The 56,699-nt window shown below is 72.4% G+C and carries 48 protein-coding genes and 9 pseudogenes (1 of these 57 running past the window's edge); 26 read left to right on the forward strand and 31 right to left on the reverse strand.

The features are described from left to right. Positions 1–753 precede the first annotated feature (753 nt). Positions 754–2,196 carry a pentapeptide repeat-containing protein gene (locus tag ACYVO2_RS20440; protein WP_461009352.1) on the forward strand — a complete coding sequence of 481 codons (1,443 nt, stop codon included), beginning with the start codon at positions 754–756 and terminating at the stop codon, positions 2,194–2,196. Positions 2,197–3,105: 909 nt separating this feature from the next. Here ACYVO2_RS20440 and ACYVO2_RS20445 read toward each other — a convergent pair. Further along, positions 3,106–4,098, reverse strand: coding sequence for an aldo/keto reductase (locus ACYVO2_RS20445; protein WP_461009353.1), 993 nt, complete (start codon positions 4,096–4,098; stop codon positions 3,106–3,108). Positions 4,099–4,219: 121 nt separating this feature from the next. On the opposite strand from ACYVO2_RS20445, the gene ACYVO2_RS20450 reads away from it, so the two are divergent. The 3 genes from ACYVO2_RS20450 to ACYVO2_RS20460 all read left to right on the forward strand — a co-directional run bounded on the left by ACYVO2_RS20450 (position 4,220) and on the right by ACYVO2_RS20460 (position 8,604). Then, positions 4,220–4,849 carry a TetR family transcriptional regulator gene (locus ACYVO2_RS20450; RefSeq protein ID WP_461009354.1) on the forward strand — a complete coding sequence of 210 codons (630 nt, stop codon included), beginning with the start codon at positions 4,220–4,222 and terminating at the stop codon, positions 4,847–4,849. An 864-nt stretch (positions 4,850–5,713) separates the two neighbouring features. Further along, the gene (locus tag ACYVO2_RS20455) at positions 5,714–6,046 is read left to right on the forward strand and encodes a hypothetical protein (RefSeq protein ID WP_461009355.1); all 333 of its coding nucleotides are present in this window, start codon (positions 5,714–5,716) and stop codon (positions 6,044–6,046) included. Between the two features lie 569 nt (positions 6,047–6,615). After that, positions 6,616–8,604 (forward strand): protein kinase domain-containing protein, encoded by a 1,989-nt coding sequence (locus ACYVO2_RS20460; protein WP_461009356.1) that lies wholly within the window; start codon positions 6,616–6,618, stop codon positions 8,602–8,604. A 426-nt stretch (positions 8,605–9,030) separates the two neighbouring features. Here ACYVO2_RS20460 and ACYVO2_RS20465 read toward each other — a convergent pair whose 3' ends face one another. The 8 genes from ACYVO2_RS20465 to ACYVO2_RS20500 all read right to left on the reverse strand — a co-directional run bounded on the left by ACYVO2_RS20465 (position 9,031) and on the right by ACYVO2_RS20500 (position 14,854). Beyond that, complete coding sequence (locus ACYVO2_RS20465; RefSeq protein WP_461009357.1) at positions 9,031–9,162, reverse strand: hypothetical protein; 132 nt, start codon at positions 9,160–9,162, stop codon at positions 9,031–9,033. 826 nt (positions 9,163–9,988) lie between these two features. Then, complete coding sequence (locus ACYVO2_RS20470; RefSeq protein ID WP_461009358.1) at positions 9,989–10,360, reverse strand: toxin Doc; 372 nt, start codon at positions 10,358–10,360, stop codon at positions 9,989–9,991. 1 nt (position 10,361) lies between these two features. Beyond that, on the reverse strand, positions 10,362–10,595 hold the full coding sequence (locus ACYVO2_RS20475; RefSeq protein ID WP_461009359.1) for a hypothetical protein: 234 nt from the start codon (positions 10,593–10,595) through the stop codon (positions 10,362–10,364). 458 nt (positions 10,596–11,053) lie between these two features. Continuing rightward, positions 11,054–11,461, reverse strand: a complete 408-nt coding sequence (locus tag ACYVO2_RS20480) for a hypothetical protein (RefSeq protein ID WP_461009360.1) — start codon at positions 11,459–11,461, stop codon at positions 11,054–11,056. Between the two features lie 519 nt (positions 11,462–11,980). Continuing rightward, positions 11,981–12,634 (reverse strand): hypothetical protein, encoded by a 654-nt coding sequence (locus tag ACYVO2_RS20485; RefSeq protein WP_461009361.1) that lies wholly within the window; start codon positions 12,632–12,634, stop codon positions 11,981–11,983. 515 nt (positions 12,635–13,149) lie between these two features. Continuing rightward, a complete protein-coding gene (locus tag ACYVO2_RS20490) occupies positions 13,150–13,809 on the reverse strand; it encodes a hypothetical protein (protein WP_461009362.1) in 660 nt (219 codons plus the stop codon). A gap of 296 nt (positions 13,810–14,105) precedes the next feature. Next, positions 14,106–14,396 (reverse strand): hypothetical protein, encoded by a 291-nt coding sequence (locus tag ACYVO2_RS20495; RefSeq protein WP_461009363.1) that lies wholly within the window; start codon positions 14,394–14,396, stop codon positions 14,106–14,108. Between the two features lie 17 nt (positions 14,397–14,413). Then, positions 14,414–14,854, reverse strand: a complete 441-nt coding sequence (locus ACYVO2_RS20500) for a hypothetical protein (protein WP_461009364.1) — start codon at positions 14,852–14,854, stop codon at positions 14,414–14,416. A 356-nt stretch (positions 14,855–15,210) separates the two neighbouring features. On the opposite strand from ACYVO2_RS20500, the gene ACYVO2_RS20505 reads away from it, so the two are divergent. Next, positions 15,211–15,735, forward strand: a complete 525-nt coding sequence (locus ACYVO2_RS20505) for a helix-turn-helix transcriptional regulator (RefSeq protein WP_461009365.1) — start codon at positions 15,211–15,213, stop codon at positions 15,733–15,735. Next, a complete protein-coding gene (locus tag ACYVO2_RS20510) occupies positions 15,732–16,439 on the forward strand; it encodes an ABC transporter ATP-binding protein (RefSeq protein WP_461009366.1) in 708 nt (235 codons plus the stop codon). Before ACYVO2_RS20505 ends, ACYVO2_RS20510 begins: the two co-directional genes overlap by 4 nt. A 502-nt stretch (positions 16,440–16,941) precedes the next feature. On the opposite strand, the gene ACYVO2_RS20515 is transcribed toward ACYVO2_RS20510, so the two are convergent. Continuing rightward, positions 16,942–17,982 carry a hypothetical protein gene (locus ACYVO2_RS20515; protein ID WP_461009367.1) on the reverse strand — a complete coding sequence of 347 codons (1,041 nt, stop codon included), beginning with the start codon at positions 17,980–17,982 and terminating at the stop codon, positions 16,942–16,944. Between the two features lie 278 nt (positions 17,983–18,260). Between ACYVO2_RS20515 and ACYVO2_RS20520 the strand changes: the two genes are divergently transcribed. After that, positions 18,261–18,827 carry an FtsX-like permease family protein gene (locus tag ACYVO2_RS20520; RefSeq protein WP_461009368.1) on the forward strand — a complete coding sequence of 189 codons (567 nt, stop codon included), beginning with the start codon at positions 18,261–18,263 and terminating at the stop codon, positions 18,825–18,827. Between the two features lie 843 nt (positions 18,828–19,670). Here the strand turns inward: ACYVO2_RS20520 and ACYVO2_RS20525 are convergent. The 3 genes and pseudogenes from ACYVO2_RS20525 to ACYVO2_RS20535 all read right to left on the reverse strand — a co-directional run. Beyond that, positions 19,671–20,067, reverse strand: a pseudogene (locus tag ACYVO2_RS20525) (transposase); the annotation flags it as partial. Between the two features lie 245 nt (positions 20,068–20,312). Then, positions 20,313–20,969, reverse strand: a complete 657-nt coding sequence (locus tag ACYVO2_RS20530; RefSeq protein WP_461009369.1) for an HAD family hydrolase — start codon at positions 20,967–20,969, stop codon at positions 20,313–20,315. Beyond that, complete coding sequence (locus ACYVO2_RS20535; protein WP_461009370.1) at positions 20,966–22,138, reverse strand: MFS transporter; 1,173 nt, start codon at positions 22,136–22,138, stop codon at positions 20,966–20,968. The genes ACYVO2_RS20530 and ACYVO2_RS20535 overlap by 4 nt, the downstream gene beginning before the upstream one ends. 48 nt (positions 22,139–22,186) lie before the next feature. Between ACYVO2_RS20535 and pdxR the strand changes: the two genes are divergently transcribed. Further along, on the forward strand, positions 22,187–23,572 hold the full coding sequence (gene pdxR, locus ACYVO2_RS20540; RefSeq protein WP_461009371.1) for a MocR-like pyridoxine biosynthesis transcription factor PdxR: 1,386 nt from the start codon (positions 22,187–22,189) through the stop codon (positions 23,570–23,572). A 368-nt stretch (positions 23,573–23,940) separates the two neighbouring features. Here pdxR and ACYVO2_RS20545 read toward each other — a convergent pair whose 3' ends face one another. Together ACYVO2_RS20545 and ACYVO2_RS20550 are read right to left on the reverse strand one after the other, a co-directional pair. Beyond that, a complete protein-coding gene (locus ACYVO2_RS20545) occupies positions 23,941–24,072 on the reverse strand; it encodes a hypothetical protein (RefSeq protein WP_461009372.1) in 132 nt (43 codons plus the stop codon). Positions 24,073–24,706: 634 nt separating this feature from the next. Further along, positions 24,707–25,081, reverse strand: a complete 375-nt coding sequence (locus ACYVO2_RS20550; RefSeq protein ID WP_461009373.1) for a VOC family protein — start codon at positions 25,079–25,081, stop codon at positions 24,707–24,709. A gap of 112 nt (positions 25,082–25,193) precedes the next feature. Between ACYVO2_RS20550 and ACYVO2_RS20555 the strand changes: the two genes are divergently transcribed. After that, on the forward strand, positions 25,194–25,586 hold the full coding sequence (locus ACYVO2_RS20555; protein WP_461009374.1) for a winged helix-turn-helix transcriptional regulator: 393 nt from the start codon (positions 25,194–25,196) through the stop codon (positions 25,584–25,586). Positions 25,587–26,243: 657 nt separating this feature from the next. Further along, positions 26,244–27,211 (forward strand): annotated as a pseudogene (locus tag ACYVO2_RS20560) (IS630 family transposase); the annotation flags it as partial. 103 nt (positions 27,212–27,314) lie between these two features. Here the strand turns inward: ACYVO2_RS20560 and ACYVO2_RS20565 are convergent. Further along, positions 27,315–28,132, reverse strand: a protein-coding gene (locus ACYVO2_RS20565; protein WP_461009375.1) for an IS5 family transposase whose coding sequence is annotated in 2 segments (ribosomal slippage) — positions 27,315–27,790 and positions 27,790–28,132 — 819 coding nt in all. Because the reading frame shifts where the segments join, the coding sequence is not laid out codon by codon here. 81 nt (positions 28,133–28,213) lie between these two features. Between ACYVO2_RS20565 and ACYVO2_RS20570 the strand changes: the two are divergent. Further along, a pseudogene (locus ACYVO2_RS20570) lies at positions 28,214–28,486 on the forward strand (transposase); the annotation flags it as partial. A 113-nt stretch (positions 28,487–28,599) separates the two neighbouring features. After that, the gene (locus tag ACYVO2_RS20575) at positions 28,600–29,214 is read left to right on the forward strand and encodes a TetR family transcriptional regulator (RefSeq protein WP_461009376.1); all 615 of its coding nucleotides are present in this window, start codon (positions 28,600–28,602) and stop codon (positions 29,212–29,214) included. A gap of 67 nt (positions 29,215–29,281) precedes the next feature. Here the strand turns inward: ACYVO2_RS20575 and ACYVO2_RS20580 are convergent, their stop codons facing one another. Both ACYVO2_RS20580 and ACYVO2_RS20585 read right to left on the reverse strand, forming a co-directional pair. Next, positions 29,282–30,289, reverse strand: a complete 1,008-nt coding sequence (locus tag ACYVO2_RS20580) for an SDR family NAD(P)-dependent oxidoreductase (protein WP_461009377.1) — start codon at positions 30,287–30,289, stop codon at positions 29,282–29,284. A gap of 399 nt (positions 30,290–30,688) precedes the next feature. Next, positions 30,689–30,820, reverse strand: a pseudogene (locus tag ACYVO2_RS20585) (transcriptional regulator); the annotation flags it as partial. Positions 30,821–31,033: 213 nt separating this feature from the next. Between ACYVO2_RS20585 and ACYVO2_RS20590 the strand changes: the two are divergent. Next, positions 31,034–31,213: pseudogene (locus ACYVO2_RS20590) on the forward strand (IS630 family transposase); the annotation flags it as partial. A 28-nt stretch (positions 31,214–31,241) separates the two neighbouring features. Here the strand turns inward: ACYVO2_RS20590 and ACYVO2_RS20595 are convergent. Beyond that, a complete protein-coding gene (locus ACYVO2_RS20595) occupies positions 31,242–31,559 on the reverse strand; it encodes an Imm51 family immunity protein (protein WP_461009378.1) in 318 nt (105 codons plus the stop codon). Positions 31,560–31,861: 302 nt separating this feature from the next. On the opposite strand from ACYVO2_RS20595, the gene ACYVO2_RS20600 reads away from it, so the two are divergent. Then, positions 31,862–32,074 carry a hypothetical protein gene (locus ACYVO2_RS20600; protein ID WP_461009379.1) on the forward strand — a complete coding sequence of 71 codons (213 nt, stop codon included), beginning with the start codon at positions 31,862–31,864 and terminating at the stop codon, positions 32,072–32,074. A 120-nt stretch (positions 32,075–32,194) separates the two neighbouring features. On the opposite strand, the gene ACYVO2_RS20605 is transcribed toward ACYVO2_RS20600, so the two are convergent. Then, positions 32,195–32,668, reverse strand: coding sequence for an Lrp/AsnC family transcriptional regulator (locus tag ACYVO2_RS20605; protein ID WP_461009380.1), 474 nt, complete (start codon positions 32,666–32,668; stop codon positions 32,195–32,197). Between the two features lie 91 nt (positions 32,669–32,759). Between ACYVO2_RS20605 and ACYVO2_RS20610 the strand changes: the two genes are divergently transcribed. Together ACYVO2_RS20610 and ACYVO2_RS20615 are read left to right on the forward strand one after the other, a co-directional pair. Further along, entirely contained in the window at positions 32,760–33,794 is a 1,035-nt protein-coding gene (locus ACYVO2_RS20610) for a zinc-binding dehydrogenase (RefSeq protein ID WP_461009381.1), read from the forward strand. Positions 33,795–33,856: 62 nt separating this feature from the next. After that, positions 33,857–34,741, forward strand: a complete 885-nt coding sequence (locus tag ACYVO2_RS20615) for a hypothetical protein (RefSeq protein ID WP_461009382.1) — start codon at positions 33,857–33,859, stop codon at positions 34,739–34,741. 390 nt (positions 34,742–35,131) lie between these two features. Here ACYVO2_RS20615 and ACYVO2_RS20620 read toward each other — a convergent pair whose 3' ends face one another. The 3 genes and pseudogenes from ACYVO2_RS20620 to ACYVO2_RS20630 form a co-directional block, all read right to left on the reverse strand. Then, positions 35,132–36,112 carry a threonine ammonia-lyase gene (locus tag ACYVO2_RS20620; protein WP_461009383.1) on the reverse strand — a complete coding sequence of 327 codons (981 nt, stop codon included), beginning with the start codon at positions 36,110–36,112 and terminating at the stop codon, positions 35,132–35,134. A 385-nt stretch (positions 36,113–36,497) separates the two neighbouring features. Continuing rightward, a complete protein-coding gene (locus tag ACYVO2_RS20625) occupies positions 36,498–37,169 on the reverse strand; it encodes an ATP-binding protein (RefSeq protein ID WP_461009384.1) in 672 nt (223 codons plus the stop codon). 23 nt (positions 37,170–37,192) lie between these two features. Continuing rightward, positions 37,193–37,306, reverse strand: a pseudogene (locus ACYVO2_RS20630) (trypco2 family protein); the annotation flags it as partial. A gap of 460 nt (positions 37,307–37,766) precedes the next feature. On the opposite strand from ACYVO2_RS20630, the gene ACYVO2_RS20635 reads away from it, so the two are divergent. The 3 genes and pseudogenes from ACYVO2_RS20635 to ACYVO2_RS20645 form a co-directional block, all read left to right on the forward strand. Beyond that, positions 37,767–38,582: an ABC transporter ATP-binding protein gene (locus ACYVO2_RS20635; protein WP_461009385.1), complete on the forward strand. Its 816-nt coding sequence runs from the start codon at positions 37,767–37,769 to the stop codon at positions 38,580–38,582. After that, a complete protein-coding gene (locus ACYVO2_RS20640) occupies positions 38,579–41,074 on the forward strand; it encodes an FtsX-like permease family protein (protein WP_461009386.1) in 2,496 nt (831 codons plus the stop codon). The genes ACYVO2_RS20635 and ACYVO2_RS20640 overlap by 4 nt, the downstream gene beginning before the upstream one ends. A 756-nt stretch (positions 41,075–41,830) precedes the next feature. Next, positions 41,831–42,117, forward strand: a pseudogene (locus tag ACYVO2_RS20645) (transposase family protein); the annotation flags it as partial. Positions 42,118–42,216: 99 nt separating this feature from the next. Here the strand turns inward: ACYVO2_RS20645 and ACYVO2_RS20650 are convergent. Further along, on the reverse strand, positions 42,217–43,182 hold the full coding sequence (locus ACYVO2_RS20650) for a helix-turn-helix transcriptional regulator (protein WP_461009387.1): 966 nt from the start codon (positions 43,180–43,182) through the stop codon (positions 42,217–42,219). A gap of 75 nt (positions 43,183–43,257) precedes the next feature. On the opposite strand from ACYVO2_RS20650, the gene ACYVO2_RS20655 reads away from it, so the two are divergent. Then, positions 43,258–45,699 carry an excinuclease ABC subunit UvrA gene (locus ACYVO2_RS20655; protein ID WP_461009388.1) on the forward strand — a complete coding sequence of 814 codons (2,442 nt, stop codon included), beginning with the start codon at positions 43,258–43,260 and terminating at the stop codon, positions 45,697–45,699. Beyond that, positions 45,696–45,911 (forward strand): annotated as a pseudogene (locus tag ACYVO2_RS20660) (IS481 family transposase); the annotation flags it as partial. The gene ACYVO2_RS20655 and the pseudogene ACYVO2_RS20660, both read left to right, overlap by 4 nt. Here the strand turns inward: ACYVO2_RS20660 and ACYVO2_RS20665 are convergent. Beyond that, positions 45,893–46,033: a hypothetical protein gene (locus ACYVO2_RS20665; protein ID WP_461009465.1), complete on the reverse strand. Its 141-nt coding sequence runs from the start codon at positions 46,031–46,033 to the stop codon at positions 45,893–45,895. The pseudogene ACYVO2_RS20660 and the gene ACYVO2_RS20665 sit on opposite strands and share 19 nt — an antisense overlap. Positions 46,034–46,073: 40 nt before the next feature. Between ACYVO2_RS20665 and ACYVO2_RS20670 the strand changes: the two are divergent. Beyond that, a pseudogene (locus tag ACYVO2_RS20670) lies at positions 46,074–46,413 on the forward strand (IS630 family transposase); the annotation flags it as partial. 143 nt (positions 46,414–46,556) lie between these two features. Here ACYVO2_RS20670 and ACYVO2_RS20675 read toward each other — a convergent pair. After that, positions 46,557–47,198 (reverse strand): gamma carbonic anhydrase family protein, encoded by a 642-nt coding sequence (locus ACYVO2_RS20675; protein ID WP_461009389.1) that lies wholly within the window; start codon positions 47,196–47,198, stop codon positions 46,557–46,559. Between the two features lie 344 nt (positions 47,199–47,542). Here ACYVO2_RS20675 and ACYVO2_RS20680 point away from each other — a divergent pair, with 344 nt between their 5' ends. Beyond that, positions 47,543–47,926, forward strand: a complete 384-nt coding sequence (locus ACYVO2_RS20680) for a hypothetical protein (RefSeq protein ID WP_461009390.1) — start codon at positions 47,543–47,545, stop codon at positions 47,924–47,926. 296 nt (positions 47,927–48,222) lie between these two features. On the opposite strand, the gene ACYVO2_RS20685 is transcribed toward ACYVO2_RS20680, so the two are convergent. Next, positions 48,223–48,582 carry a hypothetical protein gene (locus ACYVO2_RS20685; protein ID WP_461009391.1) on the reverse strand — a complete coding sequence of 120 codons (360 nt, stop codon included), beginning with the start codon at positions 48,580–48,582 and terminating at the stop codon, positions 48,223–48,225. A gap of 542 nt (positions 48,583–49,124) precedes the next feature. Beyond that, a complete protein-coding gene (locus ACYVO2_RS20690; RefSeq protein WP_461009392.1) occupies positions 49,125–49,319 on the reverse strand; it encodes a hypothetical protein in 195 nt (64 codons plus the stop codon). A gap of 686 nt (positions 49,320–50,005) precedes the next feature. Between ACYVO2_RS20690 and ACYVO2_RS20695 the strand changes: the two genes are divergently transcribed. Both ACYVO2_RS20695 and ACYVO2_RS20700 read left to right on the forward strand, forming a co-directional pair. Continuing rightward, positions 50,006–50,743 carry a hypothetical protein gene (locus ACYVO2_RS20695; RefSeq protein WP_461009393.1) on the forward strand — a complete coding sequence of 246 codons (738 nt, stop codon included), beginning with the start codon at positions 50,006–50,008 and terminating at the stop codon, positions 50,741–50,743. 738 nt (positions 50,744–51,481) lie between these two features. Further along, positions 51,482–51,646 (forward strand): HNH endonuclease signature motif containing protein, encoded by a 165-nt coding sequence (locus tag ACYVO2_RS20700; RefSeq protein ID WP_461009394.1) that lies wholly within the window; start codon positions 51,482–51,484, stop codon positions 51,644–51,646. Between the two features lie 475 nt (positions 51,647–52,121). On the opposite strand, the gene ACYVO2_RS20705 is transcribed toward ACYVO2_RS20700, so the two are convergent. Together ACYVO2_RS20705 and ACYVO2_RS20710 are read right to left on the reverse strand one after the other, a co-directional pair. Then, on the reverse strand, positions 52,122–52,478 hold the full coding sequence (locus tag ACYVO2_RS20705; RefSeq protein WP_461009395.1) for a hypothetical protein: 357 nt from the start codon (positions 52,476–52,478) through the stop codon (positions 52,122–52,124). A gap of 239 nt (positions 52,479–52,717) precedes the next feature. Beyond that, a complete protein-coding gene (locus ACYVO2_RS20710; RefSeq protein ID WP_461009396.1) occupies positions 52,718–53,479 on the reverse strand; it encodes a sulfite exporter TauE/SafE family protein in 762 nt (253 codons plus the stop codon). Positions 53,480–53,562: 83 nt separating this feature from the next. On the opposite strand from ACYVO2_RS20710, the gene ACYVO2_RS20715 reads away from it, so the two are divergent. Continuing rightward, positions 53,563–54,513, forward strand: a complete 951-nt coding sequence (locus ACYVO2_RS20715; protein WP_461009397.1) for a LysR family transcriptional regulator — start codon at positions 53,563–53,565, stop codon at positions 54,511–54,513. Between the two features lie 1,411 nt (positions 54,514–55,924). Here ACYVO2_RS20715 and ACYVO2_RS20720 read toward each other — a convergent pair. After that, positions 55,925–56,699: the 3' portion of a hypothetical protein gene (locus ACYVO2_RS20720; RefSeq protein ID WP_461009398.1), read on the reverse strand. Its footprint extends 20 nt past the window's final position; 775 of the gene's 795 nt are visible here — the last part of the coding sequence; its start codon lies off the right edge, out of view — the gene reads right to left on this strand; its stop codon occupies positions 55,925–55,927.

Consider the following 56,699-nt stretch of genomic DNA (forward strand, 5'->3'; position numbering starts at 1 on the left):
GTTCGCCGTGCGCGCGCGGGTGAGTAGGTCACATGGGAGACCGTCATCCCGCCCAGGGGCAGGATGCGGATGGCGCCGCCGAAGTCGTCCGCGTGGTCGCTGTGGAGCACGACGGGCATCGAAGGTTGCGCCACGTTCTCCCACCACCAGGCGAACCGGTGCTCCTTCGGCTAATCCGCGCTGCGCAATACGATGTCCACTGCTTGTCCCCCTTCAGCAAGCTCGACAGTTCCTCTCCCCGGCCGCCCAGCCTCTGTGCACGTCACGGGCGCGGGTGCACTCTCCACCGCCCGTCCACGCAGAACCCGCTCCCACCAACCGCCTCCGCAAGGCCCGGCGAGGTGCACCACCCACCGGCGGTCCTCCAGCGCAGCAGTTCGGGCGTTGTCCAGCAGCCCGTTCGCCGACCGTGGACAAAAAGCCGGTGATGCCTGGTGCCCTTGTTATCGCGCAAGGGTTCTTGTTCACACTGGCGCCAGCCCTGTGACTCTCGGTCTTCTTGTGGGCCCGCGCTCTGGGATGCCTCCTCTCCCCGACGCCGTGGCACCCACGGGCCACCAGGGCAGACACCTCCCTCCCGGCACAGGGCACCGCCGCGCCGAGCGGGCACCTGCGCAGAGCAGTCGGCCGACGTCGCGATGTCCAGGTTCTCCGGCTGCGATGCGCGGGGGCGGCGGTGGAGGGCAGGATGCCAGGGTGACCTGGTCTCGTCGGCCGTTACGGCCGGTGTCGTGGTGGTGGACCCTCGCAGGGGTGGTGCTGGTGACCGCGGCGGTGGCGTTGTCGATGTGGGCGCTGCTGGCGCAGACCCACGGTCTGCGCGGGCAGGCGAGGGCGCAGGCCCGGATCGAGGCGGTCAAGACCGCAGTGACGGTGGGTGCGGGCACGGGCGGGGTGGTGGCGTTGCTGCTGGCCCTGCGCCGCCAGTGGCTGAGCGAGCACGAGCAGGTCCACCGTGAGAGGGTGGACACGGCCACCGGGCATGACGCGAGCGAGCGGCGTATCACCGAGTTGTACACGGCGGCGGCCGGGCAGCTCGGCGGGTCGGCCCCGGCACGGCTTGCGGGCCTGTACGCCCTGGAGCGCCTGGCTCAGGACCACACCGCGCACCGGCAGACCATCGTCGACCTCATCTGCGGGTACCTGCGTCTGCCCTTCCCCGCCACCGCCCCCGTTCCTACGCCCGGTCCGGAGCTTGCCGGGCTGCCGGAGTCGGACCGGGCGGCCCGGGTGACCGCGGACGCGTCGGCCGCAGAGCGGTGGGGGCAGGAACGCGTGGTTCGCCTGGCCGCGCAGCACATGCTCGCCCGGCACCTGTATGTAGACGCGGACGACTTCGACCACCGCACGGCGCTGCGCGCGGACCCGTCGGATCCAGTGTTCTGGCCGGGGATCCGGTTGAACCTGGCCGGTGCAGTGCTGCTGGACTTCGAGTTCGCCGGCAGGAGGGTGGCGCTGGCCAACTTCAGCGGTGCGCGCTTCATCGGTGACACCAACTTCGCCCACGCCGAGTTCACCGACCACGCCTTCTTCCACGACGCTCGCTTCGAGAACGGTCCGGGGCACTTCCTGGGCGCCTGGTTCGGGTCGCGGGTGGTCTTCAGCGGCGCCGACTTCGGAACGCACCAGGCCCGGTTCGACGAGGCGACCTTCACCGGCATGGTCTTCCTGGACGATGTCGCTTTCGGCGGCGGAGTCTCCCTGGGATGGTGCCCGGGCCCGCGCAGACTTCGACCCCAGCTGGGGCTCCGCACGGGAGTGGCCGCAAGGGTGGGCAGAGCGGCCTCTGGCCGCAGGCGAACGCATGCCTCGCCCCTGCTGCAGCCGCTGGGTGGCACTTTCCGAAGGCCCTCCCGGCGACACCACCTGGGCGGTGGTGGAATCCGCCCTCACCGCAACGGGGCACCGGCCATCGCAGTGACCCCGGCACCCGCGCGGGCCGTCAGGGCGGCAACCTCCGAAGGCGCACCCACTCGGCCGGTACGGCGGTCGAATCCCGAAAGGGGCCGACCGTGTGTGCGTGGCAGCGGTAGCTGGACTTGGTCCACGGTCCTGGGTTCCTGCGACCTCCTGCGGGCCGGATCGGCGACGGTCCCACCTGTGCAGGCGGGGCACGAGTGGACAGCCGCCGGGAGGAATCTTTCCCCCTTGCCCGCAGCTTCCTTCACCAGCGTAGGGGTCCGTTTTGACCCTTGACCACCCCTTGACCGGACGGTTTGTCCCGCAGCGAGTTCCGCGGGCGGGGCGGGTGCTGGACGCAGAGGCTCCCAGCCGCCCGTCCGGCAGCTTGCGAAGGGGGGCCGGTCACCGACCGCACCTGATGCTCCGGCCGAACACACCCCCCGTACCCGCACCCTGCACGCGGCGGGGCCGGGACGCGTTCGCCGTCCGGCGGCGCCGGGCGGCCAGGGCCTGCTTGTCCGGCGCGGTCGCCGGGCGCAGGTGGGGGGTCGTCAGACGGTCCTTGCGGTGCCGGTGGGCGGCCGCCCGCCGCGGCTCGCTCCCGGAGGGGTGCCAGGCGTGGCGGGCGCGGTGGGGTTGGGGGCCGCGGTGGGTGGGTTCTGGGCGGTCCGGTGTTGCCGGATGCGGCGGTTGGTGTCGGCGGTGAGGGCGGCCAGGCGCCTCCGGGTGCCTTCCACGGCGGCCAGGTCGGTGTCCTCCCGGGTGCGGTCGCCGTGCGGCTGCGGGGCAGGACCCGAGGGCGGCCGGTCGGCCGGGGCGCGCCCGGGACGGCGGGGGTGGCGGGGGGACGGGCGCGCCGCGCGAGGCCCAGGCGGGCCTTCAGCACGGCGGCTGCCAACAGGGCGCGCTGGTAGCGGGTGCCGGGCCCGGGCAGCAGGCGGGCCACGGCGGCGCCGGCGCCGATGCCGGGCGGGTGCAGGGCGGTGAAGTCCGCGGTCCACCAGCCACTGCCGCGCTCGGTCGGGATGCAGTGCTCGGCGACCGCACGGTCCACGATGCTGTCGGCGAGTACCACTGCCGCGTCGAGCTCCCACCTTGCAAAAGGCTTGAGCCCCCCGCCCGGAACCCCCTGCCATCGGCACTGGCCCGCGTGCCGCCTTTGGCCGACGGGCCCTGCGTCGCATGCGCGTGTGCCTGGCGCGGTCAGTCTGTGGTGAAGCTGGACAGCATCGCAGCGGGGTAGCGGCTGCCTGCCGAGCCGTGGGGAAGGATCTCAGTGATGCGGGCCAGATCAGCGGCGGAGAGCTGGACGTCGGTGGCGCCGGCGTTCTCCTCGAGGCGCTTGGTGCTGCGGGTGCCGGGAATGGGCGCGATGTCCTCGCCCTGGGCGAGCAGCCAGGCCAGTGCGAGTTGGGCGGTAGTGATGCCCTTGCTGTCGGCCAGATTCTTGAGCTGATCGATGGCGTGCACGTTGTACGTGTAGTTCTCGCCCTGCCAACGCTCGTCCCAGCTGCGCATGTCGTCCGCGGGGTATTCGCTGGCGGGCTTGACCTGGCCAGCGAGGAAGCCGCGACCGAGCGGGGAGTAGGGCACCAGGCCGATGCCGAGTTCCCGCAGAACGGGAAGGATCTTCTCCTCCACCTCCCGCTCGAAAAGCGAGTACTCGTACTGGAGCACGGAGACCGGGGTGACAGCGTGGGCCCGGCGGATGTACTGGGGGCCGACGTTGCTCAGGCCGAAGTACTTCACCTTGCCTTCGGTGATCAGTTCGCCGACCACGCCTGCGACCTCCTCGATCGGAACGGCGGGGTCGGAGATGTGCTGGTAGAAGACGTCGATGTGGTCGCTCTGCAGGAACCGCAGGCTGTTCTCGGCGACCTTGCGGATGTTTTCCGGGCGGCTGTTGAAGCCGGAGCCCAGCGGCTGGGCGGTCATGTCGAAACCGAACTTGGTGGCGAGGACCACCTCGTCGCGGAAGTCGCGGACTGCCTTGCCCAGGAGGATCTCGTTGCTGCCGGTACCGGCCCCGTACAGCTCGGCGGTGTCGAAGAGGTCGATCCCGAGTTCGTGGGCGCGGCGGATGGTCGCGATGCCCTCGTCGTCGTTCGAGGCGCCGTAGGCCATGGACATGCCCATGGTCCCCAGGCCGAGCGCTGAGACGCGCAGACCCTGAGAGCCCAGATTGCGGTGCTGCATGACTACTCCCTCAGTGTTCGCCGGTTTCACCCGCAGAGGCCAAACCGAACTGTTCCGTTTGACTCTACGCGGCGATCGCCCGGATGCCAAACCAAACGGTTCGGTGCTCTATCCTGGGTCTATGTCCCAGTCCCGCGACTCCGGCCAGACCGCAGCGCCCGCAGGAGCCGCTGGCGGCCGTGACACCGCGCGCGAGCGCATCCTTACCGCTGCCATGGAGGAGTTCGCTCGCCACGGCATTGCCGGCGCGCGCGTGGACCGCATCGCCAAGCTCGCCAAGACCAGCAAAGAACGCGTCTATGCCTACTTCCGCAGCAAAGATGCGCTCTATGCCGCTGTCGCTGCACGGGAGTACGTCGTCATCGCCGAGGCCACCCAGATGGACCCGTACGACCTGCCTGGCTACGCGGGCCGCCTGTTCGACTACTTCGTCGCCCGTCCAGACCACCACCGCCTGATCACCTGGGGCCGCCTCGAACTGCCGGGCACCAGAGCCGTTGCCGACGATCCCGACCAGGCAGTGATCGCCCGCAAAATCGACCAGCTCCGCCGGGTGCAGCAGGCTGGACAACTCGACCCCGCCTGGGACCCGGCCGATGTCCTCGCCCTGGTCAACCAGATCGCCATGACCTGGGCGTCGCAACCCGAACTCAGCGAGGCCGCCGCCGCACACGCCGTGGACCCCACCACCGCTGCCCGCCGCGCCGCGGTGGTGACCGCTGTCGAACGGCTTTTCCCTCGAGCACGCTGAGGTCCCCCGGACCGGCGGCAGCCCTGTCCAAACGGCGTTGGCCGCCCTTGCCGCTCACCAGTGGGCGCATCCGGCTGACGAATCAGTGCTCCTGGGCCAGGGAAACAGAGGCGGGCGCCAGACGGCCCAGATGGAGTGGCTGCGCCGACTGCTCGCGGAGTAGCGAGGCAGGCTGGAGCCCGAGAGGCACGCCGCCGACGGACGGTGCGGAGCGCCGACCCGGCTCAGCCGTCTGCCGCCGTTGTTGCTGGAGGGCCCGGTCGCGCTCGTCCAGTGCGCTTGGCCCACCGCGGGCGAATACTGCAGCTCTCGAATACCGACACTCCACCAGTGGGGCTCCGACGGGCGGCTGACGTGTGAACCGTGCCCGTGGGAGTTCGACGCCCCCGCGGACCGTGTCACCGCCCGACCCGGGCAGGACTACACGGCCGTCCCGACTCGCCGCTCCCCCGCCGCGCTGCGCCAGGCCCGCACACGCCGCCACCGCCGCGGCACCCGACCTGCGGCCGGGGGCGGCGCTCGACCCGCGCCACCACCGCCGGCCGCCGTCACCGCGGCCGCGGCCGGGAACGCGCCGCCACCGCCTCCCGCACCACCGCCTCCGGCGCCGCCGGGCGTCCGCGCCGCCGAGGCGCCCTGGCGGCTGGAGATCCTGCCCGGGCCCGCCGACCACCCCGGGGTTCGGCAACTGCTGCACCGCGCCGGCTGCTGGGCCGCCGCCCGCACCACCACCCCCCTCACCGACACCGAACAGGCCCGGCTCCGCGGCCAGGCCCACGTGGGGCTGTGCGACACCTGCGCCGGCGACATCTCCCCGGGCAACCGCGCCGGGGGCGAGGGCCCCCGCCGCCGTAGCATCTGTTCGTGAGCACGTTCGATTTCCCGGCCGACCTCGTTCAGGCGCAGCGCGAGCTGGAGCAGGCGCAGGCCGACCTGTCCGCCCTGTATGCGCGGCTGCCGCGGTTTCCCGAGCCTGTGTCGGAGCCGTACACCGACGCCCGTGGCATCCAGCACCCGCCCAGCCCTGGCTGGAGCGAGGAAGAGCACCGGGCCGTCGCCGACCTGCTCAAGCGGCAGCAGCACCTTGCCGAGACCATCGCCACCCACTTCTTCTGGCAGACCCTGGAGGGCCCGGCCTTCGTCGAGGCGCGCAGCGCGCTGAAGCGCGCCACCGGCACGACGACCGCCGGCACCTGACCTCCGGCACCCCGGGGGCGAGCGGGCCGCCGCGCGAGGCCCGCGGGGCCGGCCGGTCATCCGCTGGCGGGGTGTAGCCGGCCCCGGCCGTCGGCACGTCGCCCGGGGCGAGGTCCGGACGCAGCCGCAGCGCGCATACCGGATGTCGCCAGCGCCCGGCGTCGACGGCTGTGTCGCCAGAGAACTCCACCACCGCGGAGGGCTTCACGCAGGTGAACCCCACCGGCGTGCGGCTGCCCCACCGGGCGGTGATCCGGCCTCCTTGCCGGGGGTGTGTGGGCCTGGCAGGGGCGAGCACGCGGGCGACATCGCCGACGAATGTGTCGGTGAGCGGGGTGGTCGGGCGACCAGGCGCAGCATGCTGTCGGTGTCGTAGCGGCCCAGCAGCACGGTGGCGGGGCGACCGTGCCGACCTCATCCCACCGCCGTGGCGGTGGGTCTGCGGGTGACGGCAGATCCTCCCCGGAAGTCGGTTCGAGGCAACCGCTGACCCTTTGCAGACCTCTTGAGCCTGCGGTGGACGCACGGCAGCAAGGAGGCCATGTGGAGTTACTCAAGGCGATCCGTCGATGGTGAGTGATTACCGGATCGAGGGTCGCCTGGGCACGGGAGGGATGGGTGTGGTGTACCTGGCCCGCTCTTTATCCGGCGAGCAGGTCGCGGTGAAGGTGATCCGTGAGGAGTGGGCCCAGGACCCCGGCTTTCGAGCACGCTTCGAACTGGAGGTCGCCGCTGCGCGGATGGTGCACAGCGCATTCACCGCGCCGGTGGTGGACGCGGATCCCTGTGCGGTGCGGCCGTGGATGGCAACGCTGCTGGTGCCGGGTGAGTCCTTGTCCGCGCGCGTCCGCAACGACGGAGCCTTGCCGGATGGGGAGTTGCGGCTGCTGGCAGCAGGACTTGCCCAGGCGTTGCGAGACATTCACCGGGCCGGGCTGGTCCACCGGGACCTCAAGCCGGGGAACGTGCTGATGACCGCAGACGGGCCGTGCGTCATCGATTTCGGGGTGGCGCGGGCCATGGACGGCAATGCGCTGACCTGTACCGGCCAGGCGGTGGGTACCCCTTCGTTCATGGCACCGGAACAGTTCACCGCCCCACGCGACACCGGGCCGGCGGCGGACGTGTTCGCCCTGGGTTGCGTGCTGGTCTTCGCCACGACCGGGAGCAGCCCCTTCGCGGCGGGCACTCCCGAGGTGGCGGCCTACCGGGTCGTACACGAGCCTCCCGACCTGCACGGGGTTCCGCAGTGGCTCGTACCGCTGGTTCGCACCTGCCTGGACAAGAGGCCGGACGGCCGGCCGCAACCGCACGAGGTCCTTGAGTGGCTCGCCCGCGCACAGACCGCACCTGCCCAGGACCTGACGGGGAGAATCCTGCACACGGGGAAGCGACTGCTCCGCAGCAAGCCAGCCGCGGTGTCCGCCGCGTTCGTCCTTCTGGCGGGGACTGCCGTCGTCGGCTTTCAGGTCGGAGCGACCTACGGCACGTCAGGCGGCACCGACCAGCACGCCGGGGATTCCAGCGTGCCCCGCGAGGACCCCGCCAGATGGTCGACTGCCCTGAGCAACTCCTCACGAAGCGGAGGGAAGTGCGTACTCGACGGAGTGGCTCTGTATTGCGGCTCCGACACCACTCCCGTCACACGCATTGATACGCGCACCGGGCACACGGTCTGGCAAAGCCGCGGGTCCGCAGGGTCAGGCTTTCCTGCTGCCTTGATCGAGGGGCAGCTCTTCGTGGAGCAGGGCGGGGAAGTGTGGGCGCTGAGCGCAAAAACCGGAGCAGTGAAATGGCTAGTTATTTCCGGGAAGTCCCAGCGCGTCTCCTTGGGAGGAACAACGGCCTACGCCATCATGTACGGCAGCGCGGTACACCCTTCCATCGAGAGCATCACTGCCATCAACGCCCACAGCAACACACGGCGATGGAAGAGGACCTTTTCAGCCGATGAGATCACAGCGGATCCCATCACCACCAGTGCCGGGCTTTTCCTCACCAACAGCAACGGAGTGGCGGTCATCGACCAGGACACCGGCAGAACGCTGCACCGGATGAGGATGGAGCTGTCGTTCGTGGCACGGTGTGCGACCACTCGGCATGCCGCCTACCTGTCCGACCCGTACAAAGGGATCCTGCTCCGCGTAGATCTGCACACCCTCCACAAGCATCCGAGTACCCATCAAATCGAGCAAAAGCAGGATAAATACACGGGAAGGATGATTGTCGCCGCTGAGATACGCACAGGACGCACCCTGTGGCAGGCAAAGGCGCCGGAGATGACGACCACAGATCCACTGGTCACCTCCAGCCACGTCTACGTGGGCATGAGAAACGGGGGCGTCATCGCGTACGACAAGGGCAGCGGGAAGGAAGCATGGCACACCGGCCCGCCGACTACTCCAGGCTCCCGGGATTCCGGTCCCGCAGCACCGCGACAACTGCTTTTCGACGGGGACAGGCTCATAGTCGTCCACGGTGATCTGACAATCCGGCGTATCGACCCCGCTATACCCGACGCCCCCGCAGAGCAAGCCGAGCACGCGATCGATCGGTAAGTGGTCACGAAGCACACGCACGGGGACGGGCGGCCGCACCAAGAGTGGCGGGCCCGGAGCACCGGCGGTGCGGGGTGCGCGGCGGCGGCACGTCGCAGGCCCGGCTTCAGCCCTCCGTGGCCGCCGCCCTGCCATGCCGCCCGAGCGGGGTCAGGCGCGCCTCCGGGGCGGCGGAGCCCGGGCCCGACGCGGCGGTGCAGGGCGGAGCTGTCGCAGGCGTACTGACACCAGCTGACACAACGCAGGCACCGTCACTGGTACGAGGCCGACCGATCGCGGTGCCCCCCGGCGCGGTCAGCGCGCCGAGCCGGTCCCCGGGCCCCGCAGGTTTGTGGGAAGCCCGTCGGCCCGGACCCTGCGCACTCCGGTCACCACGACGAGCGCCAGGACGGCCGGGCCCCGCTTGGCCGGGCCGCCCGCAGGTGATCAGCAGGTGACCCCGGCGGCCTGCCGCGCCGCGGTGATGTGCCGGTACGCCTGACGGGCCGCGTCGACCAGTGGCGCACGCAGCACCAAGGCGGTGGCCAGGGTGTTCACCGCCGGGGTGTCCAGCGTCACCACGGCCACCACTCGCCGCAGGTCGTCGACGGCCTCGGGGGGGACCGCGCTGGATCGCAGAACGAAGCGCTGCAGAACTCGAACAAGTAGCGCAGTTTTTCCGTGCCCGGCTCGCGAGCCCGGCGCAGCGCTCAGCACTTGCCAACCGCCTCCAGTTCCCAGGCGGGTAGGGTCAGCACGTACAGCCTGTCGGGGGCGGGTGTTCGGGCGGGGCGGTGGCCAGGCGGGCCAGGAGGTGGGCTGCTTGGTGGTAGGTGACCGCGGGTAGCACCAGCTGGTCCTCGCCCTCGGCGGCTTCGGCGGCGGCAGCGAGCATGGACAGCACCCGATCCGCGAGACAGCCGGCGTCCTTCGCCCACGCCGGGTCGGCGGGGAGCACGCACGGCCGGTCCTGCCCGATCTCCCAGTGGGCTCCAGCGACCAGGGAGTCGGCGGAGGCGGTGGACGGCCGGGTACCGCGCGAGCCGGAGGCCCGGCAGGGGCTCGACGCCCGGCGGGGGCGGTGGGGTTGAAGGCGACAGCGGCCGGGTCGGACCGTGCGGCGGACGCCGGACCGGGCGGTCGTCTCGCGCAGGCCGTGGCGTGGTCTGTGCCGGAGCGCCCCGGCCGTCCCGCGGGGCCGGGCAACGCACGGCGCCAGGTCCTGCTCCGCTTTCGTCGGGCCGCTACAGGGGCGCCTGGGTCTCCTCCGCCGCGTTCGTGCGGTTCCCCATGGGACGGCGCATGACCATCTGGTCCGTGAGAGCGCAAAGGGCGGGGACAGGCGCGAATCGGCGTGCATGTCCGCCGTCCTGTCCGTGCCCGTTCCTTTCCGTGTGCTGCTGGTTCAGAGCCGCCAGCGGCGGATCTGGTCGGCGCACGCGTAGACGTCCGCGCGTCCCGCGCGGACTTGTTTGGCCAGGTCACTGAGTGCCCCGTAGGGTGCGTCGACCGCTTCACCGGATGCCGCCATGTAGGCCACCGCGACCAGCGCCCCGTACAGGGCGTTGCGGGCGGGCAGCGGGCGCACCGACACGATCTCGTGGAAGAGGGCTGCCGCGCGCCAGGCCGCGTCCGCGGTGCAGTCCAGCCTCGGCGTGTTGACCCGGTGCCGGGCGACCGCTGCGACCAGGCCGGAGAAGTCGTGGACGGTTGGCTCTTTCGGGAGTACCTCGGCCTGGCGCTCCAGCAGCCAGCGGATGTCGACGTGCAGCTCCACCTCAGGCGGCCTGCCCGGTGGCGCTGTCCGGCTCTTCCTCGGGGAACGCCTCGGCGAACTCCGCGGCGTGCTTGGCCAGGAAGGCCGCCGCTGTGGCGGCGCTGCCGTCCAGGCGAGGGTCGCGCTCGGCCGCCTGCGTGATCAGGGCGGTCACGGTGGTGCCCTCGGCCTGGGCGCGTGCGACGAGGCGGGCGTGGACGTCGTCGTCGAGCCGGATGTTGATCTGCTTGGTCATGCACCCCATCGTATAGCAGCCCGCTATACGACGGAGCGCGGTGAGGCGATCCCGGCCGCTTCGGGCCGCCACAAGGCGGACGCCGGAGCCGGGACGAGGGGCGAAGGCCGAGTGGCGGTGCAGATCCGGCGGTCCGTGCCGGGTTCCGGGCACAACGCGGAGCGGGCCGACGCGAGCGGACGGCATCCGCCGCGCCGCGCGGGGCTCAGCGGCGAAGGGCCCGGGAGGGACCGCAGGGCCACGGACAGGCACCGGGGGCAAGGCGCGGGCCGCGGGCCCAGGACCGCCGGGGCAGCGGCGGAGCCGCAGGGGCAGCACGCGCCGAGCGCAAAGCCGGGCAGAGCCGCGGCCCCGCACGGCGGCCCGGGCGGCGACCGGCGCAGGACGGGCGCCGGATGGAGTGGGCAGCCGGGATCTGCGGGTGCCGGAGGTGCTGGCCCCGTTGCATTCGTGCGGGGTCAGGCGGCTCCGGCGCGCCAGTTGCGCGACTGGCAGAACCGGTCGTCACTGGGTTCGGGCTCGTCATGGTCCAGGCAGACTCTGAAGGTGTACACCTTGTCCTCGTTGAGGTTCCACGGCGGACCGTCCGCCTGGCCCTTGGTGACGCAGGTGCCATGCCCGCTGGCGGATAGGATGTAGCGGTAGCTGCCGTCGGGGTTGATGACGTAGGCAACCGCGCGCCAGCCGTCGGCCTGCTGGTCGCAGAGCTTCAGTGTGTCGCCGGCACGGGTGAATTCGATTCTGCCGCCGGCGCGGTCGTCGCTGGTGTCGAGCTGGTGGTCCTCGGCATGGGCGCTGGTGGCCATGGCCAGGGTGGTCACCAGCGCAGCCACTGTCACCCCCGCGACCTGGAGTGTGCGCTTCATGGTTCTCCCTTGCTGTGATGAGGTTTTGTCCACGCGCGTTGCGACGGCGGTACCGGGTCTGCGGCCCGGCGGTGGGCGACGATGGAGGCCGCCGCGGTACGGGTTTCAGCCGCCGTCTAGAGACGGGCCCGCGGTGGAGGTCGCCTGGTACAGGAGGGTGTCGGCGAGGCCGTCGGCCGTGTGATGGCTCTCTCGCGTTCACGATTCACAGTTGGGGTGCGAACGACTCGAACGAGTAGTGTCCCAAGGGATGTCGCTTGGTATCGGCTCGCCGTAGTCGGCATCGGGGCCGCTCCGGTGATCCATCCGTCCAGTCGTCGAAGCGCAGATGAGAGACTGTGCCCACCAGCGACCTCGTAGTCCGCCTGCGCTGTCAGGACCGCACCTTATGCCAGCGGAGAGCGGGGGCCTCCTTGACTGTGATCGAGGGTTGCTCGCGGTCCAGGACACGGCCGCTCAAAGCGTGTTCGACGCGTGTGCCCACCTTCTCGCGGCAGATGCACGTCTCGCTGCTCGTGTTTACCGGTACTCCAGGTAGGCGTTCAGTACTCCTTGTTTACCGTCGCCGTAGGTCTTAGTCTCGGTGAGGACCTTGAATCGGTATACCGGATTGCACTCCTCGAACCACCGGGTCCAGTACGTTTTGCTCGTTCCTTGAGTTCTCGTATCCCTCGGGTTCTGGAGGGTGGCACCTATCATTCCGTCCCACCAGGTACTCCAGCGGTCTTTCGTTTTCAGTTTCCGCCAGCCCCAACCGCTTCCCGAGGTCCAGTGTCCGCATCTCAAGGGCATGGTGTTCTCGCCCTGGACATAGCGATAGGTCTTCACACGATGGCCTCGTGTCTCACCGTCGCATGGGCCGCCCCTGCCAGCCGGTCCGTCTGATATGGCGTCGGGTTGGGTGTCGTCCGGCCAAGCGAGGTCGTCGGGGTAGGTGCGCCCCGGCTCAGTCAGCGGACCGGGCGCATCGTGAGGATCAGGCCCTGTCCAATCGTCTGTCGTGACGGTGCCCGAACGGTGCTTTGCCGTTCCCTCTTCGGCGAAGGCGGGGTTGACGGCCACCGTGGCCGCGAGCAGCGCGGTGGAGAAGGCAACCGTGACGGCAGCCCTACCGGCGCGGCCGGAGACCGTCGTGATCACGCCGCCATGCGGCGCAGCCGTTCTGCGCTTCACGAGCGCACCCCCCATTGATCGGCTGAGCGGGAGGGCGCCATGCCATCGCAAGGCGCCCGTGCTTCGACTCTCACGGCGGCTGGACGTTGTCCGTAAGGTCGAATCAAGCCGGAAAGGGCGCAGGGGATGAGAGGGCAGGGCGGTCCCCTACCCAGGGCGCCGTTCCTCCCCTTGGCTGGTGGGCCGTTGCTCTCCCTTGCTGCCCGGTGGCCGGGCCGTCGGGCAGCAAGGGAGGCGCTGTGGCCACCGCCCCGACCGCGGCCCGGGTCGCGCCGCGACGTCGCTGCGCTCCTGCGCACTGCCGGGCCAGCGCCGGTTCGCCTCGCCGGGCTGGGCCGCGAGGCCGGCCGGGAGGCGGGGCCCGAGCCTGGCCGAGCGCGCCTACGCGCAAGACGCCCCCCGCTGCCGCCGGAAGGGCTCGCACTGGTGCGGCGCCCCGCGGGAGCCGCACCGCGCCGTGCACGGCAACGCCGCCTGGAGGTCCCGCCGCAGACTGTCGAGGCGCTCGGCCAGCCCTACACCGGCCAGCGCTCGTGGCGGGCGTTGTGGTCCGTGGGGCGTAGCGGTTCGGGCAGGCGGGGGCCGTCGGGGTGGTGGGTGGCGTGGCCGAGGAAGGAGGCGGCGTCCGGCATGGCGGCGAGGGTGGCCCGGGTGGCGGTGCCGGTGACCACGAGCAGGGTGGCGGGGGCGTGGCGGGTGATGTCGTACAGCGCGGTCACGGGGGAGGTGCGCGGGGTGCGGGCGGGGCGCAGGCGGTGCACGTCGGCCAGGACGAGCAGGGGGACGCCGCGCAGGAGGTGATCGGTCACCCACACGCTCGCGTCAGCGCCGCAGGGCACGGGGTGGCCCAGGCCGGCGGCGAGGTCGGCCAGTAGCGTGCGGCCCGGCTGCTGGTCGGGGATGGTCCACCACAGCGGGCCGGGGCCGGGGCGGCGGGTGCTGCCGAGCCGACCGGAGTTCCAGGCGGCGTGAACGGCGGAGGGCAGCACAGTGTGGAGGGTGCCGTGGAAGTCGGTGTCGTCCAGGATCAGGGTGGGCCAGCCGCCGTCCTTGGCCTCGGTCAGCGCTGCGGCGAGCTCGCGCACCGCCTGCCTGTCCGGGGCGGCGACCGGCGCTGCCGCGGGTATGGCGCCTGCCCGCGGGGCTGGGCCACTGCCGGGCCGGGCCACGGTCATGACCCGGTCCTCACCGTCCGGCCGGCTCGCGACGCCTGGTGGGGCCCGGCGGGCCCGGAGCGGCGGGTTAGGCGCTGCCGGGCGCTTGAGCAGAGCAGTGCGATGCGTGCCTGCTCGCCCGTGGCCGTCCGGCCGGTGCGCGGGCTGCCGCCGGTAGCGTGCGCGCGCGGTGGGGGACGGCGCGGAGGTGGACACGCACCTACCGCACGACCGCCGACGCCGGCAGCGAGGGCGGTGGGGACCGGTGAGGGTCATGCCGTCATCGTGACGCAACCCGCCCCGGCGGCGACGGCGTTTCACGGCAACAGGTGGTCGGCCGCCCCCGCGATGCCCGCGCTCGGCATCGCCTCGGGCTGCCGCCCCGGGGCCTGGATGCCAGCGCGGGGAGATGCCACCCGGCACGGGAGGGCGTCGCCGCCCGAGTCCTCGGGGAGGGCCGCGCCGGGTCGTTGGGCGGGCGTGACCGGTTCCGGCGCGTACACGCACACGTCGCGCCGTGACGCCCGCGCCAACGGGACCGTCTTCTGCGGCTCCGACGACGGCGGGCGGACCTGGACGGACCTGCACACCATCAGCGGAGTGTGCACCGTCCAGTGGTACGAGGTCAGGCTGCCGCAGCCGCGCCGGGCACCGCGTGATCCGCGTGTGCGACGTGCACGGCGGGCACTGCAACCTGGCCGAGATCGAGGTCTGGTACTAGCTGCCGGACACCGTGTGACGCCGGCCGGGTGGCCCCCGTGGGGGTCGGGCGCCACTCGGCAGCCCGCGGCTCACTCCTTCCGCGCCCGCCGCCGGCCCGCCCCGGGAGGCGCCCCGGGCGCGGCGGAGCGGTGTCTGGGGGCGGCGGCTCGTCCGGGGTGCCGTGCCGCGCGTCGGAGCCGAAGCCGAGCACCGCGAGCGCGGCGGGGGCCAGGACGGCAACGCCCGCGGTCTGGGCGAGCAGGGCCCGGCCGGCGCGGTGCACGGCGCCGGCCACGGCGCGCTCCGCCAGGGCGTCCCAGTCCGGGAGGCGGGGCGGCGGCGCGGGCCGGTGCGGTTCGCTCATGCCGTGCTCCCTGGGCGGGCGACGGGGCGGCACCGCCCTTGTGGCGCGGACACGTGCCGCCCTCCTCCGGATCTTCCGGGAACGGCCGGTGAAACCTCGGCAGGGGGCCGGCTGCCGCGCCCAGGGAACGGGCGCCTCCGGCAGCCCCTGGGCCCGGTGACGCGCAACGCCCGGCCCACCGCAGCACTCCCCACGCCGCGCTCCCCCGCCGCACCACCTCTCCACCTGTGCGCTTCTCCACCGGTGCGCCTGCGCACCCGGGCCGCGCTCCGGCCTGCCCTACCGGCCGGCTGTGTCCGCCGACTGCGCCGGGCCATCTATACACGCCGCCTATACACCGCATGTATAGTCGCCGCATGTCCATCAGCCACGCCCTCCTGGGACTTTTGGAGTCCGGCCCCCGCCACGGCTACGACCTCAAACGCACCTTCGACCAGCACTTCGGGCGCGACCGCCCGCTGCACTACGGGCAGGTCTACGCGACCATGTCCCGCCTGCTGAAGAACGGCCTCGTCGAGGTGGACGGCATCGAGCCCGGCGGCGGCCCCGAGCGCAAGCGGTACGCCATCACCGACGCCGGCGTCACCGACGTCGAGCAGTGGCTGGCGCAGCCCGAGAAGCCCGAGCCGTACCTCCAGTCCACCCTGTACACCAAGGTGGTGCTGGCCCTGCTCAGCGGCCGGGACGCCGCCGACGTCCTCGACACCCAGCGCGCCGAGCACCTGCGGCTGATGCGTGAGCTGACCCGCCGCAAGCGCGACGGCGACCTCGCCGACCAGCTCGTGTGCGACCACGCGCTGTTCCACCTCGAGGCCGATCTGCGCTGGCTGGAGCTCACCGCGGCGCGCCTCGACCAGCTCGCCGGGGACGTCCGCCCATGACCACCGGATCCGCGGGTCGCCCGCACCCTGCCGCCCTGCTCGCCGCGCACGCGCTGCGCAAGACCTACGGTGCCACCCCGGCGCTGGACGGGGCCGACTTCTCCGTCCGCTCCGGCGAGGTGGTCGCCGTGATGGGGCCCTCGGGCTCCGGCAAGTCCACCCTGCTCCAGTGCCTGGCGGGCCTGGTGCGGCCCGACTCCGGCACCGTGCACTACGACGGCCGGGAGCTGACGGCCATGCGGGACGGCGAGCGCAGCGCGCTGCGCCGCGGCGCGTTCGGCTTCGTCTTCCAGTTCGGGCAGTTGGTGCCCGAGCTCACTTGCCGGGAGAACGTGGCGCTGCCGCTGCGCTTGGCCGGGGCCCGGCGCAGGGACGCCGACGCCCGGGCCGCCGAGTGGCTGGACCGGCTGGAGGTGGGCGACGTGGCGGGCAAGCGTCCCGGCGAGGTCTCCGGCGGGCAGGGGCAGCGCGTCGCGGTCGCCCGGGCGCTGGTGACCGGGCCGAAGGTGGTCTTCGCCGACGAGCCGACCGGCGCGCTGGACTCGCTCAACGGCGAGCGCGTGATGCGGCTGCTCACCGATGCCGCCCGGGACACCGGCGCCGCCGTGGTGCTGGTCACCCATGAGGCCAGGGTCGCGGCCTGGTCCGACCGCGAGGTCGTGGTCCGCGACGGCAGGGCCCGCGACATGATGGGGGTCGCGTGAACGGCGGGCGGCGGGGCGCGGGCGTGCGGGTGTGGGCGCGGGACTTGGCCATGGGCGCGCGGTTCGCCGCGGCCGCGGGCCGCAGGGGCTGGTACGGCACCCTGCTGACCGCGGTCGGCGTGGGCCTGGGCGCGGCCCTGCTGCTGGTCGCCGCGTCCGTGCCGAACGTCCTGGACCGCAGGGACGCCCGCGGCGACGCCCGCGGCCCGGTCCGGGTCCATCCCGATCCGGGCCCGCAGGCGGACACCGTGGTGTACCTGAACGGCAACACGGTCTTCCGCGGCGACGAGGTCGAGGGGGCGCTGCTGCGCGCCGACGGCGACCGGCCGCCGCTGCCGCCCGGGGTGGCCGAGCTGCCGGGCCCCGGCGAGATGGTGGCCTCCCCCGCCCTCGCCGACCTGCTCGCCTCGCCCGGCGGGCGGCTGCTCGCGGAGCGGCTCGGCGCCCGCGTCGTCGGCACCGTCGGCGACAGCGGCCTGACCGGCCCGAGCGAGCTCCTCTACTACAAGGGCAGCGACACCATCGAGGCGGGCGTCGGCAACGCCGTGCGCGCCACCGGCTTCGGCATGACCGGGGCGGGACAGCCGTATCGGGCCGTGCTGATGGTGCTGATCGTCGTCGGCTGTGTGGTGCTGCTGATGCCGGTGGCCGTGTTCATCGGCACGGCCGTGCGGTTCGGCGGGGAGCGGCGGGACCGGCGGCTGGCCGCGATCCGCCTGGTGGGCGCCGACCTGCCCACCGCGCGCCGGATCGCCGCCGGGGAGACTCTGCTCGGCGCGGTGCTCGGGGTCGCGGCGGGCGCCGGGTTCTTCCTGGTGCTGCGGCGGTTCGCGGGCTCGGTCACGCTGTACGACGTCAACGCCTTCCCCGCGGACGTCTCGCCCGACCCGGTGCTGACCTCCCTCGTCGTGCTCGGCGTGCCCGCCGCGGCCGTCGGCGTGGCCCTGTTCGCGCTGCGCGGCGTCGCCGTCGAGCCGCTCGGCGTGGTGCGCGGCACCGGCCCGCGCAGGCGGCGGCTGTGGTGGCGGCTGCCGGCGCCCGCGCTGGGCCTGGCGATCCTGCTGACCAGGTCGGACGGGGTGGTGAGCGGCACAGAGGCCGACACCTGGGCGCTCGCGGCCGGCTCGGTGCTGGTGCTGGCCGGGCTGGTGCCCGTGCTGCCGTGGCTGGTCGGCGCGGTCGTCCGGCGGCTCGGCGGAGGCCCGCTGTCCTGGCAGCTTGCCACCCGCCGCCTCCAGGTGGGCGGCGAGTCCGCGGCCCGCGCCGTGGCGGGCATCACCGTGGCGGTGGCCGGGGCGATCGCGCTGCTGTCGCTGCTGAACGGGGTGCGGGGCGACTTCGTCACGGACACGGGGCAGGACCCGGACCGGGCGCAGATGCAGGTGGAGCTGGCGACCGGGGACAGCGCCGCGGCCGAGGCGGCGTTCGGGAGGCTGGCGGCCACCAAGGGGGTGGCCGCCACCTGGGGCATGCGGAAGACGACCGGGTCCGCGCCCGCCGCCGGGCAGCAGGCCGCCGACACCCGCCTGTTCACCGTGTTCACGGTCGGCGACTGTGCCACGCTGCGCCAGATGGCGCAGGTCGGCCGGTGCGCGGACGGCGACGTGTTCCTCGTGCACGACGCCTCGGGCGTGGTCCCGGACTCGGCCGTGGACGAGGCGGCCCGCCCCGGCGGCAGGGTCGAGTTCGACCGCGCCGCGCCGGGCGGCGGCCCCGCCGGGGACGAGGAGGCCCGGGCCGGGACCGTCTCGTGGACCGTGCCCGCGTCCGCCCCGCACCGTCGAGTCCCGGAGCGACCCGCTGGGCAACCACTACCGGGGCGTGTTCGCCACCCCGTCCGCCCTGGACCTCACGGGCGTGGCCGACGTGACCGCGACGGCCCTGCTGCGCCTGGACCCGCGGGAGGCGGACGCCGTCGAGTACGTCCGCAACACCGCCGCGGCCATCGGCCCCACGACGAGCGTGTGGGAGCTGGCCGCCACCGAGCGGGACGACCGGTTCGACAATGTGGAGACGGGCCTGGCCATCGGCGCGTTCGCCACGCTGGCGCTGGTGGCCGCGAGCATGCTGGTGTCCACCCTGGAGCAGTTGCGCGAGCGCAGGCGCCCGCTGTCGGTGCTGGCCGCGTTCGGCGCCCGCCGCTCCACGCTGGCCCTGTCCGTGCTGTGGCAGACGGCCGTCACCGTGCTGTTGGGCCTCGGGCTCGCCGTCGCCGGCGGCCTGGGCCTGGGCCTGGTGCTGCTGCATCTGGTGGACGCGTCCATGACCGACTGGCTGGTCTTCCTGCCGGTGACCGGGTACGGCGCCGCCATGATCGCGGCGGTGACGCTGCTCAGCCTGCCGCCGCTGTGGCGGATGATGCGGCCGGACGGGCTGCGCACGGAGTGAGCCGGGCGGGGTCACGGCGGCGCCCGGTGCCGGGCCGCCGCCGCGGCCCGAGCGCGTACTCGTCGGTGAACGCGCCCGCCGGGGCGGCGCCCTCCCGCAACGCGTGGTCCTGCCGCCAGGTCAGCACCGCTGGCGCGACGTCCAGGGCATCGAGATCGAGGGCGGTCCCGGCGCGGTGGTCGTCACGGTCCACGCCCCGGGACGGCCGCAGGACCACGCTTCCGCACGTCCACGACGGACGCGGGGTGCCCCGGCGCGAAGAGGTGCACGCCCTGCGCGGGCTGTGGGAGCGGCGCCGTGGGGAGGACTGGGCTCCCCCGCCGGTCACCGGGGCCGCGGTGACCAGGGCGGAGGCACGGACCAGGACCGCGGGCACGGTCATGGCGGCGAGCGAGCGCGGTCGGCGGCGGCGGCGGGGACGGTCGGCGTGCTGGTCGCGCTCTGTGCGGTCCTGCTGTTCACCGGCGCGCCGGACGACCTGCCGGAGAATGGCCCCTCGAACTTGATCACCCGGGTCAGGAACCGCCGGACGTGGAGACGGCCTTCGGTTGATCCGGTGCTCCGACCAAGGAGTGCACGTGATCGAGGGCGAAGGCCGTGAGGGTGAGTCGTCTGGTGGATCAAGACGCCGGGCGGGAGCCGTTCGGCTTGCTGCCACACTTCCGAACGGAGCTGTACGCGCGCTGACCGCGCGTGCGGACGCGCTGTTCGAGATCGGAGACTTCTTCCATCAGGCCCAGGGTGTGGAGGGTTCCCGCAGCGACGACGTGCCGGCAGACCACGGCGCTGTCGAGGCTGCCCCGTCGGGGCGGCGGACCTTCACCGACCCCAAGGCGTGGTCGTGGAGCCGGGGCGGGCGCGGGCGACGGGTGAGGGGCCGACGTGATCCCTCCTTTGAGGGCCTGGACGTGCGACCCGTCCACGGAGCAGTCGTCCGGGTCCAGCAGGTCGGCGCGGCGAAGCTCGGTCACCAGGGCGGCGTGGAGGCGGGGCCAGGCGCCGGCCTTGGTCCAGTCCCGCAGCCGGCGCCAGGCCGTCGCCCCGGAGCAGCCGACGGTCTCTGCGGGGACATCGCGCCACGCGACACCGGTCCGCAGCACGTACATGACGCCGGCGAGTGCCACTCGGTCGGGAAGGCGCAGCCGTCCGGGGTGGCGGCGGCGGTGTTCGGGAGTGGGTGGCAGCGGGGCATCCGCTCCCACAGGTCGTCAGGAACAAGATCGGCACGCGCTCCGGACACCCTGCCGACCAAGATCGCCGGCCATAAGATCCGCAGCTCAACTCATTCTGAAACGATCAGTAAGGCGGAATGTGAGGTGGCGCATCTGCATCGGGAGCGGCCGGAGCGGGCTCATCGACTCGGTGGAAGACGGGCTTGGGTCTGGAAAGAGCCCGGCGGCTTCGCCGTGGAGTCCGCTGTGTTCGGGCTCCGCCATTCCGTGGTGCGCGGACGGCAGCACGCGGGCTCACTACGGCGCACAGGATTCAATGGTCCTGGTCGAGGTGGTCGAGGAGTCCGGTCAAGTGGGTGATGTAGGACGTCGCTCCGATGAGGCTGCTCGCGGGGGTGAGGGCGGTGTAGCCGAGCACGGGCATGCCGGCGGCCTTCGCCGCACGGATGCCGTTTGGGCTGTCCTCGATGACGAGGCAGTCGTGCGGGTCGGTGTGGAGTGCTGCGGCGGCGTGGAGGAAGAGGTCGGGTGCGGGTTTGCCGACGCCTCGGACGTCCTGGGCGCTGAAGACCGCGTCAGGTGGCAGGAGGGGGCGCAGGCCGGTCCGGTCGAGGGTGAGGTCGATCCAGGCGTGGTCGGAGGAGGATGCCAGGCAGTAGGGAATGTTGCGGCGCCGTAGTTCGGTGAGCACGGTGGAGGCGCCCTGGACGGCGTCCAACTGTTCCCGGAAGGCGGCGAACACCCGCTCGTGGAGGCGGGTGGTGAAGTCCGCGGGCAGTGTGCCGCCGAATCTGTGGGCGACGACCGTGTGGACGGTGCGGCCGGCATTGCCGAGAAAGTGTCGGTAGGACTCTTCCAGGGTGAAGGGGAAGCCCAGTTCTGTGAGGTATCCGGAGAGCACGCCGTGTGCGATGGGCTCGCTGTCGACGAGGACGCCGTCGTTGTCGAAGATGATCAGCTGGGGTGTCACGGGTTCTCCGTTCGGTTGAAGGTCGCGGTGAGGGCGATCGTGAGGAAGGCGGCGCCGAGGAGGCAGGTCGCGGTCCAGCCGCCGGCTGTGTAGGCGGCGGGTCCGAGGACCGCGCCGGCGATGCCGCCGAGGGTGTAGCCGGTCATGTAGACCGAGGCGAGGCGGGCGCGGGCGTCGTCGATGCCGTAGACGATGCTCATGTTCAGCAGGTGGGTGGCGTGGATGGCGGTGTCCATGGCGAAGAGCCCGATGAGGAGCCAGACCAGGTGGTGGCCGCCGGCCCAGAGAGCGGCGAAGGACGCCACACCGAGGACCAGTGCCGTCCTGGTGAGCCGTCGGCGGTCGGCTCGGTCGGCGGCGCGGCCGATGGGTCGGGCGGTGAGTGCTCCGGCGGCGCCGCCCAGTGCCAGCAGCCCGATCTGGGCGGGGCCGTAGCCGTAGGGGGGTTCGGAGAGGAAAAAGGCAGCGGTCGACCAGAAGACGCCGAAGGCGGCGAAGGAGCAGCCTCCGATGAAGGCTCGGCGGCGCAGCAGCCGGTGGGTGACGGCGAGGCGAAGAGTGGCGTGAAGCTGGGACCGGTACGGGACGGGCAGGTCGGGTGGGGCGGGTGGAAGAGCGCGGGTGAGGACGACGGCGAGCAGCAGGGTGCCGATCGCGGCCGCAGTGAACAGCGCACGCCAGCCGACGGCCTGCGAGACCAGGCCGGCGACGGTGCGGGACAGAAGGATGCCCATGAGTCCGCCGGTGAGCATCGTCCCGACGGCGCGTCCGCGTTCGTGGGGTGCGGCCATGGTGGCGGCGTAGGGGATGAGGGTGTTGACGAAGGCGGCGGCGGTGAGCCCGATGAGTGATCCGGCGGCCAGGAGGAGGCCGGTGGTGCGGGCAGCGGCGGTCAGGCCGAGGGCGGCGGCGTTGGCGCAGAGCAGGACGGCGAGGAGGGGGCGGCGGGGGACGATGTCGCCGAGCGGGACGATCAGGATCAGGGCGAGGACGTAGCCGAGCTGGCCGACGGCGATGAGATGGTCGGCCGCGTGGGGGCCGATGGACCGGGAGATCTGCGGGAGGAGGGGCTGGCAGTAGTAGAGGTTCGCGATCGTCAGTCCGTAGGCCGTCGCGAGCAGCCGGCCGGTCCGGGGAGAGCCGCTCTGCGGAAGTTCGGTCAAGGTCACTCGGACGAACCTAGAGAGCCGATTGGGCCGCGGGTAAGATCCAATCGTATGGCGGATCAGTGGCCCAATCTTGGCCTGGACCTGCATCTGGAACTGGACGCTGCCGACGGGCTCCGGACGGGTCTGGAGCGGGCGTTGCGGGCTGCGGCGAGGTCGGGGCGGCTGGCGCCCGGGACGCGGTTGCCGGCGACGCGGAGGCTCGCGGAGGACCTGGGGCTGGCGCGGGGCACGGTGCGGGCGGCGTACGACCAGCTCATCGCGGAGGGGTATCTGACCGCGCGACAGGGTTCGGGCACCGTGGTGGCGCTACGGCCAGGGGCCGTGCCGGTGGCCACGGCCGAGCCGGCGCGGGCGGAGCGGCCACGGCATGATCTGCGTCCGGGGAGTCCGGACGCATCGGCGTTTCCGGTGGCGGCGTGGCTGGAGTCGTCGCGGCGTGCCCTCGGCTCGGCTCCGGCCGACGCCTTCGGCTACGGCGATCCGCGGGGACGCGCCGAGCTGCGGACCGCACTGGCCGGGTATCTGGGGCGGGCACGGGGCGTGTCGGCCCGTCCGGATTCGATCGTGATAACCAACGGCTATCTTCAGGGCCTGACGCTGCTGGCCGCCGCCGTCGGCGGGACCTTCGCCATGGAGGACCCGGGTGTTCCCCTGCATCGCGAGGCGGTCCGCCGTACCGGGGCGCGAGTGGTGCCGCTGCCAGTCGACGATCTGGGAGCCCGCGCCGATCTCCTCGACGGTCTGGCGGCGGACGCGGTGGAGGTCACCCCGGCCCATCAGTACCCGACGGGCCGGACGCTCCATCCCGGCCGACGGCGCGCCCTGCTGGACTGGGCGCGCTCGTCCAGCGGCTTGATCGTCGAGAACGACTACGACGCGGAGTTCCGCTACGACCGCAAGCCCGTCGGCGCGCTGCAAGGCGCCGGCCCCGAGGACGTGGCCTATCTGGGCACGACGTCCAAGACGCTCGGCCCGGCGCTGCGGATCGGTTGGATGGTCCTGCCGCCCCGCCTGATCGACCCGGTGGTCGACGCCAAGCTGCACGTCGACCACCACACCGAACATCTCGGCCAGCTCACCCTGGCCGACCTGATCACTCGTCACGGCTACGACCGGCACATCCGCGCCTCCCGTCAGCGGTACCTCCGCCGCCGCGACGAGCTCCGTCGCCGCATCGCGGACGTTCCCATCTCCCTGACCGGCATCGCCGCGGGCCTGCACGCCCTGGCCGTCCTTCCCTCAGGCGGGCCCACCGAGGCCGACGTCCGCGCGGCCGCGGAGGCACACGGCCTCGCCCTCGGCTACCTGTCGGAACGCCGCGCGCTCCCCTCCACCGCACAGGGAGTCATCATCGGCTACGGCCGTCCGCCCGAACACGCTTACGCGTCGGCGCTGGACGCCCTGACCGCGACCTTCACTGCCTGCTTCCGCTGACCCACACGCCCAACCCGCTCAAACTGAGAGACACCTTGCCCGGATCCTGGCCGCGTAGGCGCGCACCGCGTGGGTGCCCTCGGGGTCCAGTTGCTGCCGGGGGGCAGGGGCGGGGGCCGGCTGCTCGCTCATGATGGCCTCCGAAGGGCAGACGGGGTGGTGGTCTCAACACCGTATCGCCACGCCCGGGCCCAAGGAGACGGCTCTGGAGGAACCATGGCGCGCTGTGGGGCACCGGGAGTTTCGGCCTCGCAGGTTGGACATCCTGTGAACGGGGATGGGCTGTTCACCCGGGCCGGGTGCGGGGTCTGGTGGGTGTCTGAGCGGCTCAGCTCTGCTGTTCTCCGCCCTGCGCGGAACCGGCTGCCTCACCAGCGGGTTCGCACGTATGCATCCACGATCGCCAGCTCTTGGTCGCGCTCGGGATCGGTGAGGGCCTCCATGCAGGCCGCCACCCCGCGCACCCGCCGATCAGCCGGGCCGTCCCCATCTTCACCCAAGCCGAAAATACTGGGCGGCAGCGGCCCGCGCCGGCAGGGCGGGGGGCATCTGGAGGCCGCGGGCGAGCGCCGCCAGGTGGTCGCGGGTCGGAGCGTTTCACGATCCGCCCGGGTTCCAGCTTGTTGATCCACTGGGCGGTGACGGCCGGGTGGCCTGCCGCCGCGGCGACCCAAACCAGGCTTCGGCGCAGCTCACTGCGGCGTGTGGTGTCGTGCTGTCGCCGGGGCACCGGGTGGGCCCGGCGGGCGAGGGAGGTGTTCGGTTCTCCGGGCCGCCTTCGGGCAGGCGGTCGCGCCAGGTTCGCAGTTGGCGCATCGCGTTGTCCATCTGTGCGAGCAGGGCGTCCAGTTCCGCGACGGTCCGGACGGGCACGTGGCAGGGTCAGGGCCGGAGCGGGTGTCCCTCCCCCGGATCTGCTGCTCCGGCGTGGTGTGCTCCGCGGTCCGCCACCACTCCTCGCCGGTGGCCGGGGCCAAGGTCGGGGCCCGGCCGGGAGGGCGCGGTGAACGCCCCGCTGCCCCGCCGCCACCTCCCGCCGCAAGTGGATGCGGAACCGCGGATCCCGCGCGGACTGCCGTGCACCACCTTCACCGCCACCCGGCGGCCGGACGCCGAGAAGGAGTCGGCCGGCCCCTACGCGCCGAGTACCTGACGCCGCACCTCCGGCTTCCATTCGACGTACTCGGCCTCCACTCCCCCCTGGTGACGGGCGTAGAGGAAGCGGCCGGTCGCGCTGGTCGCCTCCTCCGTGGTGATCTCGGCGCCTGCCTCGTCCAGTGCCAGGCGCGCCTGGTCCAGGTCGGAGACGATCACTGTGGCCGTGGCATGGGCGTACCGAGCGCGTTTCTCGGCAGGTCCGGCGATGACCAGGAAGTCACCGACGGCGGCGAGCTCGATCTCGTCGAAGGCGAAGCGCAAGTCCGGACGCATCCCCGTCAGGCGCTCCAGCAGGGGGAGGGTCATGCTCAGGTCGTCGGCCCAAAGACGGGCGTACGTCTTGAGGATCATCGTTGCTCCAGGGGTCCGTTCAGGCTGCCTTGGTCTCCGGCAGATACGGACTAACGGTAGGAGAGTATGCTCCGAGCTGGAAGAACGCACCTTTCGGTGAGAGGGGCACCCCGTGGTAACCAAACACCCCGCCCGTGATCCGGCCGACACGGATCTCACCCGCGCCGACTCGCTGGCCCGTGAGGTCTTCGCGGGCGTGGCCAACAAGTGGGCGTTGTTGCTCATCAACGTCCTGGGCGACCGCACCCTGCGGTTCACCGAGTTGCAGACGCAGGTCGGAGGCATCAGTCACAAGATGCTGTCCCAGACACTGCGGCACCTCGAACGGGACGGGCTGGTCGACAGGACCGTTCATCCGGTGGTGCCGCCACGCGTCGAATACCGCCTCACCGAAGCCGGCCAGGCACTGCGCACCACGGTCAACGGCATGTGCGCCTGGACCCGCACCTATCTGGACCACATCGAGGAGGCTCGGCGCCGGTTCGACTCCGCCCGTGCGGTGTGATGTGGCCGAAGGCGGGCACGGCCGCCCCGGCTCCGGCCCGGAGCAGCGCGCCGCCCGTCCCTGCGGTGAAGGTGGCGGGGAGGCGGACCGGGCGTGGTAGCGGACCACGGGCGAATACATGGACGCGGGGCCCTCGGCCGCAGGCCGCAGCGCAGGCGGGACAGGGATGGGCCGGGGCGGAGCGGCCCGGGCGCGGACGTCGGCCATCGGCTGGCCTGCGGCGTACCGGTGCCGCTGCTGGTCGAAGGCGGCCATCACGGCTGCGAAGGTCTGGTCGCTGGCCGCGGTGTGCGCGGGCGAGGCCCGATTACGGCCCGAACCCGTGGAGAGCGCGCTGGAGTGGGCGGCGCGGAGCCGCTACGGCGCCACCGGCCTCCTCAACCCCGCCACCAGCGACAACGACACCAGCAGCAACGACGGCGCCGGTAGAGACTCCGGCAGACCGCAGGCAGAAGGGTGGGAGGTATGGGAGGTATTCGACTACCTCGTCGACCACGCCACCGGCCCCATACCCGAGGGACCTGGCACACCGCACGCAAGCACACCACCAACACACGCACACCGGTCCTCATCGGCGTGCACGCCTACCAGCACCACGCCACGGACATCGCCGAGACCGCCTAGTGACCTGAGTCGGAGATTCGTCGTTGGTTGGGCATGAGCCGTCCTGGCCCGAAGATTCCGCCGTTGTCGGTCACTGATGCCCAGAGAGCGGTCCTGGAGAGCTGGTTACGCCGACGGGCGACGGCGCAGGCTTTGGCTCAGCGGTCGCGGATCGTGCTGGAGTGCGCCGGGGGCCACTCGATCATGGAGGTGTCCCGCCGGCTGCGGATCACTCCGGACACGCTCCGGACACAGTCCGCACCTGGCGGCGCCGGTTCATCGAACGCGGCCTGGACGGCCTGTGCGACGACCCGAGGCCCGGTGTTCCGCGGAAGATCACCGACGCCGATGTCGAGCGGGTCATCGTCAAGACGCTCGAGGAAACACCGAAGAACGCCACCCACTGGTCGACCAGATCGATGGCCGCGGCAACGGGCTTGTCGCAGTGAACGGTCTCGCGGATCTGGCGGGCGTTCGCCCTGGCACCGCACCGGTGGCAGACGTTCAAGCTGTCGACGGATCCGCTGTTCATCGACAAGGTCCGCGACGTCGTCGGCCTCCATCTCGACCCGCCGGAGAAGGCGCTCGTTCTCTGCGTGGACGAGAAGTCGCAGATCCAGGCCCTGGACCGGTCCCAGCCCGTCCTGCCGATGGTGCCAGGTATCCCCGAACGCCGCAGCCACGACTATGTCCGGGCCGGCACCACGACCCTGTTCGCGGCCCTCGAAGTCGCCACCGGCAAGGTCATCGGCTCCCTCCACCGCCGCCACCGGGCGGCAGAGTTCAAGAAGTTCCTGACCAAGCTGGACAAGGAAGTCCCGGCCGACCTCCAGGTTCACCTGTTCCTGGACAACTACGCGACCCACAAGACGCCCGACATCAAGAAGTGGCTGCTGGCCCATCCGCGGTTCCACCTGCACTTCACTCCAACCAGCGCGTCCTGGCTGAATCTGGTCGAGCGGTGGTTCGCCGAACTCACACGTCTGACAATCCGCGTCGGACACCGCCCAGCGCACCGCAGCCAACAACGGCCACCCCGGCGCCGCCTACAACCTCGGCAACCTGCTCCACCAGACCGGACGGCTGGAGGAAGCCAAGGCCGCCTGGTTGGCGTTAGACGGTGTCCTATGTGGTGAGGCGGACGAGTCGCTTGTAGCAGCACAGGGCGGCGGCGAGGCCGAGAAAGGCCAGGTAATTGCGGGGATCGCGCTCGTAGCGAGGGCTCAAGCGCCGGTAGTCGGACAGCCAGGACATCGTCCGCTCGATGACCCGGCGGCGGTGGCCCAGTCGTGCACTGAACTCGATGCCTTTGCGGGCGATGCGCACTCCGATGCGCTTGCCCCGGAGCCACATGCACAGGTCAGCACGGTCGTAGGCTTTGTCGGCGCGGAGGCGCTGAGGCTTCAAGTACCGGCCGCGGTGCGGGTCGTGTCTCGTTTGGTGACCCTTCACCATCGGCTTCAGCCCTTCGCTGTCGTGGGTGTTGCCCGCGGAGACGCCCATGAGGAGGGGCAGTCCGTTCGCGTCCGACAGGACGTGCATCCTGGAACCTGGCCTGCCCCGGTCCACGGGGCTCGGACCTGTGTGTTCGCCCCCTTTTTGGCCCGGACGTGGGCGGTGTCGAGGACGACGCGGGTGACGTCGAGGAGGCCGGCGTCGTCGAGCCGGGGCAGCACGGCCTCGTGCAGCCGGCCCCGGACACCGGCTCGCGACCAGATCAGAAACCGCCGATGGGCGGTCGACTTCGAGACGCCGAAGCACGGCGGCAACGCACGCCAAGCGCAGCCGGACACCAGGACGTAGACGATCGCGGCGAACAGCGTCTCATCAGGGGTGTCCTGCGTTCCACCGCCCTGCGGCCGCACCTTCGACGGCGGGATCAGCGGCTCCGCGATCTCCCACAGCCCGTCCGGAACAATCCAACTCCACGTACCCCGCCCCATGCCGAGTTCGACGACGCCTCACCACATAGGACACCGTCTTAGACGCCGTTTCTGATGGCGTGATCGTTCATTGAGCGGTGCATGACGGATCTGGTTGAGCGGTTGGTGCCGGACGAGTTGTGGACGCTGTTCCGGCGGGTGGTGCCTGCGACGGAGGTCATACGTCCGCAGGGCGGAGGCCGGCGGCGGGCGGGCGACCGCGAGTGCCTGGCAGCGATCATCTTCGTTGCCACCTCGGGGTGTGCATGGCGGCAGTTGCCTCCGGTGTTCGGCCCTGCGTGGCCGACGGTCTACCGGCGCTTCGCGCAGTGGAGCGGGGACCGGGTGTGGGCCCGGCTTCACCGCGTCATCCTCGCGCTCCACCGGTACGCCGGGAGGCACCCCTCGCGGCGCCCGGGGGTGGCGCCGACTATCGTGGGCGGGTCACGCCCGCCCCGAGGGCGGGCGGCGGGAGCAGGGAGCGCGGGATGGCGGAGGTGGCGCGGCAGCCGAAGCGGCAGGCGCGCGGCCGGCAGCGGATGGCGCAGATCCTGGACGCCGCGGCCGTGGTGTTCGCGGAAACCGGCTACGAGAAGGCGACCACGATCGCGATCGCCGCGCGGGCGGGCATCTCCGTGGGGTCGCTGTACCAGTTCTACCCGAACAAGAAGGCCATCGCCGAGGCGCTGGCCGACCGCTTCGTGGCGCAGTTGCGGGACGCCCACGAGGAGGCGTTCGGCTCGTCCGACTTCACCTCGGTCGGCCTGGCGCCGCTGCTGGACCGGATCGTCGACCCGATCATCGGGTTCAACCTGGCGAACCCCGGCTTCAAGGCCCTCTTCGCCCGCCCGGACATGCCCGAGGGCCTGACGGACGCGGCCCGCCCCATCCAGGAGGCCCTGCTCGGCCGGGTCGAGGCCATGATCGGCGCGCGGGCGCCCGGGCTGCCCGAGGCCGAGCGGCGACGGACGGCCCGGGTCACGGTGCATCTGTTCCAGGCCATGGTTCCGCTGGTGCTGGCCGCCGCGGGCGCGGAACGGCAGGCCATGGTGGAGGAGCTGAAGAAGGCGCTGTTCGGCTATCTCGACCCGGTGATCGGCTGACCCGGGTACCGAGGGCCGCCGGCGGCGCGGCCCCCGCCGGCGGCCCGTCACCCGCCCGGGCGCGCCGTCACAGCCCGGCGAGTGCTCCGCCGTCGACCAGGACGGAGGTGCCCGTCTGGAAGCTCATGTCGGGCGAGGCCAGGGCGAGCGCCGCGGTGGCCATCTCCTCCGGTGCGGCGATCCGGCGCAGCCCGTCGACGTTGTTCTCGCCGAAGCGCTTCTTCTCGGCGGCCCACTGCTCGTCGGTGAGGCCCGCCGGCCGGTGGGCGTCGAGGAGGGCGGTGTCCGTGGTCCCCGGGGACAGCGCCACCACCCGGATGCCGTCCGCGCCGTACTCGATGGCGGCGTTGCGCACCAGGCCGGTGAGCGCGCTTTTGCTGGCGGTGTAGCCGCCGATCTGCGGACGGGTGGCGAACTCGTTCGACGAGCCGGTGACCAGGATGACGCCGCCGCCGCGCGCCTTCATGTGCCGGGCCTGCTCCTTGATGCCCACGAAGACGGCGCGGGTATTGGTGGCGAAGGTGTCGTCCCACTCCTGGACCGTCATCGCGGAGAGCCGCCTGACGTGTTGGACGCCCGCGTTGTTCATGGCGACGTCGAGGCCGCCGTAGCGGTGGGCGACCCGGTCGACGAAGGAGACGACCTGCTCGGGGTGGCGTACGTCGGTCCTGAAGTAGGTGGCCTCGCCGCCCTTCGCGCGGATCTCCCTCTCCAACTGCCGTCCCAGGTGCTCGCGGCGCCCGCAGAAGCCCACCCGGGCCCCCTCGGCCGCGAAGGCGAGGGCGGCGGCGCGGCCGATGCCGGAGGTGGCGCCGGTGATGAGGACGGTCTTGCCCCGGTAGCGCCCGCTCGGCCGCCTGCCGGCCTTCGCACCGTCCGCGGCCTCCGGTCCCGCGGCGAAAGCGGCGGACGCGGACGCGGCGGCCATGGTGACGCCCGCCGCGCCGAGCAGGGCGGCCCGCCGGCCGACTCCCGTGCCGTCCCGGCCGGTCCGGGGCTCGGGCGGTGGTGCCTGGTGCCGGGGTGCTCCCTCGGGGTGTGGCTGGTGCTGTCGCTGGTGCCGGTCGTCGGCCATGTCTGGACGTCCCTCGTTCGTCGGCGCGGCTGCCCGCGGGCAGGGCGGAGTGCGGGAGCCAGAATCACGAATATGAATTCGCGTTCTGGCACCCTTCGAGGATACGAATGACCATTCGCATTTACAACCCGTCACCGGAGAACCGGGGCGGCAGTCCGCGCCTGCGCGGCGGCGAGGGGCCGCGGCGGGTGCACCCGGGCCCACTCCCGCGCGCCGTCCCGGCAGCCTGCCGACGGGCCGAGGCGAGCCGCCGTCCGGTCGGGTCAGGTGCAGCAGGCGCAGCCGGGGCGGCAGCCGCACGCGTCCGGCTCGGAGCAGGTGATGGTCGCGGTCACCAGCAGGCGTGTGCGGCGGGTGACCGCGTCGCGGCGGGCGGGGGACGGGCCGGGGGCGGCGCGGTCATCGGCAGCAGTCCTCGGCCCGAGCGTCGGGGCAGGTCTTGTCCACCTCGACCGCGACGACGGCGGTACGCAGGTCGTCGAGTGCGTGGCCGAGGCGGGGGTCGGCCAGTTCGTAGCGGGTGCGGCGGCCGGGCGCGGGGCGCATGTGCCCGGCGGTCGTGGGTGACCTGCCTGAGCGCCGGCCGGCGCGGGCGTCACAGCAGCGAGGGGCCCCACCGGTTCGCCGGTCGACTCCCGTGCCATGAGCCGCGGCGTCATCACCTCGGACGCGGTCTCCTCGCCCGCGATGCGGCGCACCAGCAGGGCCACCGCCCGGCGGCCCAGTTCGGCCATGGGCGAGCGCGCCAACTCCCACCATCCGAACCACGCCGTCCAGACCCGGGCCCTGCACGCCTACCTGCGCCGGCGCAACAACAACGCCCGCCACCCCGACGTCCTGGCCGCCCAACGACGCGAGCGCGCACGCATCCGGAGCGAACGAGGTCTCCACTGGGGCGGCAGGCCTCTGCCGGCGGCGGCCTGACCCCGCCCAACCCGGGGAGGTCACAGCATCAGTCGTCGAACTCGAACCCCGAAGTCTCCGCACGGGCAATGATGTCGCGGACTGTCTCGGGGCTCGTCACGACGGATCCAACGGCCGTCTTGAGTCGCGCGAGGTCGCTCGGACTGCCGACCGCGCAGAACATGCCAGCCTCGCTGTCGAAATCGAGGCGCTCGGCGATATCAGGCCAGGCAAACCGCACGAGACTTTCCCAGAGGTACCCGTTCGGCTCGTGCCCGGCGGCAGCTACTGCGACATCGGCAGCCAGGCCACCGGCATCGAACGTCAGCGAGTGCTCGCCATCGAAGTCATGCAGGCGGATGGTCACGGCGCGATCCTCTCACCCCCCAGTGCACGAACCGTTCATCCGGTCCCTCACCGCTCTCGAACCCGGTGAACCTTTCCGGACACAGCGCTAGCGGACGCCCGGAGGCGGGCAGCGCGGCGTCTCACGGCGTCCTGGGCCGTGGCGCGATCCCATCAGGAGTCCGGGCTTTGTCCGTGGGCTCCGCAGTGTGCGCTTGCGGGCGCCCGGTCGGGGAGCGCCGCGCGGGCGGAGAAGGACGGTCACGCACGCGGCGGCGGCCGACAGGCGGCCTGCCCGCGGGTGTCCCCGTGGTCGCCGAGTCCATGCTCACGCCGAGTCCGCGGTCCGCGGCGGGGGCGTTGCCCGGCACGTACTGCCTGGCGGCCGGGATGGCCGCTTTGGGCGCGGTCACCGCGGACCCGTCGCACGCCGGGGTGTACGACGAGCCGTACCGGCTCCACCGGGAGCGGTGCCCGGCAACCCGGACGGCGGCCCGCACCCTGGCCGCCCGCCGGCTCGAGGACACGGCGGGCTGACGCCACGGCGGCTCCATGAGGGCAGCGGAGGTGGAGGAGGACGGTTCTGCCATCCCATGGGCGTCCGAGGGCCTGGCCCGCGGGCGGGCGGGGGTGCCGTCCTCACCCGCCTGCGGGTCGCTACGGCCGCACCGCCCACGCCGTGACGTCCGCGTCGCCCGGCGCGACCAGTTCCGACAGCACGACCGAGGTCGTGGTCTCGCCCAGGGCGGACAGGTCCTCGATGACCTGCTCCAGGTGCCGGGCGTCGCGCACCGCGATCGCCAGTTCGTAGCAGTTCTCCCCGGTCAGGTGCACGCACGACAGCACGTGCGCCATGCCGAGCAGGCGCTCCCGCAGGTGGGCCGCGTCCCTGGTGGACCGGTGGCGGGGGCGCAGGGCGACCCGGGCCTGGAGGGTGAGGCCGAGGCGGGTGAGGTCGAGGCGGGCCGTGTAGCCCTGGATGACGCCGCTCTCCTCCAGCCTGCGCAGCCGCTCGGCCACGGCGGGGCGGCTGAGGCAGACGCGGCGGCTCAGCTCGGTCAGGCTGATCCTGGCGTCCCGCACCAGCTCGCGGATGATCTCCAGGTCGGTGGGGTCCACGGAGGAGGACACGGGGCAGCGCCTCCGTTTCGACGGCGAGCGGGTTAGTAGGCCTCCACTATGGCATGTCCGTCCCCCCTCCCCCGTCGATAGCGTCCCGGCCATGAAAGCGACCGTTCTGAACGGCGTCGGCGACGTGCGGCTCGTCGACGTGCCGGACCCGGTGATCAAGGACCCCACGGACGCGCTGGTGCGCGTGCGGCTCGCGGCCGTCTGCGGGTCCGATCTGTGGCCCTACCGCGGGCAGGAGGACTTCCGGCCGGGCGACCGGATGGGGCACGAGTGGATCGGGACCGTGGAGGACACCGGCCCCGAGGTCACCCGCCTGCGGAAGGGCGACCTGGTGGTGGCGCCGTTCGCGTTCGCCGACGGTTCCTGCCCGCCGTGCCTGGAGGGGGTGCACACCTCCTGCCGCCGCGGGGGCTTCTGGGGCGGGGCGAACGACGGAGGCCAGGCCGAGGCCGTGCGGGTGCCGTTCGCGGACGCGACGCTGGTGCCCGTGCGAGCCGACGTGGACGACGGGCTGGCGCGCCGGCTGCTGCCGCTCACCGACGTCATGGCCACCGGCCACCACGCCGCCGTTCTCGCGGGGGTGACCCCCGGCGGCACCGCCGTGGTGATCGGGGACGGCGCGGTCGGGCTGTGCGCGGTCCTGGCGGCGCGGCGGGCGGGCGCCGAGCGCGTCGTCGCCGTGGGCCACCACCCCGAACGCGCGGCTCTGGCGCGCCGGTTCGGCGCCACCGACACCCTGCCCGGCGGCGACCCGGACACCGCCGCCCGCCTCGTGGAGCTGACCGGCGGCGGTGCCGCGTCCGTGGCCGAGTGCGTCGGCGGCCAGTCCGCGCTCGACCTGGCCCTCGCGGTCGCCCGTCCCGGCGGCGTCATCGGCTCGGTGGGCGTGCCCAACGGGGTCTCACGCGTGGACCTGTACCGCCTGTTCCGCGCCAACGTCGCGCTGCGCGCGGGCGTCGCGCCGGTCCGGGCGTACCTGGACAGGCTCGTCGCCGAGGTGCTGGACGGCACGCTCGACCCGTCCCCCGTCCTCACCCTCGACGTCCCGCTGCGGGACGTGGCCCGCGCCTATCGGGCCATGGACCGGCGGCAGGCGGTCAAGGCCGTAGTGCGGCCCGGAGACTGACGGGGCAACCCGAGGCCCGTCCCATGGGTCTTGATGGACACGCAGATGTGGCCGTGGAGCTCATGGGGGGGGAAGCAGTGGTGTCCGGTACCGCCGTCACGTTCGCAGGGCTCGCGGAGACCGCGCGGCGGGCCGGGGCATGGGGCCAGCCGCCGCCGGAGGACGCCGACATCCGCCGTGCGGCGTGGTGGCGGGCGCGGGCCCTGCGGCGGGTCGCGGTGCGGGGCGGGGTGTCCCTGGGCGGGCTGCTGGCCTTCGCGGTCGTCGCGCTGAACGCGTTTCCGTGGTGGGTCGACGCCCTCCGGCTGACCGTGGCGGACACCGGGACCGCCCGGGCGACCGTGCGGGACGTGGACGGAGTGCTGCTGCCGGGGGTGCTGCCCAAGAGCGTGGAGGTGACGTTCCGGGCCGCGGACGGGCGGCTGGTGCGCGCGTTCGTCGCCCACGGCGGCACGGCGCCGCGGCCCGGCGGCACGCTCGACGTCGAGTACGTCACCTCCTCCCCCGCCCACGCCGCCCCCGTGGACGACCCGGGGCTGGCGTGGGGAGCCGGACTGAGCGGGATCGCCGCCGCCGTCGCCCTGGAGCGGGTCGCGCGGCGGGCCGTCCACGGCGCGCGCGCCACCCACGCGCTGGTCCGGGCGGCGCGGGCGCCCGAGGCGCATCCCGTGCGGTACGTGCTGCTCAGGGACGCCGACGAGGCGTGGATGCTGCTCTTCCCCGTCCCCGGCACCGACGACGACCTGCCCAGCCACCTCATCCCCGTGACGGCTCCCGGCCTGCCCCCCGTCGGCATGGCCGACCTGCGCGGCGACGTCCGGGACGGGGGCGACGCCGTGCCGTGGGTGGACGGGCGGCCGGTGTGGCCCACGGCCCCGCTCGCCGGGTTCGGGGCCGTCCACCTGCCGCTGATCACCCGGCTCACCGCCCCGGCGACGGCCCGGTAGCCGCCGGAAGAGCCCGCCGAAGCCGGGCAGGTCCGACAGCGGGTCACCGGCGCGGGCGTCGCCCGAGCAGCGGTGGGTGGCCGGGCAGCGGTGAGTGGCCGCCCCTCCCCCTCGGGGACGTCGGGGCACGGGTGACAAGTGGTCGTGACCGCACCGCTGCCACTGGTCGTTCCAGCGGCGATACAGCTCCCTGGCCTCATCGAGCCGGGTGAGCGCGTCGGAGGGGTTGTGCAGGCAGGTTTCGGAGGCACGGTGAACCGCGAGGATCGCGTCGATGTCGGCTCCGGTCGGACGCCGCGACGACAACCGGGCGGTGTGCAGTTGTTCGCCCGCCGGGCTCAGGCCACTCGGCCGGCGGCCCCCGGCGAAGGCCCGGCCACGGAGCAGTCGTCAAGACCTGTGGAGGGGAGCCGCACCGACCCAGCGGTGATAGGCGTCCATGTCGACGTTGCTGCCGCACACGATGGTGACCGCATGTCGGCCGGCGAAGCGGTCACGGTCTTCGAGGATCGCCGCGATGCCGAGCGCGGCCGACGGCTCGACGACGAGGCCGGCGTGCTCGAGGAGCATGCGCATACCGGCGATGATCGACGCCTCCTGGACCAGGACGGCGTCGTCAGCGACCAGGAGGAGGTCGTCCAGGACCGCCGGGATGGGACGCCGGCCGGCGACGCCGTCAGCGATGGTGTTGGTCGAGTCGGTGGTGATGACGCGGCGTTGGCGCCACGAGTGTGTCATCGCCGGTGCGCCCAGCGGCTGGACGCAGATCACCTCGACCTCGGGTGCCAGGGCCTTCACCACATGACCCACCCCAGTGGCCAGCGCCCCGCCGCCGAGGGCAATCAGGACGGTGTCGAACGACGGCGCGCTGTCCACCAGTTCCAGGCCGATGGTCGCCGCGCCCTCGCAGGTCTCGATGTCCAGGCTGTCTTCGAGCAGCCGGATGCCGTCGTACCTGGCGATGGCCGCCGCCCGCTCGCGAGCCGTCTCGTGGTCGCCGTCCACCAGCTCCAGCCTGGCGTCCAGCGCGCGGATGCGATCAAGCTTGGCGGCAGTCGCGAAGCGGGATGCCACGACGGTGACGTCGAGCCCCCGGCCGCGACCGGACCAAGCGAGGGCTTGGCCAAGGTTGCCCGCGCTGGCGCACACCACGGCCCGCGAGCCATTGTCGGCGAGCAGGCTCGCGGCCAGCTCGGTGCCGCGGGCCTTGAAGCTGCGGACCGGGTTCGCCGTTTCGAGCTTGATGCTCACCGTGCACCCGAGGTCGGGCTCCAGCGCCTGGCAGCGGTACAGCGGAGTGTCGAGAAAAACCGGGTCGATCACCCGGCGGGCCGCCCGGATCCGAGCAGTGTCGAGGCGCGTCTCCTGCACGGCACAGCAGCGTAGCGCCACCGGCGCTGGTCCACGAGCAACTATCGGGGGCTGCGTGACGGTTCGGGTGTTTCGCGCTGCGTCGGGTTCCTCACGGCGTGCGAAGAGGTGACCGGTCTCGAAGCGGGCGCCGGCCCGGGGAAGGCGGTGTGCCGCGCCGGGGCTGTGCCGGCTCGCGCAGGCGGTCGTGGGTGTGCTGGGCGTCGCGCAGGTAGGGCTTGATGGCGGTGGACATGCTCCGCGCGAGCTGGCGGAGCACGGTCAGGGCCTCCTCGGAGGCGGCGAACGCCCGGGGGGGAGCGGTCGCCGGCCAGGAGCCGGAAACGGGCGTGGGCGGAGAGGGCGAGAGCGAACGTGACGCGGTGCGCCTGCGGATGTTCGGCGGTCAGGTCACGGGCCGGGCCCACGGCCTGCTCGACGGCGCGGGCGGCCCCCTCCCCTCGCCCGGCCTCCGCGAGGCGTTCGCCGTGCACGGCGAGCACCACGGCGCGGTGGGAGCGGAGTACCGGGAACTCGGCCACGCACCCGCGGTACAGGGCCACCTGGCCAGAACGAGCACCTTCACCTGGGCGCTGTGCCACCGGCTCGCCCACTCCAGGACCCGCGCGGACGCCCGGGTGCGTCTCTCGGCGCCGTCGACGACCACCAGCAGCGGTACCGCGGGGGGCGGGTCCGGGAGCCGATCCAACGGCCCGTCCGGGCCGGCCCACAGCACCGCCCAGTGCCGCGCGGCCAGGCCATGGCAGAGCCGCCGCGCCAGGCGGGACTTGCCTTGACCGCCCGGGCCGTGCACCAGGCACGCCGCCGGGCCGGGGCGCTCCGCCCTGGACGTCGGGTCGGCCAGCTCATCCTCGCGTCCGCGGAACGGCACGACCTCGTGAGCCGGGCGCAGCGGATCCGTCAGCGAGGCCGGGGCCCGCCGGGGCCGAAGGGTGTGCTCGGGGTCGGTGGGCTTGTCGTACTCCACGGGTTCCAGGGCACGGGGCCGCTCCACGCCGTATCGGTCGAGCGCGTCCTGGAAGCCCGCGGCGAGGTGCACGGCGATGACCGGTTCCACCTCCGGCCGGGTGTTACCTGGAACTCCAGCTCGATGGATCCGACTTCGAAGATCACGTCCTCGTTCGCACCGCGGGCGGCCGCGGCCATCAGGTCGTCCCGCAACGCGGCCACGGCCTCGGTCAGCTCCATATCCATCACGCTCCCCTGCGTCCGGTACCCGCCCCCCAGCCAGCCGGCGTCCGGGCGCCGGGGCCCGCCGATGGCATCGGCCGGCCATGGATACCGCGGCGGCTGTGACCAACGACAGTGATCCCCACGATCGCCGGAGCCGCCCCGGGAGAACCCGCTCGCAACGAGCGCAGCACCGAGTTGTCCTGATCGCACCCGGCAACGTCGACAACGCCGGCTGAAGCTCGGGCGCCCGGTCGAGGGTGGGATCTCGGTCGAGGCCGAGCAGGGGTTGCTCACTCAGCCGCGGCCATGGCGGCTTCGCGAAACCGCGATCAGGCCGTCTGCCCGAGCTGGGTCAACGTGGCGCGCAGGGTCCGGCCTCGGGTTACCCCCACCCCGGATCCGCCGGCAGCCACCATGGGCCGCGATGGCCGTGATCCGTAGCTTCGAGTGACCGGCTCGAAGAGGACGTGAGAGGACGGGCATGAGGCTGCGTGGCGGCAAACGGCAGAAGGCGGGCGACCGGGCGGAGGGCCCGGGCACACCCGGTCTCGCGGTCGAACTGCGCGGCGTCCGGCGGCAGTACGGCCGCGGCGCCCGCGCCGTGCACGCCCTCGCGGGCATCGACCTCGCCCTGCCGCGCGGCACGTTCACCGCCGTCATGGGCCCGTCCGGCTCCGGGAAGTCCACGTTCCTCCAGTGCGCCGCCGGCCTGGACCGGCCCTCGGCCGGCTCCGTGCGCCTCGGCGGCACGGAGATCACCGGCATGCGGGAGAACCAGCTCACCGAGCTGCGCCGCAGCCGCCTCGGCTTCGTCTTCCAGTCCTTCAACCTGCTGCCTTCCCTCACCGTGGAGCAGAACGTGCTGCTCCCGCTGCGCCTCGCCGGGCAGCACCGGGACCGCCGCCGGGCCGACGCGGTGCTCGCGCAGGTCGGTCTCGCCGGCAAGGCGAAGCGTCGGCCCGGTGAGCTCTCCGGCGGCCAGCAGCAGCGCGTGGCCATCGCACGCGCCCTGGTCACCCGCCCGGACGTGGTCTTCGCCGACGAGCCCACCGGCGCCCTCGACACCGGCACCGCCGCCGAGGTCCTGGGCCTGCTCCGGCACGCGGTGGACACCCTCGGCGCCACCGTCGTCATGGTCACCCACGACCCGGCCGCCGCCGCCTGGGCCGACCGCGTGCTGTTCCTCGCGGACGGCGTCTTCGCCGGCGGCCTCGACCGCGGCTCGGCGGAGCAGATCGCGGCGCGCATGGCCGCCCTCACCTCCCGTACGGGAGCGATGGCAGGGGCCGCGGCGTGAGGAGCTTGGCCCCCAACGGCCTCGCCCGCGCGGCCGTGCGGTTCAAACCCGCGTCGTTCGCCGGCACCTTCGTCGCGCTGATGATGGCGGCGCTGATCGTCTCGGCCTGCGGCATCCTCCTGGAGACGGGCGCCCGCGCGTCGGTGCCGGCCAAGCGGTACGCGAAGGCGCCGGTCGTCGCGGCGGCGGACCAGTACGCCCGCCTCGTCACGGGCAGCGGCGACAGCCGCTCCGAGTCGGCGGACCCGCTGCCGGACACGGCACGCGTGGACGCCGCGCTGGCCGGCAAGGCGGCCCGCGCGCCCGGCGCGCAGGCGGCGGTGCCGGACTTCACGTTCCCGCTGCGCCTGGGCGACAGCGCGCTGACGGGCCACGGCTGGGGATCGCACGCCTTCACCGGCACCGCGCTCACCTCCGGGGCCGCGCCCCGTGCCGGCGAGGTCGTGCTCGACGCCGCCGCCGCGCGGGCCGCGCACGCCGGCGTCGGCGACACCGTGGCGCTAGAAACCGCCGCCGGGCGCGCCGGCTTCCTCGTCTCCGGGCTGGCGAGGGCCGGATCCGGCGACGTGGCCGAGGGCGCCACAGCCTGGTTCGCCGACGCCCAGTCCCCCGCGCTCGCCGGGCATCCCGGCAAGGCCGACGCCATCGCCGTGCTGGCGAGGGCCGGGGCGGACACCGACGCCCTCGCCGCCGGCGTGGAGAAGGCGCTCGCCGGCTCCGGCGCCAAGGTGCACACCGGCGACGGCCGCGGCGCCGTCGAGGACCGCGGGCTCGGGTACGCCAGGGAAACGCTCACCGGACTCGGCGGCTCCTTCGGCGGGATCGCCGCCGCGGTCGCTGTCTTCACGGCGGCCGGCACGGTCGCGCTGTCCGTCGCCCAGCGCGCCCGGGAGTTCGCGCTGCTGCGCGCCGTCGGCGCCACTCCACGGCAGATCCGCCGCGCGGTCGCCGCCGAGGCGCTGCTCGTCGCGCCGCTCGCCGGGCTGGTCGGCTGCCTGCCCGGGATCGGGCTCGCCCACTGGTGGTTCGGGCAGTTGAAGGACCGCGGGGCCATCCCGGAGCCCGTGGACCTGCACGTCTCCTGGATGCCGCCGGCCGTCGCCGTCGGCATGGGGCTGCTGACCGCGCTCGCCGCCGGCTGGGCGGCCGGGCGCCGCCCCGCGAGGATCAAGCCGGGGCAGGCGCTCACCGAGGCGTCGGTGGAACGGCTGCGGCCGGGCGTGATCCGTACCGTGCTGGGCCTGGGCGCCCTCGTCGGCGGAGGGTTCCTCACCGTCCTCGCCGCACGTTCGGCCGGGGACGACGCGGCCAACGCCGCCCTCGGTGTCGTCATGCTGTTCATGCTCGCCGTCGCGCTGCTCGGCCCGCTGGTGGCGCGGCTGTGCGCGGCGCTGTTCGGGCTCCCGCTGCGCGGCTGCGGCGCCGCCGCCGCGCTCGCCGCCGCCAACTCCCGTACGAACGCCCGCCGGCTGGCCTCCGCGATCACCCCGATCGTGCTGGCCATGGCCTTCGCCTCGACGCTCACCTTCATGCACACGAGCGAGAGCCACGTCGCCGCGAAGCAACTGCGCGCCGGCGTCACCGCGGACCACGTCATCACGCACCCCGCCGGGCTGCCCGCCGAGGCCGTCGACCGGGCCGCCCGCGTCCCCGGTGTCGACGCGGCCGTGGGCCTGCTCGACACGCAGGTGCTCGTGCCCGTCGGGTCGGGCGGCGACCGCTGGCTCCGGGGCTCGGCGGCCCAGGGCATCTCCGGCTCCGGCGCGCAGCTCGCGAAGGTGCAGGACCTCGACGTGCGCAGCGGCAGCCTGGACCGTGTCGGCAAGGGCCGTGTCGCCATCGACAGGACGCTCGCCACGTCGGCGAAGGTGAAGGTCGGCGACAAACTGCCGATGTACCTCCCGGACGGCACCAGGACCAGCCCCGAGGTCGTCGCCGTGTACGGCCGCGGGCTCGGCCTCGCGGCCGTGACCATGGACCGTGCGTCCCTGGCCGCCCACGTCACCTCGGGCTTCGACAGCGCGCTGCTGGTACGTGGCGGAGACGCGAAGGCCCTCGCCCCGCTGGGCAGGGTCGCCGACGCGTCCGGTTACGCGGTGGAGCAGACCACCGACCGCGAGCTCAACGCCTGGGCCAACCACACGATGGCCGGGGTCCTGGGCGGCTTCGCCGCCGTCGCCGCCGTCAACACCCTCGTGATGACGGTCCTCGACCGCCGCCGCGAGCTCGGCATGCTCCGCCTCGCCGGCGCCACCAGGCGCCAGGTGATGGACATGCTGCGCTGGGAGGGCCTGCTGGTGGCGGTCGCCGGCATCGTCCTGGGCACGGCCATCGCCGCGGCCACCCTGATCCCGATGATGCGCGGCCTGACCGGTGAGGCCCCGTACGTACCCCCGCTCGTGTACGGGTCCTTCGCCGCGACCGCGGTGGGCCTCGCCCTGCTCGCCGTCACCCTCCCGGCGCGGGCGGCGCTCCGGGACCGGGAGGGCTGACGGGGCCTGCGGCCCCGGGGTCGGAGCAGGGACTTCATCCAGCGTGATGCCGCTTGCAAGGCTCTTTGAAGGCCCGCTCCGTCTCGGGCTCCATCGCTCAGCGGGAGGCCCTGCGGCAGGGCGGCGGCACAGCACCGTGGTCACCGAGGTGGCGAGGTCGCGGGCGTGATCCGGGGTCGGCGGGTTGGGCAGGCGGGGGCCGCCGGGCCGGTGGAAGGTGGCGTGCCCGAGGAAGGAGCCCGCATCCGGCATGGCCGTGAGTACGGCCTCGGTCGCGGTGCCGGTGACCACCACCAAGGTGGCGGGGGCGTGGCGGGTGAAGTCGTCTAGGGCTGCCACCGGGCAGGTACGCGGGTGCGGGCGGCGCCCAGCCGGTGCGCGCCGGCGAGCTACAGCAGCGGGACACCGGGCAGCAGGTGATCGGTCACCCACGCACTGGCGCCTGTGCCGCGCGGCACGGGGCGACCAAGGCCCGCCGGCAGCGGGCGGCCCGGGCCGGCCATGGGGGGATGTCCCACCACAACGGGGCGCGGCCACCGGCCCCCAGGCAGCCGGTCTTCCCGGCGGCGCAGACGGCAGCGGGAGCAGAACCCCAAGCCGGCCGTCGAAGTCGGCGTCGGCCGGCCCCCAGCCTTGGCGTCGGCGAGTTCCTCGGCGAACTCCCGCACCGCCTGCGCGCATCCCTCGAGGCCCGCCTCCGGCGCGGGCAGGGTGCCGTCCGCGCGTCCGGGCCCCGCCGTGCCGGGGCGTGGTCACGCGGGTGGGGAGGACGCCGTGGGCACCACGCCCACGGTGATTGCCGACGGCGACCACCGGGGCACCGGACTGGTCGTCCCACACCGCCGTCGGCGCAACGGTGAGGACCTGCCCGCCTGGAAGCAGGCGCACAACAAGTCCCACAAACCGGTCCGCGCCCGCGTCGAGCACGCCTTGCCCGCATGAAGACCTGGAAGATCCTGCGCGATCGCCGGCTCAAGGGCGACGGCGTACACCACGCCATGAGCGGCATCGCCCGTCTGCACGACCTCGCCCTCGCCGGATAGGCGATCGGGCCGAACGACGGTCGACCTCGCCTCACCGAAGATCAGTTACGGGACAAGCCTCAGTTGTTGCGGGGCAGGACGTTGTTGACGCTGGTTGTGTCATCTCGGCACGGCTTCGGCAGCCCGAAGCAGGCGTTGTCCGGTGTGCGCAAGGTAGTCCCGGAACTCGGCGGTCTCATCAACCCTGAAGTCGATGTCGGTGACGGTCAGAACGACGGCGAGCCACTCGAAGGAGTCGACGTACGCGACATACCGGCATCTGTGTTCGTCGAGGGCTTCGAGGGACCCGTCGATACGGTGAAGGCGAGCCGCGGCATCGCGCACGTTGGTGTGCAAGGTGAGGACGACCCGGATTGTCTTCGGGCCGTGGAATCGTGCTTGGAGATGCCCCGCGAGGTCGTCGGTGGGAAGGGGGCGTGGCCAAAACGTTGCACCGGTCGTTTGTGGGTCGGCGATTCGGTCGAGCCGGAAGTTGCGCCAGTCCTGGCGGTCGCGGTCCCAGGCGTAGAGGTACCAGCGTTGGCGGATCTGAACGAGCCGTATCGGCTCGACTGTCCGGAACGACTGTCCTCCCTTCCCGTTGTAGGCGAAGGCAAGACACCGATGGGCCGCAATCGCGGATGCGACGACGCTCAGGACGGTGGGGCTGGTCTGGGGATGTTCGCTGCGACCGAACTCCACCGCGGCGAGCGTTTCGTCGGTTCTGCGGCGCAGGGAAGCGGGGAGAATGCGGCGGAGCTTTGCCTCGGCACGTTCCGCCGATTCGGCCGTGAGGTCGATGCCGGTTGCTCCGGCGGCTGCGAGGCGCAGCCCGAGGACGGTGGCAATTGCTTCGTCGTCTTCGAGCATGAGGGGTGGCAGCGCAGCGCCGGCAACGAGGCGATAGTGGCCTCCTGGTCCGCGAGTGCCTTCCACGGGATACCCCATCTTGCGCAGGTGGTCGATGTCGCGTCGAAGGGTGCGGGAAGGCGCTCCCACTGCCGTGGCCAGTTCGTCCGCCGGCCAGTGTCGACCGGATTGCAGCAGGGACAGCAGCCGGAGCATCCGTTCTCTTGGTGCCGTCACGGTGACTCCTTGATCTCGTCCGCCCTGGGATAATTGTGGCAAAAAACTGGCCACATCAGATCGTAGCCTGACGTCATGCCACATGATCAGGATCTGATGACTGAGCGTGGCCGGTGGATCACGGTGGAAGGCGCTCGGACTCACAACCTCCGGGACGTGTCGGTCCGCGTTCCCAAGCACCGGCTGACGGTGTTCACAGGCGTCTCGGGGTCAGGGAAATCGTCGCTGGTGTTCGACACGATCGCGGCCGAGGCCGAGCGCCTGATCACCGGGACCTATCCCACGTTCGTGCGGAACCGGCTTCCGCAGCATCCACCCGCAGACGTCGACCGGATCGACGGGCTGGTCTTCACCACGATCGTGGATCAGCGGCGCTTCACCGGGAACGCTCGATCCACGGTAGGCACGGCGAGCGACATCGCGCCGCTGCTGCGCCTGCTGTTCTCCCGCATCGCAAGCCCGCCCGCCGGGTACTCGCCGGCGTACTCGTTCAACGACCCCAGCGGGATGTGCCCACGCTGCGAGGGGCTGGGCGTCGTCGACGACATCGATCTCGACGCCCTGCTCGATCGGTCACGAAGCCTGCGCGAGGGCGCGGTCCGGTTTCCCACCTTCGCCCCGGGAACCTACCGATGGAAGCGCCTCATCCACGCCGGACTCGTCGACCCCGATATCCCCTTCGAGCAGCTCCCTGCCGCGAAGGCCGACGCACTGCTCCACGCCGAAGGACTCCGACTCGGCAACCCCGACCCCGAATACCCCCAACACGGTGTCTTCGACGGCATCATCCCGCGGCTGCGGAAGTCGTACCTGCGCAAGACGCCGTCGCGCCTCACCGAAGAGGAACAGCAGGGTCTTGCCCAAGTCGTGACTCGAGGCACCTGCCCGGACTGTGCCCGCACCCGCCTCAACGCATCGGCGAGGAACAGCCTGATCGACGGCCGATCCATCGCGGACTGGTCGGCCCTGCCCATCAGCGATCTGCGCGACATCGTGGCGGTCGTGGAGGACCCGTCCGTGACGCCGCTCCTCCAGGCGATTCAAGAACGCCTCGACGCACTGGACGCCGTCGGGCTCGGCTACCTCAGCTTGTCCCGGGAATCGGGAACCCTGTCCGGCGGCGAAGCCCAACGGATCAAGATCGTCCGTCACCTCGGCAGCGCCCTCAGCGACGTCTGCTATGTCTTCGATGAGCCCAGCACCGGACTGCACCCGCACGACGTGCATCGCCTCCTCGAACTGCTGACAAAGCTCCGCGACGCGCACAACACGATCCTCGTGGTCGAACACCATCCCGCGGTCATCGCGGCCGCCGACCACGTCATCGACCTCGGACCCGGCGGTGGCTCAGGCGGCGGCATCGTCCAATTCGAAGGCAGCCCCAACGAACTCACGGCAACCGACACCGAAACAGGCCGCGTCCTTCGCGCCCCGATGCATTTCAAGGAGCGGCCTCGTCCGGCTCGGGGGACCGTCACGATCGCCGATGCCAGCGCTCACAATCTGCGTGACGTCACCGTCGATGTGCCGCTCGGCGTCCTCACCGTCGTCTCCGGCGTCGCCGGTTCCGGCAAGAGCACACTGATCGCCGACGAGCTGCCTCGCCAGCATCCCGACTTCGTCGTCGTCGGCCAGGCACCGCTCCGCGGCGGCATCCGCTCCACCCCTGCCACCGTGCTCGGCGTCGCCGAACCCATCCGAGACATCTTCAGCAAGGCCACTGGGCTGCATCCCTCGTGGTTCAGCGCCAACGGCCGCGGAGCATGCCCCGTCTGTAGGGGAAGAGGTGTCATCGTCACCGACCTGGCATTTCTCGATGACGTCCAGACCGACTGTGACGCTTGCGGAGGAACCCGGTTCAACCCGACGGCACTCGCCGCCACTCTCCACGACCGCAACATCGCCGACCTGCTGGCGATGAACCCGGCGCGGGCGGCTGACCTGCTCGCCGAACACTTCCACATCGCACGCCGACTGCGGTGGCTGGACCGGGTCGGACTCGGCTACCTGTCGATCGGGCAAAGCCTCGACACCCTCTCCGGCGGCGAACGGCAACGACTCCTCCTCGCCCACCACCTCGCCGACACCGACACCTCCGACAACCTGCGCATCGTCCTCGACGAACCCACTGCCGGGCTGCATGGAAGCGACGTCGACCGGCTACTCGCACTCTGCGACGATCTCGTCGACTCCGGAGCAACGCTCATCCTCATCGAGCACAACCAGCGCGTGATCGCCCACGCCGACCACGTCATCGACATCGGGCCCGGCGCCGGGTTCAACGGCGGAACCATCGTGTTCCAGGGCACACCTGCCGACCTCGCCACAGACCCCATGTCAATCACCGGCCAACACCTGCGGGGGGGCCACCTCTACGCCGTAGCAGCCACAGCCGATCGCCGAAACGCAATCACACCGAACCCCATCCGCCAGGGAGCCGAGCACGCTCTCGGACCTCTCGGCAGCGATCCGACACGGAGCCTCGAAGAGACTCGGCATCGAAAGGGACGCAGGTGAGTCACCGAAACGCACCGTTGAGCACCGAAGGACGGCGCCGGCTGGTGGAACGGTGTCGGACGCGGTCGATCGCTCACGTCGCCGCCGAGAGGGGAATCTCCCGTGCGTGTGCGTCGAAGTGGGTCAACTTGTGGCGCCGGCACGGCGATGCTTGGCCTCCCCAGCGCCTTCGTGACCGGCCCTCGGCGCCACGTCACAGTCCGAACGCGACGCTGAACTGTGGCACATGAGCAATCGCCGAACCGCCACCGGGCACCTCACGCGGCTCGAGCTCGGGCAGCGCCGCTTCCTCGACCGCGAACGGCGACAACAACCGCAGGCCTGGCGAGATCATTGCGCGATGGCCCGGTCATGGAACGCGGACGGTAATCGGCTCGCTCTGTCCGAAGTACGAGGGGTGGCCGGCCCAAGACCTTCACCCTGCCCGAGCGGCGCGAGATCAAGAAGATCGCGAAGTCCAGGCCGACCGAACACGACCTGCCCTTTTCGATTTGGAGTCTGACCAAGCTGGCGGACTTCCTGGTCGCCGAGGGGGTGGTCGACGACATCAGCCACGAGGGCCTGCGCATCGTGCTCCGCGAGGAAGGCGTCTCCTTTCAACGCCTGAAGTCCTGGAAGACCTCCCGCGACCCCGACTACGCGGCCAAGAAGGCCCGCGTCGAACGCCTCTACGCGATCGCCGACGGCGAGGTCATACCCGAGGAGGGCGAGCCCGCTCGTCGTCCTCGATCTCACGGACCCGCACTCGCTCTGCCACCAGCACAGCTTGCCGGACGCGTGCCGTCCGGAGTGGTCCGGACGGCACGTCACCTCAGCACAGCACAGCACAGCACAGCACAAGGGTCGCTGATGCGGTGCTAGCCGAGCTTCAGAACCTCGTCGTCGGCGTGCGTGCCGAACTCGGCGACGCGCACCTCCGCGATGTGCTCGTACCGGTTGATCCGGTCGGTCCATTCGGTATCGACACCGAACGCCACCTTGGCGAAGCCCACCCGGCCGACGGCCTCGGCCAGGCCCGGGTCACCAGGGGCCAGCAGCCGCACCGGTGCGTCAAGCGCCACGGTGTGCGGCGGCACGAAGTACTCGTCCGGCAGAACGGTGCGCGCATGGACGAGCGCGCCGACAGCGACAACCGAGCCGGCCCCCAACCGTGCGCACTGCAAAACCGTCGCCGTGGTCGCCACATAGACGCACCTGCCGACCTCGCAGCCCAGCAGCGTGGCATGCGGCCCCACGAAGACGTGGTCGCCGACAAGCACCGGCTGATCGCCGGCGACCGCAGACCCGCGCAGCACCGCGTTCTCGCAGATCACCGCCGCCTCCCCGACCTCGACCCGAGACCCCTCGGCATCGAGCACCGCACCGTACATCACCCGTGCCCTCGGCCCCACGCGGACATCACCGACCAGCGTGGCCGTCGGGGCGACGTAGGCGGTGGGATGGACCTGCGGTTCATGCCCGCGATGCCGGATACGGATTCCCTGCGTTTCAGCGATCATGGGCGGATCCTCGCCCGACCGGCCGCGAGCATGCTGGCGGTTTTCAGACATCGCGTTCGTCGAGACCTGCGCCATCACCGCTCTGAGGCACTACAGGGCGAACATTGGCTGATGCGGCACTGGGCACTGAGGCTGACGTGGACAGGGCGCCGGGCGGCGGGCGCCGGGCGTGCCGGGCCCGCAGGCGCCCTCAGCCGAGACCGGGAGTGGGAGCGAGCGCCCCTGCGGCGGTGACGCACCACCAGTCACCACAGCCCCAACAAGACGACCTTTGCCAAGCGCGTGACACGACGGAGCGAATACGACGAGGCGCAGACCGCGGGCGGTTGCGGGTGCCGGTGGCGGTGTTCCGTCGGGCTCGGTACGCCGGTGCCGTCCCGGCCCCGGACGCGACGGCGCGGCAGTGGTCCCGGGCGGCGGTGGAGGCGATGGACCCCGCCGCGATCCGGGCCGCGATGTCCCACGCGCCGATCCCCGGGGCGGTGGCCGCGGACCGCATCGCCGCCGCGGCCAGCACCCCCAACCAGCCCGGCCAAGCCGCGGCGGTCACCGTGTTCGTCGTGCCTCGGCTCATCGGACGCGGGCTGCTGACGGACCTGTCCGGCAACCCCGACGGGGTGCTGCCCGAACAGCACCCCGAGAACGACTTCACGTGGCTGCGCGCCCTGCGCAAGGGACAGCGCTCCCGCTCGCCGCCCTGGGCACCGCGGGCGCCGCCCGCGGCCTGAGCCCCGCAGCCCCGGCTCGGGGATGGGCGATGGCCCCGGTGTCCGGGCTGGGGCCAGGGCGTCCGGCAGCGCGTGACTGCCGAGCCGACCGTACCCGCCGGGTGCACGAGGAGGGACCCGGCTGGCACAGCTTCGAAAACAGATACGAGGGCCGCCGCCGCGCCTGCGGCCGTTGTGCAGCCGACGCGCCCGGCCGCTGCTCAACGCGGCAGCCAGCTTCCGCATCAGCACCTTCTTACCTGCGGACTACATCACTCATCCGCCGACCTTCACCACCCGCCCGCACGAGCGAAAGGTCAGGCGGTGGCCTCAGTGGCCTCCCTGACCAGGTCGGCAATGCCATCTCTCCGGAAGTTGAGGCCGCACTCGGGACACCAGACGGTCGGCGGGATGCGCACGGCCTTGCCGCAGAATCCGCACGACAGAATCACTCCCTGCTGTGGGAAGTCATCCTGTTCGATGGTCAATTCTCCGGCGCAGTGCGGGCAGCCCACGACCTGCGCCATACGTGGGATCCGCTCCGCGAAGCCGCAGCCAATGCACCCTAGTCCCTCAGGACTTCCCGGACCCTGCACGGCGAACCTCTCCCGCAGCCGCTGGTTGAGGTCAGGCAGCAGGGACAGGCAGTCCTTGCAGACCGTGTCCGGTTCGAACATGAACGACACCTGGCGGCATCCCAGACAGTACGTTGTCATGGACCCCTTCCGCATGACTTTCCTGGCCACGGCGCCCCCGATGAAATCGTGGTCCTCCCTCCCGCACGCCGGGCACACCGGCACTGGCCTCGCCTCTCGAGCAGTCCTGCCACATCCAGTGCACGCGGGCCCTTCATCACCTTGCCCCTCGTGCCCCGCAGTGGGTTGCGGCTGTGAGCGATCGTCGAATACCGACTTGCGGCGGCGGAGCCAGCGGAAAACCATGGCACAAGGATCACCTCACGCCCTTGACATGTCGAGCCTACGTCCGGACGCATCGGATGAGCCCAGGCTGAGCCCTCGGTCGTCTTTTCAGCCTTGGATTGAGAAATCACTGCACGACAAGGGCCCGCCGTCACGGCCGCGGGCTCTTGTCGTCCTCGAGAGCCGGCGTGCACTTCGCCCCGGGAGGACCCGTGGAGCGAAGTTGTCGGCGCTCCAAGACCCCGTGGGTCCCAGCCCTTCGGCGAGTGTGCCGGGCCCGGCGTGGGGTGAGTTGCCGCTCAGGGCGCGGTGCGGGCCGGCAGGTTCGTCAGGTGGTCGGCCGTGGTGAGCAGCAGTTCCGAGTGCCCGGGGTCGGTGGTCGCTTCCAGGTTGGCGGAGTGGCCGAGTAGGGGGATGGCGCGTTGGAGCGGGGCTCGCAGGTCGGCGATGTGCTGGTCGCTCTCCTCCGTGACGGGAGCGGGCGTGATGTCCATCGAGCCCGTGACCTGCCGGTCCTGGGTTCCCGCGACCTGCTGCGGGCCGGATCGGCGACGGTCCCGCCCGTCCAGGCGGGGCACGAGCGGACAGCCGCCGTGAGGAGTCCTCCCCTTGCCCGCGGCTTCCTCCACCGGGCTGGGATGTCCGTTTTGACCCTTGGCCACCCCTTGACCGGACGGTTCGTCCCCCAGCCGACGCGGCAGCGTCCCGCAGCGAGTTCAGCGGGCGGGGCGGGTGCTGGAGCAGAGGATCCCAGCCGCCAGTCCGACGGCTTGCGAGAGGGGGCCGGTCACCGACCGCGCCTGGTGCGCCGACCGGACACGACCCCCGCACCCCGCACGTGGCGGGGTTGGGACGCGTTCGCCGTCCGGCGGCGCCGGGCGGCCAGGCCCTGCTTGTACCGGCGCGGTCGCCGGGTGGGAGGTGGTGGGGTCGTCACACGGTCCTTGCGGGGGCGGTGGGCGGCCGCCCGGGACGGCTGGCTGCGGCGAGCTGGCCCCGTCTCATGCCCGAGGCCGTGACCTCGCAGGCCGGGCGCGTGCTGCCGCCCGGGACAGCGGCCCCTCCCAGGCCGGGACAGGTTGGGCCGCGGTGGCCTGCCCGCGCCACCGCGCACCAGTCGGCGTCCGGCTCGTTTGCCTGCGGCGGGACCGGTCCCGCGGGGGTGGAATAGCCTGCGCCCGTGATGCTCAATGACCCGTATCGTCGTGAGTACCGTTATGCGGGCGGCAGTTGGCTGTGGGTCGGTCTGGCCCTTCCCGCCCTGGGAGGCATCGCGCTGATCGCGCGGATGGCTGTGGACGACGAGGTGCCGATCATCGTTCCTGCCGCCGTCGGCGTGGCGCTCGCCGCCCTGTCCCTGTTCGTGCTGCGCCAGGTCAAGGTGACGGCGACGATCAGCGACGAGACCTGTCTGACGGTCCGCGGAGCGTTCCGCAGCCGCGGCACGGCCTGGCCGGACGTGCAGGGCATCGAGATCGAGGTGAACCCCGGGGCGGGGGCACAGGGGGCGCCGAGCCGGATCGTCGTGCTGTACGACGCACGGGGGCGGCGGCGCATCCTGCCGCACCTGAACGACCGCAACACTCCCGACCTGGCACGCGAGGTGGCGGCCCTGCGCGAGGTGTGGATGCTGCGCAGGGGGGACGACTGGGCGCCCGCTCCCGAGGCGGCGGACAAGATCGCGCGCATGCGCAGGCATCCGACGCCGCTGGTGCACATCGCGGTCAGGGCGATGCTGGGCGCGTTCCTGATCGGGACCGTGCTCTTCCTCGTCGCGCTGGCCGCGGGCATGTACGACGGCACCGACACCAACGCGTTCGCGGACGTCGTGTTCCACCCCTTTGCGCTGATCGGGGTGCTGCCTCTGATGGTCTATGTCGGCACCTTGGTGGTCGGGGCGATCCTGCGCCGTCGCTGAACTGGCCCCGACCCGGCGAGTCCCGAGGATGCCCGCAGAGGCGGCCTCCGACACCTTCCGCCGGAGGCGCCGCCACCTGGAATCCGTCGCAGGAGCCGCGGGAAGAGGGGGGAAGCCGAACCCGCGGCTGCACGGCGACCACCGGTATCCCCTGCCGCAGCAGGTGACCTGCAACAAGGTTCCCGGTCCGGGGTTACCGCTCCAACCGGCCCCCGGCAGGCGGCACGCCGCCGTCCCACCCCGGCCGGGACGGTCAGGCCGAGGACGCGGGCCGGGTCTGGCTGCCCGGCGCGGCCGCAGGCGTCGGCGGCACGGGTCCGGCAGCTCGCAGCCCCATCTGGCGACGGCCCGGCACCACGCCCGGACCGGCCGGTGCCTCGGGCTGCGGCGGTGGGGCAGTGGCACGTTCGGCGGCCAGCGGGCCACGGACCCGGGGCGGGAAAGCGGGCGGAAGACGAGGTCCAGGGCGAGCAGGGGGCGGTGCATCTCGCCGGGGGGCCGTCCCAGCCAACATCAGACGGCACCAGTTGGTCAGGGGAAAGTCGTCATCTTACGACCCTCAAATCCGCGACTACTGGAGTCGACGCCGCCGAACGCGCACACCGCCACCGATGGACAAGATCGGTCTTACTCTGGCAGCCCGCCAGAAGGGAATCCGTTCACTGTGCGGTCGGGTGCTCATCGGGCGCGGAATACGAGCCTGACAGTCCACGCGAGTGGATCGAATGGTTCGACGCGATGAAGAAGCGGTTGCACAAACACCACTTCATCCACCGGCGACATGGCGGCTCCGATGAGAGCGAGAACCTTCGGCTCGTCCGCTCGGGATGCCATCGCCCAGCGCCATTCAGGCGACAGCGACCGGAAGAGAGCAGAACCTGTGGAGCCTCCGGGCTCGCTTGAGCCGTGATGCCTGGAAACAGGCGCGTCCGGTTCTGAGGAGGCCGGGGCACGGCGACGCGACCCGGCTACCCGACCAGTGGCGCGGCATCACCACCCGCCACGACAAGATCGCCACCATCCACCTGGCTGGACTCCACATCGCCGCCGTCTTCATCTGGTCGGCGAGGTGCTCCAGAAGAAGCGGCCCGACCCGAACTAAACGGACCTCAATGAATCAAAGGCCCGCTAAGGGCCCGCAGCCGGGTGGCGGCGGGCCCTTAAGGCCGGGACGTTCAGCAGTCCCGGAGGCGGTGGGCTACCGGACGTCGACCCATGTACTGGTGACCGGCCTGCCGGTCGGGTGGGGCGGCGGCGATCAGCTCGGTCGGAGTGGTGGTCCGGTGCGGTCGGCCACCGCTCCGGACGACGGTCCACCCGGGTCCGTGGTGGGGGCGTGTCGGTCGGCGATGCGGACGGTCTCTGTGGTCCCGGTGGGTCAGGAGGAGGGCTCCGGGCGGCGTTGGGGTGCCTGCGGGGACAGGGCGTGGGAGACCGGTGTGGGGCCGAGGTTGTTGTCGCCGTCCTGGTGGTGCAGTACCCACTCGTCGAGGTCGAGGGCTGTTTCCAGTGGTTCCCTGGCGATGTGGGTCAGCAGGGGGATCGGGCCGCGGGGGGTGCGGGTGTTCCCGGGGGAGAGCAGGTCGTTGCGGAAGGCGGTCTCGGGGTTCTCGTAGCGGGTCCGAGCGGTGTGGGCGGGCAGGCCCAGGACGTCGCCGATGAGCTGCCAGTCGGCGCCGCCGAGGCGCTCGAACACGGCGGCGGCTTCGAGGTAGCGGTGTGCGGCGGCGAGCACTCGGGCGGCGTCGGCCAGCGCAGCGCCCGGTGTGCGGGGGGTGCCGTCGGTGTTCAGCTCGTGCTCGCCGATCGGGACGGCGGCGCGCGAGGTCGGCCAGTTCGCATGCTTCGTAGGCCATCACCAGCCTCGCTCGCGCCGCGTCCGGATACGGGGCTGCGTTCTCCAGGTCGCTTTCGGTCATGTCGGTCGGTCTCGGCTCCCGATGACGGGGGTGGTCGCTGCGGCTCCCCGGGGGGTCAGCCGCGCAGGAAGTACAGGAGGGTCATGGTGGCGGCGGTGGTCAGGACGATGCCCCGCAGCAGCCGGGCGGGGAGGCGGCGGGCGAGGTGGGCGCCGGCGAAGCCCCCGGCCACGGCGCCGACCAGCATGGTGGAGAGGAGCAGCGGAGCGCTCAGTGCGTCGGAGGCGAGCAGGAGCAGCGCGGTCGCGCTCAGACAGATGGCCGCGAGCTGGGTGATCCGCATCGGGTTGCTCTCCGCGGCGTCGAGGCCGAGGCCGGTGCTCCACAGGGCCAGCATCGTGATGCCTACGGCTCCGCCGAAGTATCCGCCGTACACGGCGAGGACGAACTGCCCGGTCAGGACGGCCCGTGGGCTCATCGCGACCGAGCGGCCCAGCGCGCTGCCCAGCGCCCGGGGCAGGCGGCGGCCGAGGGCGGGGACGACCGTCGCGAAGGCGAGCAGCCACGGCGCCGCGGCGTCGAACGACGACGCCGGCAGCACCAGCAGCAGGACGGCGCCGGCTCCGCCGCCGATCACACTGGTCACGGTCAGCGCCCGCGTGGACGTGGCCCCGACCGGGGAGAGCTCGCGCCGGTACACCCACGCGGCGGCCATGGCGCCGGGGGCGAGGGCGACCCGCGACACCGCGTTCGCCGTCACCGGCGGCAGGCCGAACGCGACGAGAGCGGGCAGCGCCACGAACGTGCCCCCACCGCCCATGGCGTTCAGGACTCCGGCGGCGACACCGGCCAGCAGGACGAGCGAGGACTCGGGCACACGCCGAGCATCGCCCGGCGCGGAGGGGGTCCGCAATGCGTCATCGGTGTACCCGGCCTAAGGCTGGGCCTTAGGCTGGTCCGGTGCGTTATGACCTGGACGACCTGCGGCTCTTTCTGCACATCGTCACGGAGGGGTCGATCACGGCGGGCGCCCGCCGCATGCACCTGAGCCTGCCCTCGGCCAGCGCCAGGGTGCGCTCCCTGGAGCACCACGCCGGCGTGGCACTGCTGATCCGCGGTCGGCGGGGCGTGCGGCCCACGCCTGCGGGGACGACCCTGGCCCGCCATGCGCGCGACGTGCTCGACCGGACCGCGCGGCTCGAGAGCGCCGTCGCGGGCTACACCCAGTCCACGACCGCTCCGCTGACCCTGCTGGGCGGCGGCTCCGCGATGCATCGGCTGGTGCCGCAGGCCCTGGTCTCGTTCCTCCGCGCCCACCCGGACGTCGACGTCACGGTGTCCGAGAGCCGCACCCCGCGGACCGTGCGGATGCTCGCCGACGGAGAGGCGGACCTGGGGGTCGTCCTCGACGACGAGGCCCGCGACTGTGGTCTGCGCACGGAGTTCCTCGGCGACGACTCCCTCGTCGTGATCGGCCAGGCCGGAGGCGTCCTCGCCGGACGGGCAGCGCTGACCTACCGGGAGGTCGCCGAGCAGCCTCTCGTCGGGCTCGACGCCGACTCGTCGCTGCGCCGCTGGATCGAGAAGCACCTGGGGCCCCATGCTCCGGTGGCGCGCCACCGGACCACGGTCGCCGACCTGAACGTCGTCGTCGCCCTCGCCGCCGCCGGCGTCGGGCTGGCCGTCGTACCGCGGCACGCCGTCGACCCCCGCCGGCCCCTGGACATATGCGCACTCCAGGATCCCTGGGCCCGCCGCCACCATCTCCTGGCCTGGGGCGTCAAGGACCGCGCCGCATCGCCTGCGGTCGCGGCGCTCGCCGAGCACCTGCGCAACGCGGCCCAGTCCGAGCCTTCCTCCCGCCACGCGCCCGCGGCCCCTCTCGTTCAGCGCCCCTTCCACAACGGCTGACCGGGCCCCGGGCACGGGCCGCGACACCGGGCGCCCGTGCTTGTGCACCGGGGCAAGCGGGTCGCCGACGGCCGGTTCCGGCCGTCGGCGACCTGGACCAGCCCGAGGCCGATGTCGACCAAGCGCTCGTGATGCCTGTGCACCTGCTTCTCGACGCGCTCGCCCCCGCGTCCTGACGGTCCGCCCGGCGCCGGGCGGCGGGGGCGGGCCCGCAGGCGCCCTCGGCCGAGAGCGGGAGCGGGCACCCCTGAGGCGGTGACGCACCGCCAGTCACAGCAGCCACGAAATCCCGACCTTTGACGCCCGCGCGTGTTCCAGTGCGCGGGCGCGGTTCCCGTCGCAGACCACCAACTCAGCCGTGTCACCGACTACTGAAAGCTTTCGCGACTCTCGGGACGCTTTGTCTACTTTCGTGAAAATGGGCCGGCGAGAGAGGGGAACGAGACGACACGGCGCAGCGAATACAGCGAGGCGCAGGCCGCGGTGCGATTGCGTGCGTCAGTGGCAGTGTTCCGTTGGGCTCGGCACACCGGTGCCGTCCCGGCCTTTGACGCGACGGCGTGGCAGTGGTCCCGGGCGGCGGTGGAGGCGATGGACCCCGCCGCGCGTGGTTTGGAATCACATGGTCCGGCTCGGCTGGATCACCCCGGTTGAGCATCGGGAGGTGCGCTTCGGCCCAGTCGACGCGGCGCGGTGCAGGTGTCCTTGTTCCGCACCGCCGACGTCGACGCCCTGCCTGGACAGCACCCCGAGATCGACTACACGCGGCTGCGCGCCCTGCGCAAAGGGCAGCGCTCCCCGCTCGCCGCTCTGGGCGCCGCGGCGTCGCCCGCCGCCCCGGCCGCGGGCCCTTGTCCCCGAGGTCAGCGGCCGCTTTCGTGGGCGCTCCGCCGGACTCGGTGATGAGACTTCGCACGAGACCGCGCACAGGACTTCGCAGAAGACCTCGAAGAAGACCTTGGAGAAGACCTCGGTCAGGGCCCGGAGAGGGTGCGGTGGCGAGGATGGACAAGGGAGGAAAGACCGAGGAAAGGGTCACCTGGTAAGGGGGCCGGTCACCGACCTCTCACCTGGTGCGCCGACCGGACCGGCGCAGTTGGCGGGCGGCCGGCGGCCGCTTGATGGCGGAGCGGCGCGGCTACCGGGTGGTGCGCGGTGGTGTAGGTACACGGTCCTTCCCGCAGGCGGGGCGGGCGGGGCGGGGTCGGTGGGCCGGCTGCCCGCCGCGGTCCGCCCCGGCGGGCGCGGGCACGCCCGGGACGGTGGGCGCGGCGGGCGGGGCGTGCTCGGTCGCGCCACCGTCACGTGTGACGGGGCGGGATCGTTGGCGTGGGTATGAGACCTGTGCGAGGCAACCGTGCTGGTCGCAGTCCTCAACGCCTGGCTGTGACCAGCAATGTCACAACGGGCCTCAGCCCCAGGCCGCCGCGTCCATGGTCACCACGGCGGCGCCCGGCAGGACGACGTATACAAAGAGCAGCCGTTGCCGGATGCCGGCGTCCAGCGCCTCGATACGTTTTTGGAACGCGTCGATGATGGCCTCGTCACCAGAGATCAGCTCGTCACCCTGGTAGAGGCAGGGATTGTCGGCGGCTTCCAGGACCACGCCCACGGTCTTGCCCCGATACGTCCCGACCTTGTTGGTCACCCCGTTGACGAGTCCGGTGACCAGATCCTCCGCGGTCTTCCAGCCGCCGACCTTCAGGGTGTCGGCGACCACCGGGCAGGCGGCGTAGAAGGTTGTGTCGGTATGCCCGGCCGGCTCGGGGTGGTGGCCGTCGATCACGAAGTCGGGCTTGGCGGCGGTGCCCTCGACGGGCCAGGGCAGGATGTCCGTGTGTCCCGCGCGCCACAAGGCCTTGGCGACAATGAGTTCCAGGGCGGCGTTGTAGCAGGTGCCGTTCAGGGCGCTCGGCGGCCGGTAGCCCGGGTTCGCCATCAGCTTCTGGACGGTGGGGTTCTGCGCAGCGGGGGTGATCAGGTCGAGATTCAGTTGGATGAGGATGCCCTTGGCCTCGGTGGCCAAGGCGTCCGGGTTCAGCAGACTGGCGACCAGTTCCTCGCCCCGCGCGGCTATGGTGGCCCGCTGCTCGGTGGGCAGCTTCTTGACCATTTTGTTCTCGGGGCCGAGGGCGGCGTTGCCCTTCACGATGCCGTTGATCTCGTCGGTCCAGGGTCCGGGCCAG

It is taken from the genome of Streptomyces capparidis, assembly GCF_054782095.1.

Coding starts and splice junctions, on each gene's coding strand:
- ACYVO2_RS20445 (WP_461009353.1), bottom strand. CDS start 4,098: ATGCAGCACCGCAATCTGGGCTCTCAGGGTCTGCGCGTCTCAGCGCTC.
- ACYVO2_RS20450 (WP_461009354.1), top strand. CDS start 4,220: ATGTCCCAGTCCCGCGACTCCGGCCAGACCGCAGCGCCCGCAGGAGCC.
- ACYVO2_RS20460 (WP_461009356.1), top strand. CDS start 6,616: ATGGTGAGTGATTACCGGATCGAGGGTCGCCTGGGCACGGGAGGGATG.
- ACYVO2_RS20475 (WP_461009359.1), bottom strand. CDS start 10,595: ATGACCAAGCAGATCAACATCCGGCTCGACGACGACGTCCACGCCCGC.
- ACYVO2_RS20480 (WP_461009360.1), bottom strand. CDS start 11,461: ATGAAGCGCACACTCCAGGTCGCGGGGGTGACAGTGGCTGCGCTGGTG.
- ACYVO2_RS20490 (WP_461009362.1), bottom strand. CDS start 13,809: ATGACCGTGGCCCGGCCCGGCAGTGGCCCAGCCCCGCGGGCAGGCGCC.
- ACYVO2_RS20500 (WP_461009364.1), bottom strand. CDS start 14,854: ATGAGCGAACCGCACCGGCCCGCGCCGCCGCCCCGCCTCCCGGACTGG.
- ACYVO2_RS20505 (WP_461009365.1), top strand. CDS start 15,211: ATGTCCATCAGCCACGCCCTCCTGGGACTTTTGGAGTCCGGCCCCCGC.
- ACYVO2_RS20510 (WP_461009366.1), top strand. CDS start 15,732: ATGACCACCGGATCCGCGGGTCGCCCGCACCCTGCCGCCCTGCTCGCC.
- pdxR (WP_461009371.1), top strand. CDS start 22,187: ATGGCGGATCAGTGGCCCAATCTTGGCCTGGACCTGCATCTGGAACTG.
- ACYVO2_RS20550 (WP_461009373.1), bottom strand. CDS start 25,081: ATGATCCTCAAGACGTACGCCCGTCTTTGGGCCGACGACCTGAGCATG.
- ACYVO2_RS20575 (WP_461009376.1), top strand. CDS start 28,600: ATGGCGGAGGTGGCGCGGCAGCCGAAGCGGCAGGCGCGCGGCCGGCAG.
- ACYVO2_RS20580 (WP_461009377.1), bottom strand. CDS start 30,289: ATGGCCGACGACCGGCACCAGCGACAGCACCAGCCACACCCCGAGGGA.
- ACYVO2_RS20600 (WP_461009379.1), top strand. CDS start 31,862: ATGCTCACGCCGAGTCCGCGGTCCGCGGCGGGGGCGTTGCCCGGCACG.
- ACYVO2_RS20610 (WP_461009381.1), top strand. CDS start 32,760: ATGAAAGCGACCGTTCTGAACGGCGTCGGCGACGTGCGGCTCGTCGAC.
- ACYVO2_RS20615 (WP_461009382.1), top strand. CDS start 33,857: ATGGGGGGGGAAGCAGTGGTGTCCGGTACCGCCGTCACGTTCGCAGGG.
- ACYVO2_RS20635 (WP_461009385.1), top strand. CDS start 37,767: ATGAGGCTGCGTGGCGGCAAACGGCAGAAGGCGGGCGACCGGGCGGAG.
- ACYVO2_RS20655 (WP_461009388.1), top strand. CDS start 43,258: ATGCCACATGATCAGGATCTGATGACTGAGCGTGGCCGGTGGATCACG.
- ACYVO2_RS20665 (WP_461009465.1), bottom strand. CDS start 46,033: ATGATCTCGCCAGGCCTGCGGTTGTTGTCGCCGTTCGCGGTCGAGGAA.
- ACYVO2_RS20675 (WP_461009389.1), bottom strand. CDS start 47,198: ATGATCGCTGAAACGCAGGGAATCCGTATCCGGCATCGCGGGCATGAA.
- ACYVO2_RS20685 (WP_461009391.1), bottom strand. CDS start 48,582: ATGTTCGAACCGGACACGGTCTGCAAGGACTGCCTGTCCCTGCTGCCT.
- ACYVO2_RS20690 (WP_461009392.1), bottom strand. CDS start 49,319: ATGGACATCACGCCCGCTCCCGTCACGGAGGAGAGCGACCAGCACATC.
- ACYVO2_RS20700 (WP_461009394.1), top strand. CDS start 51,482: ATGAAGAAGCGGTTGCACAAACACCACTTCATCCACCGGCGACATGGC.